Raw genomic sequence first — 55,785 nt, 5'->3', positions numbered from 1 at the left:
ACGTTCCGGCAAATTTTCAGCCCTCTGTCTGGCTCTTTCTGTGGGGGGCGGTGTGAGCGCTCTGGCTCCTGTCGCGCCTGCCATGGCGCAGGAGGCGGCTCAGGCAGCTCCGTCGGCCGACGCACCGCAGGGCATCACGCTTTCCGCGTCCGACAAGGTCTGGTTGGGGAAGATTGAAAAGGCGCTCAACAGCGTCACCACTTTTCAGGCGCATATGCAGCAGCTGGATGCGGACGGAAAACGCACAACCGGTGTTGTGCTGATGCAGCGCCCCGGCCAGATGCGGCTGGCGTATGACCCGCCAACGCCGCTGTTGCTGGTAGCTAATCAGGGCAAGGTGGTGTTCCGCGATAACCAGCTTGATCAGACAACCGTTATCCCCATGGAGCGCACACCGCTGGGCCTCTTGCTGCGGCAGCATGTCAGTCTGGCGAATGATGTCACCATTACCGGCTTCCAGCATGAAGGCGGGCTGGTGCAGGTAACAGTCGTGCGCACCTCTTCCCCCGGAGATGGCAGCCTGACGCTGGTGTTTTATGATAACCCGGTGGCGCTGCGCTCATGGAGCGTGGTGGATGCACAGGGGCGCGAGACGCGCGTGACTCTGTTTGATGTGAAGAGCGGGATTAGCATTCCTGCGGGCACCTTCACGCTGCCTGCACAGCCTGAATAAAACGCCGCAGGCGGGGTGGCCGGACTTTCTTCTGAGCGCAGAGGTGGAAAAACAGGCAGCGCAGCCCGATATCAGGGGTGAGTATTTCTTCAGGACAGGCAGGTATGGCGGCACGGCGCACAACACCTTCGGACATGGCTCCGGGTGCGGATCTTTTTGGCAATCAGGCTCCGCCACTGGACCGTGATTCGTCCGCTGCGCATCCGGGTCGCCCTGCGCCTAATCAGCCTCTGGCGGACCGGTTGCGGCCAAACCGGCTGGAAGATGTGGTCGGGCAGGGGCATCTGCTAGGGCCGGATGGCACGCTGACGCGGATGCTGGAGCGGGGGTCTCTGGCCAGCCTGATTCTCTGGGGTGGCCCCGGTGTGGGGAAAACGACCATTGCCCGCCTGCTGGCACAGGCGGCAGGACTGCGGTTTGTCCAGCTTTCCGCTGTGTTTTCCGGTGTTGCGGACCTGAAGAAAGCCTTTGAAAACGCTCGCAGGCAGGCAGAAGCCGGTGGTGGCACGCTGTTGTTTGTGGATGAAATTCATCGCTTCAACCGTGCCCAGCAGGATGGCTTCCTGCCTGTGGTGGAAGACGGCACGATTGTGCTGGTTGGGGCAACAACGGAAAATCCGTCCTTCGCGCTCAATTCGGCTTTGCTGTCCCGCTGTCAGGTGATGGTGCTGAACCGGCTGGATGACCCGGCGGAAGAAGCCCTGCTGGCGCGGGCTGAGGAAGAAACCGGGCGACCTCTGCCGCTAACGGAAGAAGGTCGGGGCACCCTCCGCGCCATGGCGGATGGTGATGGCCGTTATCTGCTGAACATGGTGGAGCAGCTTCTCAGCCTGAAAACGGATGCGCCGCTGGATGCACAGGCTCTTGCCCGTCTGCTGGCCAAACGCGCCGTGTTGTATGACCGGGACCGGGAAGAGCATTACAACCTGATTTCCGCCCTGCATAAATCCATGCGCGGGTCGGACCCGGATGCCGCCCTCTACTGGTTCGCCCGGATGCTGGAAGGCGGGGAAGACCCGCGTTACCTCGCGCGCCGCATGACGCGCTTTGCGGCGGAAGATGTTGGGATGGCCGACCCGCAGGCGCTCCCGCTGGCCATTGCCGCGTGGGAAACCTATGAGCGTCTTGGCTCACCGGAGGGAGAACTGGCTCTGGCGCAGCTTGTGGTGCATCTGGCCACGGCACCCAAATCCAATGGTGTTTATAAAGCCTATGGTGCGGCGCGCCGTGCCGCAAAGGCCACCGGCAGCCTGATGCCGCCCGCGCATATTCTGAACGCGCCGACCAAGCTGATGCAGGAAATCGGCTATGGAAAGGGCTATCAGTATGACCATGATACGGACGAAGGCTTCTCCGGGCAGAATTATTTTCCCGATGAGATGAAGCGCCAGACCTTCTATAATCCGACCGGAAAAGGCTTTGAGCGGGAGATCCGCCACCGTCTGGAAACATGGGCCCGCTTGCGGGATCGGCGTCAGTCGTGAATATCGTCGCATGAGTGTTGTGATTCTGACTGTCAGCGAGGACGAGGCGGATATTCGCCTTGATCGCTATTTTCGTCGCCATTACCCGCATCTGACGCAGGGAGCGCTGCAAAAGCTGTGCCGTACCGGCCAGATTCGGGTGGATGGCAAACGCGTTGAGGCGTCTACCCGCCTGCAGCCGGGCCAGTCCGTGCGCGTGCCGCCCATCCCCATGGCGGCCCGACCGGCAAAGGATGCGCCGCGCCCGCTGGATGAGCGGCTGGTGCGTGAGATTAAGGGCATGGTGCTGTATCAGGACAAGCAGGTGATTGTTCTGAACAAACCCGCTGGCCTGCCGGTGCAGGGTGGCCCCGGCATTACCAAGCATGTGGATATGATGCTGGATGGCCTGCGGGCCGAGCCGGATGATCCGCGCCCGCGTCTGGTGCATCGGATTGACCGGGATACATCCGGTCTGCTGCTGCTGGCCCGCACCCCCGGTGTGGCCGCTAAGCTGGCGGAAGCCTTCCGTGGACGGGATGTGAAAAAGACCTACTGGGCTGTTGTAGTGGGCCGTCCTGACCCGATGTCAGGCGAGATTGATCAGCCTCTGGCGCGCCTCGGCGTGGGCGCCAATGCCATCATGGTGGCAGCGGACCGCAAGGACCCGGACGGCCAGTATGCCCGCACGACCTATGAGGTTGTGGATTCGGCTGCGCGCAAATTCTCATGGCTGGCGCTGTCTCCGCTCACGGGGCGGACGCATCAGCTGCGCGTGCATTGTGAATCGCTCGGCACCCCCATTCTGGGTGACCCGAAATATGGTGGAGCCACTGCACACGTAGATGGTTTTACGGACCAGCTGCATCTGCATGCCCGGCAACTGGATATGCCACACCCGGCAGGGGGGCGGCTGACTGTGACTGCCGAACTCCCGCCGCATATGCGTGAGACCTTCCGTGCTCTGGGGTTTGCGCCGGGGGCTACGCCCAAACCGTCTCGTCGCGGCGGATAACAGCGACTTCCGGGATACAGGAGGAAAGCCAATGCGGCTGAAATGGAAGATCGGTCTGGTAGCCGGGGCTGCTGTGCTGCTGGTCGGCGGGGGCAGCGTTGTCTCCGCCATGCAGGATGCAAACTGGCTGCGGGTGCGGCTGGTGGCGGCTGTGGAAGAACAGACAGGCCGCCATCTGACGGTTGACCAGCTGCATGTGTGGCTCCTGCCGTTCCCGTGGGTGGAAGCCCGTGGCGTGCATCTTTCCGGTGTGGAAGAGGCGGACGCCGCAGAAAGCGGGCAGCCCGCGCCGAATATGGTGGATGCGGGGGAAGTCCGCGCGCGCCTCGGGCTGCTGCCGCTGTTCCAGCATCGCATTGTGTTTAATGATGTCAGCATCATTCAGCCCCGCGTCTCTCTGCGCCGTCTGCCGGATGGCCGGGCGGACTGGATCTTCACGCCGCCTGTGCGCCCTGACACCGGAGGGGGCAGCCCGTCTTCCGGCAAGATGCACTGGGATGTCAGTGTCTCCACTGTGCGTATTTCCAAGGCGGATGTTCGCTGGGATGATCAGATTCGGCACAAAACCGGCCAGATCGGCTTTGGGCATATTCAGGTCAAGGGTCTGGACGGGGCCACACCCAGCTTTGACGTGCAGGGCGAGAAAGGCAAAGGCCAGTTTGTCCTGACCGGTCAGACAGGCCGCCTGTTGCCGGTGCGCGCCAAAGACTTCCCTGTGCAGTTCAAGCTCGCTCTGACGATTGCCGGTCACCCCGCCGGGCTGGCGCATCTGGATGGCACGGTAACGGACCCGGATGGCGCGCGCGCTTACGCGTTGCAGGTCGGGGGTTCGCTGGGGCAGTTGCGGGATCTGGAGCAGTTTTTCCCGCGGGCTGATTTGCCGGACGGACAAAATATTTCCGTCGATGCGCAGATTGCCGGTGCCGGGCAGCAGCCGGTGGCGCAGGGGCTGCATGTGCATACAGGGCAGGTTGAGCTTGGCCGGTTTGTGCCCGGCAGCAAGCTGAGCCGCGCCATGCTGGACGCCACAAAACCTGATGAGCCTCTGGCTGTGCAAATTGATGGCCAGCTTGGGGCGCAGGCCCTGGGGCTGCGCGGCACGCTCGGTACACTGGCGCAGATGACGGCCCTCGCACTGGCTCCGGAAAAAACGGAAACGCCGGTGGATCTGAGCCTTGTCGATGGGGCGTCCAATCTGAAACTGGCGGGAACGCTGGGCGGTGGGCATTCCTCCGTGGACGTGCATGGCGTGCTGGACCAGCTCGCCCCCGGTGGCACCTTCCCGACGGCTGAAAGCGTCAAGGTGGATGGGCATGTGGAAACAGCCTCCACGCTGGCGCTGGTCAAAAAGCATGCGCCGCAAGATGTGGTGCGTGGCCTGACGCTGAACGCCAATGTGGAAACGCCGCATGTGGCCTGGCGTGACCTCACATGGACGCAGCTCACCAGCCACGTTGTGGTGCAGGGTGGGCGACTGGTGGCGGACCCTGTGCAGGCTGAAGGGTCCGGCACGGCGCAGTCTGCCCGGTTTGTTTATGATGCGTCTGGCAATGTCCCGGCTTACGAAATTGCGATGCATCCGGTTGTGCTGCCCGTGGCTGCCGTGCAGGGCTGGATGGGCGCGCCCTCTCTGATGCAGGGGCCGCTGATGCTTGTCGGCACCGTCAGCATGCAGGGCGATGATGATGAAACCCGCCGGCGTACGCTGGCCGGGCATATTGGCGCGTCTGTTGTGGATGGGTCCATTGGGGGTGCCGCGCTGCGTAATTTGCTTGGGCCGGATATTCCGCTGAAAGGCAAAATGCCCGTGCGGTGTTTTGGCACGCACATGCAGATTTCTGATGGCGCTGCGCAGATTGATCTGCTGGCCATGGAAACGCCATTCCTCTCCCTGCATGGTCACGGCACGGTTGGTCTGGGGACGCATGCGCTGGACCTGCATCTTTCGCCGCGCGTGTTACTGGGCGGGGCATCAGCCGCGTCTGACCTGCGGGTGACGGGCACCTTTGCGGCTCCTGTGCCCAAAATGGAGCCGTCTTACGGCGGGCGCTATGGCCTGAATATCGGCGGCGATGATGGCGGGAATGATAATTGCCCCACGTTGCTCTCTGCCGCGCGGGAAGGGGGTGCTGGTCCTGCACCGTCTGCCCCCAAAGCAGGAAAAGACGGAAAGGTGATGAACATGCTGCGCGGACTGGGGCTGTTTAAATGAGCGATCTGGAAAAAAAACCAGCCCCGGCCGGCGCGCGTAAACGGTTCTGGAAACAGGCGACGGTTGTGCCGGAGCAGGAAGGCTTTGCCGTGCAGCTGGATGGCAGGCCGGTCCGGCTGCCGGAAAAGACCATGCTCTCTGTCTCCTCCCGCGCTCTGGCTGATGCGCTGGCTGCGGAATGGCAGGCGGCTGGCCTGACTGTGGGCGGGCATTTCCGCCCGGAAGATCTGCCGCTGACCCGCATTGCGGGTTCCATGCTGGAGCGTATTCCCGGTGCACGGACGGGCGTGATTGATAGCCTGCTGGCGTACGCGGGCAGTGACCTGCTGTGTTACCGCGAGGCCGGAAATTCCAGACTGGCACGGCGGCAGCGTGAACTGTGGAACCCCTGGCTGGACTGGTGTCAGGACATATTCGGCATGGAACTGTGCACGACGGAAGGGGTGATGCCGATCACTCAGCCGGCTTCCACCATGAAAACCCTGCGCGCCCTGCTCGAGTCTCTTTCCGATGCGGAGCTTGCGGTGCTGGGTGTGGCCGTGCCTGCGCTGGGTAGCCTGTATCTGGGGCTGGTTCTGGTCAAAGGGCAGGGCACGCCGGAAGAGCTGGTAGCGTGTGCCACGCTGGATGAGCGCGAGCAGATGGCGATCTGGGGCGAGGATACGGACGTGACGGACCGCATTGCTACGCGGCTGCGCGATGTGACGGATGCAGCTCATTTTTTAGAGCTTTTGCATAAGGACTGAGCCTGTTTGCTACACGGGGCCGTGTTTTGTGTGTTGATCGACACTGACATGCCATGAATTTGCCCCGGTCTGCTTCCAGACATGACGTTACAGACTGATGAACGAGCGCGTTCTCTCAGCCTGAAAAAGAAGGTCATGTCACCGGATGAGGAGCATTCAGATGCGATATGAATCCAAAGGTGGAGAACCTCGGCGTCAGGTTCTGTCTGGTCCCGGTTCACGGGCACGGTTGCAGGGGCGTGTTGCCCATGCTGTTGCGACCTGTGCCATGGGATCATGGTTTTTGCTGGGACTGATTCCGGTTCTGGTCATCATCTATTCCATGAGCTGAGACAAAAGCTCCCTGATGACACTGTGGTGACGCACCTTGCGTGTGCAGAAATGATCGCCAAGTATCTCTCAGGACATAGAATTTTTCAGGAGTTGTAAAAGCCCATGAATTACAGAAACGGTTTCCTTGCCGCAGCAGCGGTTATTGGCCTGTCTGTTGCAGCTCTGCCTGCCCACGCCCACCCCGGTAAGGGTGGTGGCTTCCCGCCGCCGGGCGGTCCCGGTGCCTGCATGCCGGGTGGCCATGGTGGCGGCATGAGTATGCTGGAAGGGCTGGACCTGACGAAGCAGCAGCGCAAGAAGATCGACACCATCCTGCGTGAAGCCCACGATCAGGACCATGCGGACGATATGCGCGATGAATCCTCCAAAATTCATCAGCAGATTCAGGATATCCTGACGACGCCGGGCCCGGTTGACAAAGACAAGATAGCGACTCTGCAGCAGCAGCAGGCAACTCTGCGTGCGCAGGCTGAGGCGCGCCATCTGGAAGTTGCGTCCCGCATCCATGATGTGCTGACGGCCGACCAGCTGGCTCAGGTCAAGGCACGTCAGACTAAAATCCATGATCTGATGGAACAGCTGCGCGAAGTTGAGCACCCGGCCCCGCCGGCGTCTGACAAGTAAAAAACAGACGTTTCTTGACTCGGTGAGAGTGGGGTTGTAACTCCCTCTCACAAATCAGGACCGCCACTCCGCGAGTGTTCGCGCAGTGGCGCGTCTCCTTTTGGGGTATTACGCTTTTGTTCGAGGCTCTTTCAGGCAGGCTTTCCGGGGTTTTTGATGGACTCGCCAAACGTGGCGCGCTGTCAGAAGCCGATGTTATGGAGGCAATGCGCGAAGTTCGTCTGGCTATGCTGGATGCAGACGTCGCGCTGCCTGTGGTCAAGGACTTCGTTAACAAGGTTAAGGAACGCGCCGTGGGTGCGGAGGTGCTGGAAAGCATTTCCCCCGGTCAGGCCGTTGCGAAGATTGTTAACGATGCGCTGATTGATGCCCTTGGTGGGGCGGGCGCTGTTCCGCTCAACCTGAACGCCACGCCGCCTGTGCCCGTCCTGATGGTGGGTTTGCAGGGGTCTGGTAAAACCACGACTTCCGGCAAGATCGCCCTGCGCCTCTCTACGCGTGAGCGGAAGAAGGTGCTGCTGGCGTCTCTGGATACCCAGCGCCCGGCAGCCCAGTTGCAGCTGGCGCAGCTGGCCGAGCAGGCGCATGTCGCCTCTCTGCCGATCGTAGCAGGCCAGACCCCGGTTGAAATCGCACAGCGTGCGATGGATGTAGGTCGGCGCGAAGGCTACGACGTTGTTATTCTCGATACAGCAGGCCGTCTGTCTATTGACGAAGCGTTGATGGAAGAGGTCCGGCAGGTTCGTGCCGTGACCCAGCCTGCTGAAACTCTGCTGGTTGTGGATGCCATGACCGGGCAGGACGCCGTGAACACGGCCAAGGCGTTTAATGACGCCGTGGGCGTGACCGGCGTGGTGATGACCCGTATGGACGGTGATGCCCGCGGTGGCGCGGCCCTGTCCATGAAGGCCATTACCGGCGCACCCATCAAGCTGACCGGTTCCGGTGAAAAGCTGGATGCGCTGGAAGAATTCCACCCCGAGCGTGTTGCTGGCCGTATTCTGGGCCTGGGCGATATTGCCGGGCTGGTGGAAAAAGCGGCTGATACCCTTGATCATGAAGAAGGGGAACGGCTGGCCAAGAAGATGATGGCCGGCAAGTTCGATCTTGATGATTATGCATCGCAGATCAAACAGATCAGCAAGCTGGGGTCTATTTCCGGAATTGTCGGCATGCTGCCGGGTATGGGGAAAATCAAGGAAGCCATTGGCGACAAGGACCTTGATACCTCTATCCTGAAGACGCATCTGGCCATTATTTCTTCCATGACCAAGGGCGAGCGCAAAGCGCCGGCCGTTATCAAGGCTTCCCGCAAAAAGCGGATCGCAGCCGGGTCAGGGACGAGTGTTCAGGAGGTCAACAAGCTGCTCAAGCAGTTTGATATGATGTCCTCGATGATGAAGCGCTTTAACAAGCTGGGCGTGAAAGGTCTCATGCGCCAGGGAATGTCCGCGCTCATGCCTAAAGGAATGGGTGGAGGGCCGCCGGGTGGCGGTTCTCCCTTCCGCTGAAGCGGCCTGTTTCTATCCGAAGTTTTTCAGGGTTTTGGAGAAGTCTGAATGAGTCTTAAAATTCGTCTTGCCCGCGCAGGGGCCAAGAAGCGTCCTTACTACCACATCGTGGTGGCTGATAGCCGTTCCCCGCGTGATGGCCGCTTTATTGAAAAAGTAGGGTCTTACAACCCGATGCTGCCGTCCGACCATGCAGAACGCGTGCGTCTGGTTGATGAGCGCATCACGCACTGGCTGTCTCAGGGTGCGCAGGCAACCGACCGTGTTGCTCGCTTCCTGGGTAACGCTGGTCTGGCTCCCAAGCCCGCTTACAACGAGCAGCCCAAGAAATCTGCTCCGAAGAAGAAAGCCCAGGAACGCGCAAAAGCCGCTGCTGCAGCTGCTGAAGCCGCAGCCTGAGGCCAGAGCGAGCTAAGCTGACCCGATCATGCGCGCAGACCTTATCCAGATAGGCGTTGTTGGCAGACCGCATGGTGTGCGTGGGCTTGTGCATGTGCACAGCTACGCTGCCGATGCGGCCGCGCTGGAAGCCTATAAGGTTCTGGTGGATGAAAAGGGGCGGGAATGGTCTCTGCGCTGGCGCGGGGCGGACGGTGTGGCAGAACTGCGCGATGCGCAGGGCAAGCCCCTAGCCGACCGGACCGCAGCGCAGGCGCTGGTCAATACCCGTCTTTTTGTGCCGCGTGATGTGCTGCCCGAGCCTGAAGAAGAAGAATTCTACCATGCTGATCTGATTGGCATGGAGGCGCGGGAAGGCGACTGCTCTTTGGGGCAGGTTGTCATGGTGCATGATTACGGGGGTGGCGCCAGTCTGGAGCTGACCGGTGGCGTGCTTGTTCCGTTCACACGCGCCTGCGTGCCGGAGATTGATCTGAAGGGGCGGGTGGTCACCATCGTGCGCCCTGTTGAGGTCTCTGGTGAGGAAGGGCGTGGTGTGGGAACGGCCAAAGCGGCGGGGCCTGCGGCATGAGCTGGCAGGCAACGGTGCTGACGTTGTTCCCGGAGATGTTTCCCGGTCCGCTGGGATTGTCTCTGGCAGGACGTGCGCTGGAAAACGGTGTGTGGTCCTGTGCTGCGGAGGACCTGCGTGAGCAGGGTCTGGGCCGGCATCGGGCGGTGGATGATTCCCCGTTTGGTGGTGGCGCAGGCATGGTAATCCGCCCCGACGTGGTGGATGCCGCTCTGGCTGCCACACAGGCTCCGGTGGATGTGCCGCGGGTGTTTTTAACACCACGTGGCCGGCCACTACGCCAGCAGGACGTGCAGCGTTACGCACAGGGGCCGGGCCTCGTGCTGCTGTGTGGCCGGTTTGAAGGGGTGGACGAGCGGGTTCTTGAAAGCCGGAAAATCGAACAGATCTCCATAGGGGATTATGTTCTGTCCGGTGGAGAGACCGCCGCCCTTGTGCTGCTGGATGCCTGCGTCCGACTGCTGCCCGGCGTGATGGGGTGTGAGGAAAGCGGGGTTGAGGAAAGTTTTTCCGAAGGCCTGCTGGAATATCCTCACTATACCCGTCCTGCTGTATGGGAAGGTCAAAACGTGCCTGAAGTCCTGCTGTCAGGAAACCACGCGGCAATTGCTGCGTGGCGCCAGAAGCAGGCGGAAGAAATCACGCGGGAAAGACGGCCGGACCTGTGGTCTGCCTGGCTGGCTCGCAGGGAGAGAAACGGGACTGCTGCTACCGGAAAAAACGGGCAGACAGACCCAACAGGGGTTTGAGGAAGGATACCGAAATGAACATTATTCAGCAGTATGAAGCTGCAGAAATCGAACGTCTGACCGCCGCACGCGCCGTGCCGGAATTCGCAGCCGGTGATACGGTGCGCGTGTCCGTGCAGGTTGTTGAAGGTGAGCGTAAGCGTCTTCAGGCATTTGAAGGTGTTGTGATTGCCCGTTCCAACAAGGGCCTGAACAGCAACTTCACCGTGCGCAAAATTTCCAATGGTGAAGGTGTGGAGCGTGTGTTCCCGCTGTATGCTCCGACCATTGCTGAAATCAAGGTTGTGCGTCGCGGTAAAGTGCGTCGCGCAAAGCTGTACTATCTGCGTGGCCGTAGCGGTAAGTCCGCTCGTATCGCTGAGCGTCCGCGTGACGTTGTTGCTCCGGCAGCTGCCAGCTAATATCGCGTTAAAGCAGGCTGCCTTTGGGTGGCCTGCCTGACCTCAAAAACCCGGTGGGGCTTCGGCTCGCCGGGTTTTCGGGTGCTGAGAAGATGAAGGCGCGGGTTTTTCGTCTGTCAGACCAGGGCTGAGTTCAGGCTGATCTGCGCGAGTCCGTGCCGTTCCATGAAAGGGGAGGGCCATGGCGCCGCGTACGTTATTCGACAAGATCTGGGACCACCATGTTGTCGAAACTTTGCCGGATGGCACCTCTATCCTTTATATCGACCGTCACCTTCTGCATGAAGTGACAAGCCCGCAGGCGTTTGAAGGCCTGCGTCTGGCCGGGCGTAAGCTGCGTCATCCTGAAATGACTATGGCTGTGGTGGACCATAACGTTCCCACGTCTGACCGTACCAAACCCATCGAAGAACCGGAAAGCCGGAACCAGATTGAAACGCTGGAACGGAATGTGAAGGAATTCGGGGTTCCGTATTTCCCGCTGCTTTCCGCCTCGCAGGGCATTGTGCATGTGGTCGGTCCGGAGCAGGGCATTTCCCTGCCGGGCATGACCATTGTGTGTGGTGATTCCCATACGTCCACCCATGGCGCGATGGGCTCTCTGGCGTTCGGCATCGGCACGTCTGAAGTCGAGCATGTGATGGCCACCCAGACCATCCTGCAGCGTCCCGCCAAAAATATGCGTGTGACGGTCGAAGGTGAGCTTGCGCCGGGTGTGTCTGCCAAGGACGTCATGCTGGCTATTATCGGGCATATCGGCACCGCAGGCGGCACCGGGCATGTGATCGAGTTCGCAGGCTCCGCCATTCGCGGGCTGGACATGGCTGGTCGTATGACCATCTGCAACATGTCCATCGAGGCCGGTGCACGTGCCGGGCTTGTAGCCCCGGATGACACCACGTTTGACTATGTGCGCAACCGTCCGTTTGCCCCCAAAGGGGAAGATTTCGAAAACGCTGTGACCTTCTGGCGCACGCTGGCGACGGATGACGGCGCGCATTTTGACAAAGAAGTTTCTCTGCGGGCCGAAGATATTGCCCCGAGCCTGACGTGGGGCACCAGCCCGGAAACGGTTCTGCCCATTACGGGCACAGTGCCAGACCCGGCGCAGGAGCCTGATGAGTCCAAACGGGTGCAGATGCAGCGCATGCTGGACTATATGGGGCTGGAAGCCGGGCAGAAAATTGCCGGAACGCCGGTGGATGTTGTGTTCATTGGGTCCTGCACCAACAGCCGCATTGAAGATCTGCGTGCCGCTGCTCAGGTGGCCGCAGGCCGCAAGGTAGCGGACGGCGTGCGTGCCATGATCGTGCCGGGTTCTGGTCTGGTAAAAATGCAGGCGGAAGAAGAAGGTCTGGACCAGATTTTTCTGGATGCCGGGTTTGAATGGCGTGAGGCCGGGTGCTCCATGTGTCTGGGGATGAACCCGGACAAGCTGACGCCGGGCCAGCGTTGCGCCTCAACCTCCAACCGTAATTTTGAAGGGCGTCAGGGCCCCGGTGGGCGGACACATCTGCTCTCTCCCGCTATGGCGGCTGCGGCGGCTGTCACAGGGTGTCTGACAGATTCGAGGGAGCTGGTCTGATGGAAAAATTTACCACGCTGTCCGCTGTTGCTGCGGCTCTGCCGGAAGACAACATTGATACGGATAAGATTATTCCGGCCCGCTTCCTGAAAACCACGCAGCGGACGGGCCTGGGCAAATATGCGTTTGACAGCATGCGCTATCGCCCGGACGGGTCTGAAAACCCGGATTTTATCCTGAACAAGGCACCCTGGCGGAACGCTGAGATTCTGGTCACCTATGACAATCTCGGGTGCGGGTCTTCTCGTGAACACGCCCCATGGGCGCTGCTGGATTTTGGCATTCGCTGTGTGATTGCCCCGTCTTTTGCAGATATCTTTTTCAATAACTGCTTCAAGAACGGCATCCTGCCTATCAAGCTGCCGCGTGAAGTGTGTGATCAGCTGATGTCTGATTCCACCATGGGCAGCAATGCCCGGCTGACCATTGACCTGCCCCGGCAGGTGGTGATCCGCCCGGATGGTGAGGAAGTGCCGTTTGAGATTGATCCGTTCCGCAAGCACATGCTGCTTGAAGGGCTGGATGATATTGGCCAGACGCTTCAGCACGAGACTGAAATTAAGACCTTTGAACACAAGGTTGCCGGGGAACGCCCCTGGATGCCGACAATCACCCTTGATTGAAGAATTGGAAAAGTCATGAGTGCTCAGCCTGCAAAACTGCTTGTTCTGCCGGGGGATGGTATCGGTCCGGAAGTGATGCGGGAAGTTGGCCGCGTTATCAGCTGGCTGGAAAAGAACCGTGGCATTGCGTTTGAAATCACGGAAGATCTGGTTGGCGGCGCATCTCTGGCTGAATATGGCGAGCCAATCCGCAATGAGGTGATTGAAAAAGCCCGTGCGGCAGATGCAGTTCTGTTTGGCTCCGTGGGGGACCCACGCTGGGGCCATGTCGGTTTTGATAAGCGCCCGGAAGTGGCCATTCTCAAGCTCCGTCAGGAACTCGAGCTGTTTGCCAACCTGCGCCCGGCCAAGGTGTTTGATGCGCTGGTGGATGCCAGCACGCTGAAGCCCGACGTGGTGCGTGGTCTGGACATTATGATTGTCCGCGAGACCGTGGGCGGCATTTACTTTGGTGACCCGCGTGGGATTGAAACCCTGCCGGATGGCACGCGTCGCGGCATTAACACCGAAGTTTATACCACGCCGGAAATCGAGCGCGTGGCCCGTGTGGCGTTTGAAATGGCCCGCAAGCGATCTGGCCATGTCTGTTCCGTTGAAAAATGCAACGTGATGGAAAGCGGCCTGCTGTGGAAAGAGGTTGTGACTGACCTCCATGCGCGTGAATTTTCCGATGTGAAGCTCACGCACATGCTGGCCGATAACTGCGCCATGCAGCTGGTGCGTAACCCGCGCCAGTTTGATGTGATTGTGACCGGCAACCTGTTTGGTGACATCCTGTCCGATCTGGCCTCCATGCTGACGGGCAGCCTCGGTATGCTGCCGTCTGCCACGCTGGGTGCGGTGCGGGCCGATGGGAAATGTGCAGCGCTGTATGAGCCGATCCACGGGAGTGCGCCGGATATTGCCGGGCAGGGCATTGCCAACCCGATTGCACAGATCCTCTCCTTCGCCATGCTGCTGCGTTACTCGCTGAACCTGCAGGACGAAGCGAAGATGGTGGAAGAGGCCGTCTCCCGGGTGCTGGAAAGCGGCCTGCGCACGGCGGATATTATGAGCGAAGGCATGGCCCGTGTCGGAACGTCCGTCATGGGTGAAGCCATTGTCCGTGAACTGGACAAGCTTCAGAAATAAGACTGCCTGTCTTGGCGGCTGTTTGGCTGCCTGACCAGATTAAGCCCCCGGTGCCTCGCATCGGGGGTTTTTCTTTTGGTGGACTGTTTTTCAATACGGTGAAAAAACAGTCCGCATGACACATGAGAGAATTCCGGGAACGGTGAGAATGCGTTTGAAACATTGGATTCTGGCAGGGGCGGCCTCCGCGCTTGTCATGACAGCAGCGGCCCCCGGTGGTCTGGCACAGGCGGCCGATACTCAGGCAGGCGCTGCACCGGTTATCACCGCGACTACAAATACCACGTTTCTTGATGAGATCCACGGGCAGCAGGCTATGGCGTGGGTGCGCGCCCAGAACCTGCACACCACCAGCACGCTGGAAAAAGACCCGCGCTATGCCGGGTTTTATAAGGACGTGCTGACTGGCCTTCAGGCTCCGGACCGTCTGGCTATGCCGTCGCTTATGGGCGGGGCAATCTGGAATTTCTGGCAGGATGCCGCCCATCCGCATGGGATCTGGCGGGAAGCCAGTCAGGCCTCTTACCTGAAAAAAGCGCCCGATTGGGCCGTGCGGCTGGACGTGGATGCTCTGGCGAAACAGGACGGTGTGAACTGGGTCTTTAAAGGTGCAAACTGCCTTGCCCCGGCAGATGAGCATTGTCTTGTGGCACTGTCCAACGGTGGAGAAGATGCCGAGACGCTGCGGGAATTCAACAGTAAAACCGGCCAGTTTGTGCCCGGTGGCTTTGTGTTCTCACGCTCCAAGCAGACAGCCGCCTGGGTGGATGCAAACACGATTCTGCTGGCCCGTGACTGGGATGGAAAAGGCACCACGCTGACACCATCCGGGTATCCGTTTGTGGTCAAAACCATGGTGCGCGGGGCGGCAGCGGGGGAGGAGAAAGAACTCTTCCGCGGTGAGGCGTCCGATATGGCCGTCATGCCTCTGGTGCTGACAGATGGAGACGGGCATCAGCTGGTAATGATCCAGCGGAGCGTGAACTTCTTTGAAACGCGTTATGCTGTGGTGGACGGGGGCAAAGCCCTGCGCTGGCTGGCGCTGCCTGCTAAAAGTGAAATTCAGGGGCTGCTCAAAGGCCGTCTGATTGTTTCTATTGAGGAAGACTGGCATCCGGTCGGCCAGACGACCATTCCTGCCGGTAGCCTGCTTTCGGTTGATCCGGGTGCGGTGGAGCAGGGTGTGCAGGTGATTTTCACACCCGGCCTGTCTCAGTCGATTGATCAGGTTGGCGTGACTAAAAATACCGTTCTGGTCAGTCTGTTTGATAACGTGCGTGGCCGCGCCATGCGCTTTACGCCCACACAGGCAGGCAAGTCCTGGCAGGCTACGGCTCTTGCGCTGCCTGACATGACGTCGGTTCATATTGTCGATACTGATCATGCGTCAGATACGGCGTTTTTGAGCGTCGAAGGGTATCTGGAACCGTCTCAGCTCTGGTTGCTGGAGGGCAAAGGGCAGCCGCATAAAGTCAAATCTGCTCCGGCTCGGTTCAAAACCGACAAGCTGGTGACAGAGCAGTTCTGGGCGACCTCCACGGACGGCACGCGCGTTCCGTATTTTATCGTGCATCGGCGTGACATGAAGCTGAACGGCGCAAACCCGACGCTGCTGACGGCCTATGGTGGTTTTCAGGTCTCCTATACTCCGCTTTATGCGCCGGAAATTGGTCAGCTCTGGCTGGATCGTGGCGGCGTGTATGTAGTGGCCAATATCCGGGGTGGCGGAGAGTTCGGTCCGGCCTGGCATGAGGCTGGGCGGAAGTCCGGGCGGCAGAAAGTCTATGATGACTTTGCATCTGTCGGGCGGGATCTGATTAACCGCAAGATTACATCCCCGCGCCATCTGGGTATTCGCGGCCGCTCTAATGGTGGCCTGTTGTCTGGCGTGCAGATGACGCAGCATCCGGATTTGTGGAACGCGGTGATTATCGGCGTGCCGCTGCTGGACATGGAGCATTTTGAAACCATGTCCGCCGGGGCCTCATGGGCTGCGGAATATGGTTCCATGTCTGTGCCCGCAGAGGCGGATTTCCTGCGTTCCATTTCTCCGGTGCAGCACCTGAAAGCAGACGTGTCCTACCCGGAGCCGTTCATTTTTACAGCAACCAGTGATGACCGCGTCGGCCCGGTGCATGCCCGTCGCTTTGCAGCCCGGCTGGAAGCGCTCGGTAAACCGTTCTTCTATTACGAAGATATTGAAGGCGGTCATTCCGGCACGGTCAACGCGCCGGAAGTGGCGCATGAGCGGGCGCTGGAAGCCATCTATCTGTCTCATCGTCTGATGGATGCGGACTGAGGAATTTTGTCAGGCAGCTTCGTTGCCTGATGATGGAAGAGCCGGGGGCAGGGGGGCCTGTTTCCGGTTCTCTCCTGTTCCGCTGGGTTGATCGTTCAAACGCGAAACAAAAAAAGGGCGGGACACGTGCTGTGTCCCGCCCTTTTTAGCGCATGGAGTGCGGAAGCTTTAGAAGCCTTCGCGCTCGAGACGCTTGCGTTCCATTTTACGGGCGCGGCGCACGGCCTCAGCAGACTCACGCGCTTTACGCTCGGAAGGCTTTTCGAAATGACGACGCAGCTTCATTTCACGGAAGATGCCTTCACGCTGCATTTTTTTCTTGAGCGCTTTGAGAGCCTGATCGACATTGTTGTCACGGACGAGAACGTGCACTTGGCCACTAACCCCTGTTTCAGAAAACCCGGATAATCCCGGTTTTGACGTGATATGGAAAAAGACTCGGTAAAGCACCTGCGTGCTACCGATTCCTCTATTGGCGGCGTCTATAGCACGGGCTTGCGGAAAGACACAATTCGTTCTTGCCTCTCAGCAACAAACTCTTGTGACTATTTAATAGAGCTATAAGGAGGCGGGTATGGCTATCTTAAAAATTGCACGGATGGGGCACCCGGTTTTACTCAAACGGGCGGAAGATGTGGCGGACGTCAGTACGCCGGATGTCGGGCTTCTGATTCAGGACATGATGGAAACGCTGGCAGATGCTGGCGGTGTTGGGCTGGCGGCTCCGCAAGTCTATGTTTCAAAAAGGCTTTTCCTGTATTCCGTGCCGGAAAGCCGGAGCGAGGGTGAGGAGGATCCGCCGTGCGGTGTGCAGGTGCTCATCAACCCGGTTCTGGAGCCGGTGGGGGAAGAGCTGGTGCCGCGTCTGGAAGGATGCCTCTCTATTCCCGGCCTGCGCGGGGAAGTTCCGCGTTACAAACGGGTCCGCTATGCGGGATATGATCACAGGGGCCAGCCCGTGGAAGGCGTAGCCTCTGGGTTCCTGGCCAATGTCATGCAGCATGAAATGGATCATCTGGACGGGATTCTCTATCCCATGCGAATGGATGATCTGGGAAAGCTCGGATTTGATACCGAGATAACGCGATACGGAGTGCGGACATGACCATAGGATGGGGCAAGGTCGAGCAGGCAATTTCTCTTGCCGTGGCAGGGCTGGCCACAGGCAGCATGCCCGCGCCCATAGAACGGGACGCCGTGCGGGATGACGCGCTGCGTAAGCTGGCGGCGGTCGCCGGAGAGCGAGGCTGGAGCATGCCTGTGCTCCGGGATGTGGCCGGGCCACAGGCGGATTTGCTGTTTCCGGGCGGCGCTGTGGAAATGGTCGAGGCCTGGTCTGACCTGTGTGATCGCGAAATGGTTGCCGCTATGCTTGAGACAACCGAACCGCGCTTGAGCCAGCGCGTGCGGCAGGCTCTTCTGCTGCGTCTGCCAGTGGATCAGGCCATGCGGGCCGGGGCCAGAACCGGATTTGCAACGCTGGCGACACCCTGTGCGCGCGGCGCGTTACGGCGGTCTCTGATGCGGACCATCAATGCGATCTGGCAGGCGGCGCAGGATGACTCGTCGGGCATGACCTACGTCACCAAACGTCTGACGCTCGGGGCTGTGTATGGTACGACTCTGCTCTATTGGCTGGCGCGCGGGCAGAATGAAGCGGCTTTGGCGGCGTTTATTGACCGTCGTCTGGCCGGGGTGCTGCGTCTGGGCAAGCTGCGCGCCCGGTTCAGTGGGCGGCGACCGGTTGCACGTGCGGCTGCGGTCTGAGCGCTACGCCATGCGGCAAAAGGGCAGGCGTTGATGACAACCGGATATCGCCCGCATGATGAAGCCGGGGCGGGCCTGCTGTTCCTGCGGGAAGAGCAGCTCCGGCTGGCGCAGGCCATGATGTTTCTGGCAGGGCGCGACATGGCCGCAGCACTGGAACCGATTCTGACGGAAGAAAAACTGGGGAGCGCGCATTACCGGGTGTTGCAGGTGCTTGCCTTCAGTCCCGGTATTCCGGTCAGCCGCCTGCAGGACACACTGGGTGTGACCAAGCAGAGCCTCGGGCGGACGCTGGGGGAATTGCAGGAGCGCGGCTATCTGGCCAGTGAGGCCAGTCTGAGGGACCGCCGGCAGCGCCTGTTGCGACTCAGTAAAGAAGGGCAGGCTGTGGAAGCCCGGCTTTTTGCCGTTGTGCGCCAGCGCCTGAGTGCTGCCTATCGGGAAGCAGGCGGGGCGGCCGTGGAGGGCTTCCGGCGCGTGATGCACGGGATGCTCTCTGAAACCAGTCGCGCCATGATGGCAGATGATGCCGCAGGACGAAGAAAGGGACGCAATGGAACTTAGCCCCCGCGATCTTGTGCCGGAAGAAGGCATGGCACCGCATGTCATTGTGGTGGATGATGACCCGCGTCTGCGGCGTCTGCTGCAACGGTATCTGTCTGAACAGGGCTTTCGGATTAGTGTGGCGGCCAACGCGGCGGAGGCCCGGCAGACGTTGCAGGGCATCCAGCCCGACGCCATGGTGCTGGATGTGACCATGCCGGGGGAAAACGGACTGGAACTCACCCGCGCCCTGCGTGATGCCGGGCAGGATCTGCCAATTGTGCTGCTAACGGCTCGAGGCGAGCCTGCGGACCGTATTTCCGGCCTGGAAGCTGGCGCGGATGATTATCTTGGCAAGCCGTTTGAACCACGGGAGTTGCTGCTGCGGCTCAAGGCGCATCTGCGGCGACTGGCCCCGGCCCCCGCAGCGGACAATTTACGGATTATCCGTCTGGGCGAGAAGGAGTTTGATCCCGTGCGGGCCTTGCTCTCTGGCCCGGACGGCAATGTGCATCTGACAGGCGGTGAGGCAGCGCTCCTGTCCGTACTGGCGCGCCGTCCGAATGAGGTCTTCTCCCGCGAGGAGATTGCCCGTGCGCTGGATATGGCGGAAATTGGAGAGCGCGCTGTGGATGTGCAGGTGACACGCCTGCGGCGTCGGATTGAGCCGGACCCGCGTGAACCGCGCTTTCTGCACACCATCCGTGGGCGCGGCTATGTGCTCAAGCCCGGTGTGCAGTAAAGGCGCCGCGTTAGTGTTGCGGGCATGAAAAGGCGACCCCTCAAGCTTTTCCCCTCGGGCGTGCTGAAATCCCGCAGCATGGAAAAATCTGTGCGGCGGGTGCTGCCGCGCTCTCTGCTGGGGCGCTCTCTGCTGATCGTGCTGATCCCGCTGCTGGTCACACAGGCGATCTCGCTGGAACTGTTTTACGGGAACTTCCTCAAGGTTGTGTCCCGCCGTCTGTCGGATAGTGTGACGGCGGATATCGTCCTTTCCCTCAATGCTCTGGAGCATCTGCAAAAGCGGAGTGATAAGGACTGGTTCGTCGCACAGGCGCGGGACCATCTGCAACTGGTGGAAACATGGCACCCCGGCGCCCGTCTGCGCCGCTTCGGGTTTAACCATATCACCGGCCCGATGGATGATGATCTGGCGCATGCGCTGGATAGCGCCATTGATTATCCGTTTTTTGTGAACTGGAAGAGCGATCCACACACCGTGAAAATTGCCATCCAGTTGCCCGATGGGGTGCTGGATGTGGATGCGCCGCGTAAGCGGCTGGATATGGGGCAGATCTGGCTCTTTGTGGGCTGGGCGCTCAGCAGTTCCATTCTGCTTTTTGTGGTGGCCAGTCTGTTCATGCGCAATCAGGTGCGGGCCATCCGCCGTCTGGCGAGGGCGGCTGAGCAGTTCGGTCTGGGGCGGGATATCGGGCCTATCAAGCCGGAGGGCGCGCAGGAGGTGCGAAAGGCTGCTGTGGCGTTTAACCGCATGCAAGACCGGATCTATCGCTTTGTCTCACAGCGTACGGGCGTTCTGGCCGGTGTCTCGCATGATCTGCGGACACCTCTGACGCGCCTGCGTCTTTCTCTGGCCATGATGCCCCGTAATGGGACGATCAAGGGTGAAGAGCTGCGGCAGGACGTCGATGACATGATCGGGGACGTTGTCGAGATGGAACACATGATCGGCAGCTATCTGGCCTTTGCCCGCGGCGAAGGGGCGGAAACCCCGGAACAAGTCGAGATGGTGCCGTTTATTGAGGACGTCGTGACAGCAGCGCGCCGGGCCGGGGCGCGGGTTGAGTCTGTCACGGTGCAGCCCGGCCTTTGTGTCCACATGCGGCCTGATGCCATGAAGCGCGCCCTGACCAACCTGCTGGATAACGCCCGCAGGCATGGCGGTGCGATAGCCATCACGGCCTACGCCATGCAGGAGGGGATCTGTGTTCTGGTGGATGATGACGGGCCGGGGATCCGCCCGGAACGACGCGAATCCGTTTTTCGGGCATTTGAGAGTGGCCGTGGGGGCGGGACAGGCCTCGGCCTGACAATCTCGCGTGATATTGTCCGGGCGCATGGGGGAGACATGGAACTGGATGTCTCGCCCGCCGGAGGGCTACGCGTCAAACTGATCCTGCCCTGAGGGCAGGAAGCAGGTTAGAGCGAGTTGCCTGCGCCGAAATGACCCGGGCCGCTGTTGCCGCCCATCATGCCGGTCCCCGTGCCGCTGCCGCTGGAGCTCATCATGTTCTGCATCGGGTTGTAGCGGCCCACATTCCCCAGAATCTGCTGCAGGATGTTGATGCTGGTGCCTGGTGTGGGGGTAACCTTGCTGATCATGCCCACGGGGCGGCTGTCTTTACGGTTCAGCGTCCGCAGGCTTTGCAGCATGCCAGCGTTATCAAATTTCAGAACAACCACCTGCTGCTTGTCGATCCCCGGAAAATCCAGCGGCTTCATGTAGGTGGTCATGGAAATGTAAATCCACGTATTATCGTCAAAGGCCCCCTTGGTGGTGGGGGAGCCCAGAAGATCCACCGCATCAGCGCGTGTGCTGGTGCCCGGTGTCAGCTGGTTGTAATCATCCGCTTCAACCAGTGAACCGCGCGGGATGGGGCTTGGGGCAAACACGGAACAGCCGGAGATAACAAACACCGCAGCAAGGGCACCGCAGGCGGTGCTGAAGCGCGTCATACTGTTCTTGCGTTGCGGTGTCATGGCGGTAAGGCATCCCTAAATCTGTGCGGTCACTCTGAGAAGGCCTGATCTCTCAGGCTGCGGCATGCAGGAAGACCTACTCTGTCGGATGCCCCAACGGGCTCTGTGCGTCAATTCCTGAATTGCGGAAGGGGTGGGTTTTCAGGCTGATCATTGCGCTTGGAGCACTTTATGTTAGGGCTGCAAAAAGGTGCTCCTGCAAATCCGCAGCGGGAAGCCTGTCTGTTTTTTAAGAAGCTAGAGTTTCAGGAGGTTTCCATGCCCCATAAGCCGGAATTTTCCCGTCCCGTTGCTGTGCGTCGAATCGGCGCGTCCGGACTGGATCTCACGGTCGAGGCAACGCCTGCGGAGTGTGGGCAGATTGCCAGACGGCTTGGTCTGCCTGAAATCAGCATGTTCCGCTGCAAATATACGCTCACTCTGGGCCGGCGGGATCTTGTGTCTGCCCACGGCGCGCTGGCCGTGCGGTTTAAACAGACATGTGTTCGCACGCTGGAGCCGTTTGAGGATATGCTTGCAGGCTCCTTTGCTGTGCAGTTTGTGCCGGCAGAACATTTTGAGGAAAGTGCGGCCCCGGATCTGGAAGCCGTCGATGAGATTCCCTATGAAGGGGAATCGATAGACCTTGGGGAAGCCGCTGTTGAGCAGTTTGCTCTGGATCTGGAGCCTTATCCGCATGCTCCGGACGCCAGCCTGCCCGAAGGGCTTGTGATAAGTGAGGAAGAGGCGGAAAAGCTGGCTGAGAAGGACGCAGCGGAGAAAAAAGTTAATCCGTTTGCCGATCTCGCACGGTTGCGTCGCAAAGATAGCTGACGTGTGGCAGTAGGTTTTATTGCGCTCTTGCTTGCGAAAGTGGCGGCTCTCTGCTAGAGGCCGCCCTCAATCTGGTGATTAACCTGTTTTGTCTTTCGGTGGTGTGGATTGTCCACGGTGCCGGTAGTCTTTGATCTGTTTGGAGGGGCTCGGTCCCATGGCTGTACCCAAAAGAAAAACTTCGCCTTCACGTCGTGGCATGCGTCGCAGCCATCAGGCTCTGCGTGTGGAGGCTCATGCTGAATGCTCCAACTGTGGTGAGCTGAAGCGCCCGCACAACATCTGCAGCCACTGCGGCCACTACGATGGTCGTGAAGTGATTGCCGCTGGTAAGGCACTGAAAATCGCTGTTCGCGCCTGAGGGCAGGCGGCTCACATTGCCATGAGGTAATGTGGTTGTACGGGAGTAAGGCATCTGCGGCATGGCAGAGAAGCAGGCATGAGCGATAGAGAGATTTCCGAGAATTCCCCCGCTGAACAGAGTGAGGTTTTCAGCCTTGCGGTTGATGGGATGGGGGGAGACGGAGCTCCCGATGTGGTCGTGGCCGGGCTTGCCATTGCAGCTGATCGCCATCCCGGGATGCGTGTGCTTCTGACGGGTGACGAAGCCCGTCTGCGCCCACTTCTGGCGCAGCATCCCAAGGCGGAAGCAATCTGCACCATCTGGCATACAGATGCCTCAGTCCCCATGGACATGAAGCCTACAGCCGCCCTGCGCGTGCGTCGGTCTTCTATGCGTCTGGGGATGGATGCCGTTGCAAGTGGCCGCGCCAGAGGCGTTGTGTCTGCTGGCAATAGCGGTGCCATGCTGGCTCTGGCCAAAATTGTCGTTAAAACCATGCCCGGTATTTCCCGGCCCGCCATGGCAGCCATCAGCCCGACTATCAAGGGCGATGTGGTCATGCTGGACCTTGGGGCAAACGTGGCGTGTGACTGGCGCAATCTGGTTGAATTTGCCGTGATGGGCGAGGCCTTCGCCAAGGCAGTGCTGGGGCTTCCTGCGCCGCGTATCGGGCTTCTCAACATCGGCTCGGAAGAGCTGAAGGGTGATGAGAAGCTGCGGATTGCGTATGAAGCCCTGCGTGAAAGTCCGCTGGCGGACCAGTTCCACGGGTTTATCGAAGGTCATGACATTACGGCGGGCACAACCGACGTAGTGGTGACGGACGGCTTTACCGGGAACGTGGCCCTCAAGACGGGTGAAGGTGTGCTGAAAATGGCCACCTCTCTGCTGCGGCAGGTCTTCAATCGCGGCATTATTTCCAAAATTGGCTATCTGCTTGTTCGGCCCGGCCTTGAGCGAATGAAGGAATGGCTTGATCCCCGCCGTCGTAACGGTGCGGTTTTTGTCGGCCTGAATGGCGTGGTGGTGAAGTCCCACGGCGGGACCGACGCCGAAGGATTTGCTGCGGCTGTGGATGTGGCCATGGATATGGTCACGCATGGATTTAATGATGGTATTCGTGAGCGTCTGACCCATATGGGGGCGCTTCTTTCCCGTCAGCAGGCCTCGCTGGAGCGTGAGCCTGAGGCGACGGCTTCCTGATCAGACAAGGTTCGGGGCACTGGCCGTCAGGCAGTCCTGAATGCCGGTGTTTGATAATGAAAGAACGGTAATGGCGAGACGTTCGCTTCTGGTAGGGTTTGGCGGGTTCCTGCCGGATCGGGTCGTGTCTAACGATGAACTGGCAGCCCGGCTTGAAACCTCCGATGAATGGATAAAAACCCGTACCGGCATCACCCAGCGCCATATTGCAGGTGAGAACGATACGGCGACCAGCATGGGGGCCGCCGCAGCGCGCAAGGCGCTGGACTATGCGGGCCTGAGTGCTGATGACATTGATGCCGTAATTGTCGCGACATCCACCCCCGATCAGGCTTTCCCGGCAACAGCCGTGCGTATTCAGGCTGAATTGGGGATGAAGCAGGGTTTTGGATTCGATCTGGCAGCCGCGTGCTCCGGGTTTATCTATGGCCTCTCCACAGCGGATGCGTTTATTCGGGCTGGGCAGGCACGGAATATTCTGGTCATTGGCAGTGAAGTCTATTCCCGCATTGTTGACTGGTCTGACCGTGGCACCTGTGTGCTGTTTGGTGATGGCGCAGGGGCCGTTGTGCTCTCCGGCTCAGATGCGCCGGGTGAACAGGGGTTGCTGTCCACCCATCTGCATTCCGACGGCACTGCGGGTGATCTGCTGTACGTTGATGGAGCCGTGGGCCGCCGGGACAAAAGCGGTTTCCTGAAAATGAGCGGGCGTGATGTGTTCCGGCACGCTGTCGCCAAGCTGTCCTCCTCCGTGGATGAAGCCCTGAAGGCTGAAGGTCTGGAATATTCAGACGTCGCCTGGCTGGTGCCGCATCAGGCAAATATCCGCATTATTGAAGGCGTGGCCAAAAAGCTGAATCTGCCTGCCGAGCAGGTGGTGATCACGGTCGATCGTCACGCCAATACCTCCGCGGCCTCGATTCCGCTGGCGCTTGATGAAGCCGTGCGGGATGGCCGCATCCAGAAAGGTGATCTGGTGCTGATGGAAGCACTGGGCGGTGGTCTCACCTGGGGCTCTGCGCTCGCCCGTTTCTAACGGCGTTTTCAAAATTCTGATGACATGACGTTGGGCGACCTCACGAGAGAATTGACGAGGTCGCCCAACGTGTTACTTTCATCAGTATGGAAACTGTCACGCGTGCCTCTCTGGTCGAGCAGATTTATCAGCAGGTTGGGCTGTCCCGTAAAGAATCGGCTGTGCTTCTGGAAGATATTCTGGAAACAGTCATGCTTGCGCTTGAGCGCGGTGAAAGCGTCAAGATCAGTGGGTTTGGAACTTTTTCCGTAAGGCAAAAAGGCCAGCGCTGCGGACGCAACCCGAAAACGGGTGAGGAAGTTCCGATTCTCCCGCGTTCCGTTCTGGTTTTCCGCCCCAGTCAGCTGCTGCGTGCAGCCATTAATCACGAGCCGCTTGAAGGTGGCGAGGCGTATGACGATGAGTGACACCGACCATCCTTCTTCCATAACAGATCTCTCCGGCCTGCCGGACGAGGAGAACGGTGCGCTGGCCCGCACAGAAAAAGGGCCGCTTGCGTTTCGCACCATTAGTGAAGTGGCTGACGAGCTGCATGTACCTCAGCACGTGCTGCGATTCTGGGAAACGCGCTTCGAGCAGGTTCGCCCGCTGAAAAGAGGCGGTGGTCGGCGGTATTATCGCCCGGCTGATGTCGAACTGCTCCGCCATATTTCCGATCTTCTGTATGCCAAGGGCTACACCGTAAAAGGTGTGCAGCGCCTTCTGCGTGAAGGGGAAGCCGAAGCGGCTCAGCAAAGCCCGACAGTGACGGCGTCTCTCCCTGAAGAGATTGCACCGGAACCGGCTGTGTCTTCGCCGGACGAGGTGCAGGGGGATGCTGAGTCTGTGGTTACGGATACGGACCAGTCGCTTGTAGCTGAACCCGTTTCTCTTGCGAATCCTGAAGAGCATGAAGAGACGACTGAAAATTCGGTTCTTACGCAGCCTTCAGAAGTTCAGGAGCCGCAACACGCGGAAGAACAGCCTCAGGAGGTTGCTTTCGAGCCTGAAAATACTGTTGAGGCTGCACCTGCACCTGCACCTGCACCTGCACCTGCTCCCGAACCTGCTGCACCGGAGGTGAACGCTGTTTCTGGTGAGTTGATGCGTCGGCTGGAAAAGCAGAATGTGCAGCTGAAAAATGATCTGGCTGACATTCTGGTTGAGCTGGAAGCATTCCGTAATCGCCTGACGGCGTGAAAAAAACCGCAAGGTGGCTTGTGTGTTGTGAAGGGGCCTGCTAAAGACCCTTTCACCAAATGGACGGGCAGTAGCGCAGTCTGGTAGCGCATCAGTCTGGGGGACTGGGGGTCGTGGGTTCGAATCCCGCCTGCCCGATATTTGTCCACTTGGTTTTCTGAAAAATTTCAGAGCAGTTTAGTGGGTGTTCAAACTTGAACACCCTTTTTGCTGTTCAGGCCTTTATGGCGTTGTTGCCCGCAGTCCAGCGGCGCCACAGCAGGTTAAGCGCCGCCATGGCCGCAGGGCCGACAAACAGGCCCAGCAGGCCCCATGTTTCCGCACCACCCAGAATACCCAGCAGAACCCACAGGAAGGGGAGCTGCGTGCTGCCGCCGATAAGAACGGGGCGGATAAAGTGGTCGGCCACAAAAATCACCACAGCACCAATGCAGAAGGTCACGATACCCGCAAGGGACGCGCCCTTGACGAGTATCAGCAAAGACACAAGGCCTACAGCTATCATGGCACAGAAGGGGATCATGGCGGCGACAGCCGTGATGACACCAAACAGGGCAGGGTGCGGTGCGCCAGCAATGGTATAGACAACGCCCATCAGCAGCCCTTCACCAATGCCAACCAGCACCAAGCCCAGCACGGTGCCGTGCACAGACGCGACAATCTGGCGGGCAATCGTTTCCCCGCGTTTGCCAAAGGCGCGCCGGGAGGCAATGCGGCACTGGCGGATGACGGACGTGCCGTCTTTATAAAGAAAAAACAGGGTGATGATTGAGAAGCAGAATAGCGTGCCACGATGCGCAATTTGAGATCCAAGCGCCTTGGTAATTGCCATGCCCTTGCTGTCCAGCGCGCCCGTCAGGTTGGAAACGTCTTCCGGGTTGGACAGGTGGGCCTGCCACCAGTGCGTGAGCGTCTGGCTGCCAATGGGCAGGCGGCTAAGGGCGTCAGGCACAGGCACACCGTTTTGCCGAGCGTGCTCCAGCCAGCTTAACGCGCTTTGGGCCTCGCCTACAGCTTCCAGCGTGATGAGCATCAGCGGAATAACAAAAATCAGCGCCATGGCTGCGGTAAAGAGAAACGGCAGAACCGTACCCTGTGCGGCTTTAGGCCACGCTGCCTGAGCGCGCGTATAAAGCGGCCATGTGGCAATGGCGAACACGCCGCCCCATACCAGCGCCGGCAAAAATCCATGGATTGTGTAAAGAGCAACGGCGAAAATAAAAAATGCCAGAACGTTACGCGCTGTTTCCTGCCCCTTTCTGGAGCGCTGGCTCGGTTTGACCAGAATACAGCGTGGATGCCCGGAACCTGTGGGCTGGCTTGTCGTGTCTGGCATATGGGGCGTCTCTCCTCTTACCCAGTGAAAAATATCATTATTGACAAGTTTGCGCGTTCGAGCGCTTTCGGTCGAGCAAAATATAGAGGCATAGGGGCTCTGCACAGGGGCGGCTTTTATTTGAGGTTTGAAAGCTTATCCCCCTATCTCTAAAGGGAAGGCTGCTCGTATAAGCGGTCTATCATGCTCAAAAATTTTCTTACTGTTGGCGGCTGGACTATGCTCAGCCGTATCCTTGGTCTGGTGCGGGATCAGCTTCTGGCGGCCTTCATGGGCGCAGGGGCTTTGCAGGATGCCTATCAGGTGGCGTTCCGGTTGCCCAACATGTTTCGGCGGCTGTTTGGTGAAGGGGCGTTCAACGCAGCCTTTGTCCCGCTGTTCTCTTCTGTCCTGACAAAAGAAGGGGAAGAAGAAGCCCGGACATTTGCGCGGCGGGCGCTGGGCGTCATGCTGCTCTGGCTGCTGTTCCTGTGTGTGCTGGGGGAAATCTTCATGCCGCAGGTGCTGCGGCTGATTGCGCCCGGCTTTTTGCAGACAGGTGAACGCTATGCGCTGGGTGTCAGCCTTAGTCGCATTACCTTTCCGTATCTGGTGCTGATCTGCGCGGCCGCTCTGGTAGCGGGCGTTCTGAACGGGTTGCACCGCTTTGGCATGGCCGCCGCCGCCTATCTGGCATTCAATGTGGTGGGGATTGCCGCCATCCTGTTCGCCTCGCCGTTTTTGCCGAATGTGGCGTATGCGGCAGCGTGGGGTGTGACGGCGTCTGGTGTGGCGCAGCTTGGTTTGCTGCTGTGGGCCGCGCATCGGGCGCATTTTGGGTTGATGCCGCTCTGGCCCGCTTTGACGCCGCGCATCCGTCTTCTGGTCCGCCGCATGGTGCCGGGGCTGGTAGGGAGTGGTGTCGGGCAGATCAACCTTACCGTTGATACCATCATCGGAACCCTGCTGCCTTCAGGTAGTGTCTCACTGATGTATTTTGCGGACCGCATCAATCAGTTGCCGCTCGGTGTGCTGGGTGCTGCGGCCGGGACGACTTTATTACCAGTGCTAACGCGCCATCTGGCTGCGGGCGAGCATGATGCAGCGCATTCCGCCCAGAACCGGGCCATGAGTTACGTGCTGATCCTCACGCTTCCCGCCGTGGCCGGGTTGCTGGTGCTGGCTGGCCCGATCATGATTGTCCTGTTTGGCCACGGTTCCTTTACCGAGCATGATGCGCTTTTGTCTGCTCAGGCTCTGCGCACCTACGCCATCGGGCTTCCGGCTTTTGTGCTGGTGAAAGTCTTTTCCCCGGCCTTTTTTGCGCGCGGGGACACACGCACGCCGGTTTATGTCGGGATTGGCATTCTGGTGCTGAACTTTCTTCTGAACCTGCTGTTCATGAAGCCGCTGGCCCATATGGGGCCGCCGCTGGCCAGTAGTCTGGCGGCCTGTGCCAATGTGGCCTGTCTGGCCATTCTGCTCATGCGGCGTAAGGCGTTGCAGGTTTCCGGGGCCGAGCAGTTCAGAATGTTCAAGACGGCCTGTGCCGCGCTCCTTATGGGAGGGCTGTTGCTCGGGGCGCAGGCTCTTCTGGTCTTCCCGTCCGGGTTGGGCGTCCGGATTCTCTGGCTTGGCAGCATGGTTGGTCTGGGGGCCGTTCTGTATGGTGCACTGCTGCATGTGTTTGGCATCATGAATGCGGCAGATATTCTGGCGCGCTTTCAGCGGCGTTTGCGCAAGCGTCGCGCGTGAGGCGTTAAGGCTGGCATCTGCGTTCATGCGGACGTGCTTTGTGCCTCGCGCTGTATCGCTGACGGAAAGAGAGGAAAACCGTGACAGAAATTGTTCTGGCGCATCAGGTTGATCTGAAAACATGGCGACAGGCTGCGCGGCACTATGCTCTGGCAGGCACGCCGCCTGAGGCGTTGTCCTGGCGGGTTGCGCAATCCTCTGAAGACGCACAGCAGATTTTTCAGGCGGCCTCAGCAGAGCAAACTGATCCCAATGCTGTGCTTCACTTGCCGCGTCGGCTGGTGGAGTGGATTCTTCTGGCTCTTCAGGCGTCATCGCCCGAGCGGTTTGACGCGCTTTATCGTCTGGTTTTTCGCGTCGTGCAGGATCATCTGGATCTGACAACGGCGCTTGATGACCCGGATGTGCGCGCAGTTGTAGGGCTTGTGGAGGTCGTTAAAGCCGAAACGGAGCGCTTCCGGCTGGAGTTTGCCCGTGTTTTTGCGGACCCGGCGCAGACCGTCTGGTCTGCCACGCCAACTGCTTATGTGGTGGAAGGCAACGCGGCTTATTGTATGGCACGTTATGCGCGGCCCTGGGAAATTCGCACGGCTTATCGCAGCATGAAGTGGGATGGCAAAGCCCTGTGGTTTGGCGCGGGCGGTGCTAAGGTTACAGCGGAACGGCAGGGCGGCTGGCAGCAAGCCGGGCAGGGGATGTGGCAGGACTGGCCGCGTACCGTTCTGGTGCCGGATAGTGCAGAAGTCGAAACGACGACAACTCTGGACGCTCTGGCCGCAGAGGCAATGGATTGCCGGTCCTGCACGCTGTGGCGTCCCGCTGCGCGCACGGTGTTTGGGGAAGGGGCCGCTACCGCGCGCGTCATGCTGGTGGGTGAGCAGCCGGGGGATCAGGAGGATCAGGCCGGGCGTCCGTTTGTGGGGCCTGCCGGTCAGGTGCTGGAGCGGGCGCTGGAAGAGGCGGGGCTGAGCCGCAGCACGGTCTATGTCACCAATGCGGTCAAACATTTCCGCTTTATCTGGCGGAATGGTCGGCGCTTGCACCAAAAGCCGGAGCAGGACTCTGTGCAGGCCTGCCAGATGTGGCTGGATGCAGAACGACGGCTGATTCAGCCGTCCTTGATTGTCATGATGGGGGTGACGGCCGCGCAAAGTCTGCTGCATCGCCCGGTCACGATTTCTCGTGAGCGATCCCGCATTTTTCCGTTAGGGGAAGGAAGTCAGGGGCTGGTGACAGTCCACCCTTCCTATCTGCTCCGCTTGCCCAGTGAGGCCGATAAGCAGCGGGAATATGCCCGTTTTGTCGAAGATCTTCGGCAGGTGAAAGCGTTTATGGATAGTCTGGCCTGATGCATTGAGCCAGTGCAGGCGCAAAGGCGCGCCTGAGGATGATGTCAGGCTTTACGCGCTTTATTGATGCGGGCGTGCAGGTCTTTTCCTGTTTTAAAGAACGGGATGTATTTTTTAGAGACCTGAACCTGCTCGCCGGTTTTCGGATTACGGCCAATGCGCGGGTCTCGTTCCTTGATGGAAAACGCTCCAAAGCCGCGTAATTCGACGCGGTTATTGTCTGCCAGACTGCTGGAAATAGAGTCGAAGACAGTATTGACGATCAGATTGATGTCCTTGAGCTGCAGATGCGGATGTTTCTGCATGAGTGCGGCAATAAGCTCAGACTTGGTCATGGTCCACCTTCCAAATTCTGGAATATCAACCTGCCGGACAATCAGGGGGCCAGCGGATCTGCGTGACAAAAAGGGACGCCAAATAAAAAAGTGCGCTACCAGCCATAAAGCCGGTGCGCACTTCAAAATTCACTAAGCCGGAGTGATCCGTCAATACATAAATAGTCTGACAGCACGAACCAGAGGAGTACTGTCAGACCTTGAGTGATCAGGCTGTGGTTTTTTTGCCGCGGCGGCCACGTGCGCCAGCTTCTTCACCTTCCGGCGTTGCATGGATTTTGCGGCCCAGACCAATCTCACGCGCCAGAGTGGAGCGACGTTCTGCATAGTTCGGCGCAACCATGGGGTAGTCAGCCGGCAGGCCCCAACGCTCACGATACTGTTCCGGCGTAATGCCATAGGCGCTCTGCAGGTGGCGCTTGAGCATTTTCAGTTTCTTACCGTCTTCCAGACAGACGATGTAGTCAGGGAACACAGAGCGCTTGACCGGAACGGCAGGCTGCAGCTTTTCCGGTTCGTTCTGCGGCTGGTCAGCCGTTTTCAGAGCCTGATACACATCACGGATCAGGGTGGGGATCAGAGCAGGATCGGTCTGGTTGTTGGAAACGTGTGCCGAAACGATTTCTGCCGCCAGATCAAGAATGTTGGGATAGCTCTGGTTCTCTGTCATGATAATTCCGTTTATTTGTTGGGCTGAATGAGTCACCCATACTATTACAATTCTTGTTTGTGAATACAGAATATAGCAATGTGATTGAATAAAATTGAATGTGTCATGAAAAACATCTCCCGAAGAGAGTGAAAGAGGAGATGTATGCAAGTAAAATAAACATTTGGTAATCTATTTTAAGGATAAATTGTTTTGTTCGCTCGGTCTGCGCATCAGGGCTGGGTAATAGGCGGAGTTTGTTTTTGAGACACTGGTATTTGCAAATGGCATAATTGACTTTACGGTTTGGCCTACTATCCAAAACGACCCTGCTGCGTGCGGGCAGTCCTCTTAATTGGCACGGATTGGCTGCGATAACTCTTTAATATTTGTAAGATCCCGGAATAAGGACTGTTCAAAATGACGTCACGCCCTGCTGGCAGCAAAATGATCGTGCCGGTTGTGCTGTCTGGTGGCACGGGGAGTCGGCTCTGGCCCATGTCGCGCGCCAGTTTCCCTAAACAGCTCTGGTCGCTCGTGAGTGAGCGCAGCATGCTGCAGGAAACGGTACTGCGTGGGAATGCCGCAGGTTTTGCGCCGCCTGTTATTGTTTGTAATGAAGAGCACCGTTTTTTGATTGCCGAGCAACTGCGGGAAGTCTCGGTAGCAAATCCCAGCATTATGCTGGAGCCGGTCGGCCGGAATTCAGCGCCCGCTATTACGGCCGCGGCTTTGCTTGTGGCCCAGACGCATCCGGATGCTGTGTTGTGGATGATGGCGGCAGATGCGGACATCAAGAAGTCTGACGCGCTAACGCAGGCGATGGAAAAAGCCGTGCAGGCTGCGGAACAGGGGCGGGTGGTAACCTTCGGGATGACCCCCACCTGTCCGGAAACCGGGTATGGCTATATTGAAAAAGGCGACCCGCTTCCGGGTGTGGACGGGGCTTTTACAATCCGTTCTTTCCGGGAAAAGCCTGTGCAGGCTGTTGCGGAAGACTTTGTAAAAGACGGCAATTACTTCTGGAATTCCGGCATGTTTGTCTTTCAGGCGGATGTGTTGCTGGCTGAAATGCGCCGTTACGCGCCGCAGGTTTTGCAAAGCGTGCAGGAGGCTTTTGAAAAACGTAAGACAGATCTCGATTTTATCAGGCTCGATAAAGAGGCATTTGCGCAGGCCCCCGATATTTCCATCGATTATGCCGTGGCTGAGCACACACAGGTTTCCGCAGTAATCCCTGCGGATCTGGGGTGGTCGGATGTCGGGAGCTGGGATGCGTTGTGGGAGATCAGCCCCAAGACGGCGGAAGGCAATGTGCTGCTGGGCGATGTTTTAGCGGAAGATGCGCATGGATGTTACGTGCGCTCGGAAGGGCCGCTGACGGCTGTGACTGGTCTGGATGATGTGGTTGTTGTGGTGACTGGTGACGCAGTGCTGGTGACGCATAAAGACCGCGCGCAGGACGTAAAGAAGGTGGTGGATCGCCTCAAGAAAGACGGGCGGCCAGAGGCCTCTACGCATCAGAGGAATTATCGTCCCTGGGGGTTCTATGAAGGACTGACCCGCAATGAGCGTTTCCAGGTGAAACGGATTGTGGTCAATCCAGGCGGTAAGCTGTCTCTCCAGAAGCATTTTCACCGGGCGGAGCACTGGGTTGTTGTGGAGGGCGTGGCGCTGGTTACGAAGGGTGACGCTGAACTGCTGGTGCGCGAAAATGAGAGTGTTTATCTGCCGCAGGGCTGTGTGCACCGGTTGGAAAATCCCGGAAAAATTCCGCTGACCCTGATTGAGGTTCAGTCGGGGGCCTATCTGGGAGAAGACGATATTATAAGATTGGAAGACAGTTATAATAGAAATTGATAAATAAAGACTGAGTAAAGGCATAAAAAAAGCTCCCGAAAGGGGAGCTTTTTTTATGTCATCCGTCCGACTCGTTTCGAGGTGTCGGCAGACAACCGAGTCTGAAAAGCCTGATTTTAGCGAATACCGAGCTCGCTCATCAGGAAATCCCGGAAAACAGCAACGCGTTTGGAGCTGCGCAGTTCTTCCGGATAGACAAAATAGGCATCGACTGTCGGGGTCGTCAGGTCAGGCAGAATCTGAATAAGATCAGGGAACTGCGCGGCCGCATAGGTCGGAATGGACCCAATACCCAGCCCGGCAGCAATGGCAGACGCCATGGCGGCCATGCTGTTCACTTCCAGACGGGCGTTCTGTCTGGTTGTGCCCTGTCGTGTGCTTTCAGCCAGCCAGTTGATATGGGCAACCGGCGGGTGATGCTCTCCGAATAAAACGAGCTGATGCGCTGAGATTTCCTCAATGCTGCGCGGCATCCCGTATTTTTCGATGTAGAGCGGAGCGGCAAAAATCGGCAGATGGAAGTCTGCCAGATGCCGCTGGATAAGGTCAGGCTGGCGGGGCGCATGCATACGCACGGCAACGTCAGCTTCTCTCATCCCCAGATCAAGATCGCTGTCTTCAAGAATAAGACAGATATCAATGTCTGGATTGGCAGCCATAAACTTGTGCAGCCGCGGCATAAGCCAGCAGTTGCCAAAGCCTGTGGTTGTCGTAACCCGCAGACGTCCTGCAGCTTTTTCCTTACTTTCGGTCAAAAGCGTTTGAGTCATTTCAAGTTTTGAAAAGACCTCGCGCACCGTCTTGTGCAGCGTCTCGCCCTGTTCAGTGAGGATCAGTCCTCGGGCGTGGCGATGAAAAAGAGGAACCTGAAGGACGTCCTCCAGCGCGGAAATCTGCCGTGAAACAGCAGACTGGCTTAGGTTAAGCACATCTCCCGCGTGGGTAAAGGAACCGGCTTCCGCCACAGCATGGAATACCCGGAGTTTGTCCCAGTCCACGCACGCCTCCTGCAAATTGAATGAAGTTATCAGAGCATAATTATCATGCTTCGAGTTTCATTACGTGCAGTAATTGCCGGGATGGGTCAAGGGACGACCTGTTATTCAGCCCCCAGTTCAGCCAGATAGCGTTCAGCATCCAGAGCGGCCATACAGCCTGTGCCGGCAGCGGTCACGGCCTGACGGTAAATCTTGTCCTGCACATCCCCTGCGGCAAACACGCCGGGGACGGAGGTACGGGTGGTGCCGGGGGTTGTCTCAATATAGCCCTCAGCATCCAGCGTGACCTGCCCCTTGAAAATCTCAGTAGTGGGAGCGTGGCCAATGGCGATGAAGATGCCGTCCGCCGGCAGGTCCTGCGTTGTGCCGTCCTGCGTGTTGCGCACACGGATGGCACTGACGGTCGGCGGGGTGCCGGTGGCCAGAATGTCTTCTACCGTTGTGTTCCACAGGATGGAGGTTTTCGGGTTCTTGAAGAAACGATCCTGCAGGATTTTTTCAGCCCGCAACGTGTCCCGCCGATGCACCAGTGTGACGTGCGCTGCGTGATGCGTCAGATACAGGGCCTCTTCCACCGCAGTATTGCCGCCACCCACAACAACGACGTTCTTGCCGCGATAAAAGAAGCCATCACAGGTTGCGCAGGCGGAGACGCCAGCACCCTGCAAGGTTTTCTCGCTGGGCAGGCCGAGCCATTTGGCCTGAGCGCCCGTCGCGATGATGACGGATTTTGCGACATACACCGTGCCGGAATCACCCACCAGACGGAAGGGGGAGCCGGATTTGAAATCTACGGAGGTGATGATGTCGTATTCAATCCGCGTGCCGACATTCTGCGCCTGTGCGGCCATCTGTTCCATCAGCCAGGGGCCCTGAACGGCCTCGGCAAAGCCGGGATAGTTTTCTACATCCGTCGTGATGGTCAGCTGACCACCGGGCTGAAGCCCCGCCACCAGCACGGGGGCCAGATTGGCCCGTGCGGCATAAATGGCGGCGGTATAGCCGGCAGGCCCCGCGCCAATAACAAGCAGATCGGTGGTGATGGTTTCACTCATGAGTAAGGCAGACCTTTACGTGCTGGGAGCCATGATGCGGTGAGACGCACTCTCTTGCCTTGCGATATGGCGGGTGCGCGCATGGAGAGCAAGAGCGGAACCGGTTTGCGGCGTCTGCGTGTGCGTGGCATATACACCCCAGATTGTTTTGAAAAAGGCTGCGGCGAGAAATGGATCAGGCAAGGTGACGGAACTGGACGCTGTTGACCTTCGTATTGTGGCGGAACTTCAGGAAGACGGGCGCATGACCAACGTCGAGCTGGCCCGCCGCGTTGGAATTTCTGCCCCCCCCTGCCTGCGGCGTGTGCGGCGGCTGGAAGAGCTGGGGGTAATCCACGGCTATCATGCAGACCCGGATGCCGGGGCGCTGGGCTGGCCGATCACCTTTTTTGCGTTGATTGGTCTGGATAGTCAGAAAGAGGCTGTTCTGTCCGCATTTGAGGAAGAACTGGCCCGCTGGCCCGAGGTGCGGGAATGCCACATGATTCGTGGGGGAGGGGACTTTCTTGTTCGCCTCATTGCCCGCGATGCCGCGCATGAAAACTCTCTGACGCGCCGGCTGACGGAGGGCCCACACGTGATCCGTGTGCAGACCTTGCAGACGATCCGCACAAGTCTGGACCGTACAGGCGTGCCGATTTTTCCGGTTAGCGAGGGCGGTGGAGCGTGAGTGAAGCGGCAGTGGTTGCCGCTGGCGTGCAGGCAGGCCCCGAGATCAGCGTTGTGGTGCCATGCTATAATGAGGTCGGGAATGTCGGCCCGCTTGTCGCAGCCCTGGAGCGCGCGCTGGCGGGGCGTCGGTGGGAAGTCATTTTTGTGGATGACAACTCCCCGGATGGCACAACTGCTGCAGTAAACGCCATTGCGCAGAGGGATTCCCGGGTGCGCGGCCTGTGCCGCATCGGTCGTCGCGGGTTATCCTCTGCGGTGATCGAGGGCGCTTTGTCCTCCTCGGCACAGGTTGTCGCCGTGATGGATGGTGACATGCAGCACGATGAAAGCCGCCTCGGCGCACTGGTCGATGCCGTGCAGAGTGGCGCATGTGACGTTGCTGTTGGGAGCCGCCATGTGGAAGGCGGTGATAATTCCGGTCTGGCCAATGCCTGGCGCCATGCGTTGTCTGATGGCGGCATCAAACTCGCGCAGCTAATCCTGCCCGTCAGGCTGGGTGACCCGATGAGCGGGTTTTTTGCTCTGCGGCAAGATACGTTTGCGCGGATTGCACCGCACCTGTCTGGCACGGGCTTTAAAATTCTGGTCGATCTGTTGTTGTCTTCTCCTCAGCCCTTGCGGGTGCAGGAAATTGCATGCGGGTTTCGGGAGCGGCTGGCTGGTGAAAGCAAGCTGGATGCGGTGGTCATGCTGCAGTTTGTTGCCTTGCTGCTGGACAAACTCTGTCGCGGCTGGCTGCCCCTGCGTTTTGTAGCGTTTGCGCTTGTTGGGCTGATCGGGGTCGGTACCAATCTGCTGGTCATGCAGTGCGTCCGGGCGCTGGGAGTGAACTTTTCCATGGCGCAGGGGATTGGCACGCTTGTGGCCATGGTCGTCAATTTCCAGCTGGATAATAATTTTACCTACCGTGACAGACGCCTGCGTGGCGTACGCTGTGTCTGGGGGCTGCTGCTGTTCATGCTGGTCTGCTCCGTTGGCGCACTGGCCAACGTTGGCGTCGCAGATATGGTTTATCATCAGCACCGGGAGTTTAATGAGGCCAGCGTGGCCGGAGCTTTGATTGCAGTGGTGTGGAATTACGCCATGTCCGCCACCATTGTCTGGCGGCTGTGAGTCTTCGCGCGCCACGCTCCGGAGTATGGATGTGGAGCGCAGCGCTCGGTCTGCTGACGGTGTGTCGCCTGCTAATGGCGGCATGGGTGCCTCTTACGCCTGATGAAGCCTATTATCGCATCTGGGCCTTAGCCCCTGCTGCCGGGTATCTGGACCATCCGCCTCTGGTGGCCGTCTGGATCCGGGCCGGGATGGCACTTTTCGGCGATACCGCTTTAGGTGTGCGGGCCATGGGGCCGCTTTCTGCGCTGGCGGGCACAGTTTTTCTTGCTCTTACAGCACGCGACTGGCTGCGGGCGCGAGGGGCGGCAGTGCAGTCTGGTAAATCCCTGACGCCTGATGCGGGAATGGTGCGGACCGGCCTGTTGCTGAACGGAACAGTGGCGCTGGGTGTCGGCACGCTGATTATGACGCCCGATACGCCGCTCCTGTTTTTTATGGCGTTGCTGGTCTGGAGCCTCGGGCGCGTCTGTCTGGCCGGGCAGGGGGCGGGCTGGCTTCTGGTCGGGCTGGCGGCCGGGCTTGGGTTTGAAAGCAAATATACTGCTGTGCTGCCTGTTTTCGGGGTGGTGGTCTGGCTGTTCCTGACCCGTGCCGGGCGGAGCTGGTTAAAAACACCCTGGCCGTGGGCTGGCGGGGCTGTTGCCGCGCTATGTGCCGGGCCGGTCATCTGGTGGAATGCCACGCATGGCTGGGTGAGCTTTCTCAAGCAGGGTGGCCGAACGGGCGACTGGCATCCGGCAAAAATGTTCACTTACTTTGGTGAATTGCTGGGTGGGCAGGTCGGTCTGGCCTCGCCGGGTGTGTTTGTGTTTTTTCTTGGTGGCGTCTGGCTGCTGTGGCGGCAGAAAGACAGCTTTTCCCGTCTTCTGCTGTTGATGATTCTGCTGCCCGCCGCCGTGTTTGTGCAACATGCGTTTGGCGCGCGGGTGCAGGCCAACTGGCCCGTGGTACTGTATCCGGCTCTTGCTGTTGCAGCCGTGTTGCCTGTCTGGCGCGGGTGGGTGGCGTCCAGTCTGGTGGGTATGGCGCTGGTCGGCGTGATTGTGATGCAGGCTGTCTTCTCACCCGTGACACTCTCCCCACATTTTGACATGACGTTGCGGATGATGGGCGGCTGGCAGAATTTTGCGCAGACCATTGCCGCCCGCACGCCGGCCTCTTCCGTGCTGATTGCTGATGAATATGGTCTGGCGGCTGAGTTGTCGTTTTATGGCCCAAAAGACCGGAAGGTCATGGCGGTTGAGTCGCGCTGGATGCTGTTTGATCTGCCACGCGCTGCGTGTGCGGAAGGGTATCTGATTCGCAGTCACAGGCGGCACGATCAGCCGGATGCGGCTCACTTTATCGTGCTGGATGAGGCCGAACAGCAGGTCCGGCAGCGGCATGGGGCTGTGGCTGACACGTACTCGGTTTTTCATGTGCGGATGCGGTGTGATGCCGCAGGGCATGGTCTGGATGCCGTGATGCTGCCTTGAAAAAAGATCAGTAAAGAACGCGTTCCACCCTGATGAATGCTCTGTGCGTTTGGACAGAGGGGCGGAACAGGATTACGGTGGACTAAGAGTAATGAAAAAGGAAAGCGGGGGCGTATGTCATCTCCACTGAATGTGGCCGTCCAGATGGATCCTCTGGAGCACATCAATATTGATGGTGATTCCACATTCGCCATGATGCTGGAAGCGCAGGCCCGGGGGCATGCGCTGTTTGTGTATGAAGTCGGCTCCATGGCGCTGGGTGAAGGCGTGACCGAACCCGGTGGCGTCGTCAGAACGAGCGTGAGTGCTGCTGTCCGGCCCGTGACAGTGCAGCGCGAGCAGGGACGGCATGCCACCTTTGGCCCCGTAGCCCGCCGCTCACTGGGGGAGATGGACGTGGTGCTGATGCGTCAGGACCCGCCGTTCGACATGGCCTATATTACGGCAACGCATCTGCTGGACCATGTGCATGGCATTGGTCCGGGCAAAGCGCTGGTGGTGAATGATCCGCGCTGGGTGCGAGATTCCCCGGAAAAACTTCTGGTGACGCACTTCCCCGGTCTGATGCCGCCGACGCTGGTGACATGGGATGTGGAAGAAATTCGCGCGTTCCGTCGGAAGTGGCGTGATATTATCGTCAAGCCGCTCTTCGGGAATGGGGGTAGCGGGATCTTCCGTATCCGTGAGGATGACCAGAATCTGAACGCGCTGCTGGAAATGCATTTTGCCCGCTCCCGCGAGCCGCTGATGATCCAGCGTTATGAGCCTGCCGTGAAGTCCGGTGATAAGCGCATTATTCTGGTGGATGGCAAGCCGGTGGGGGCGATTAATCGGGTCCCGTCTGGTGAGGACCATCGCTCGAACATGCATGTGGGCGGTGTGGCCCGCAAAGTCGGGCTGACGGCGCGTGACGAGGAAATTTGTGCCGCGATCGGGCCGTTCCTGAAAGAACATGGCCTGATTTTCGTCGGGATTGATGTGATCGGGGATTACCTGACGGAAATCAACGTGACATCTCCGACGGGACTTCAGGAACTGGAACGCTTTGACGGGATTAACGCCGCAGGGCTGATCTGGGATTGTATTGAAGCAAAGCTGGCGGGGAAGGCGTCCTGACGTTCAGGACGCTTTGTCGGCCGGAGGGGCGGCTGATGTGGAGTGGCTCTCTGAGGGAGGCTGCTCCGGATCACTGTCCAGGTCAGGCAGGACGGGGTCTTTCCCAAAACGATTGTCAAACCAGTGCAGCAGAGGTGACCGGAAGTAGTAAATTACGACGGACGACCAGATGATTAGCGCAAGGATGGCAATAACCAGATTCAGCATGGCAGTTTTTCTTTTCAACCCGTTCTTTCGGAGCGGAAGGTAAGGGCACAATGGGGCCGAAGACAAGGGCGCTTTTATGGCGGGCGTTATTTAATACAGGGAAGATGCGTTGTGGCTCTTGAAGAAATTACAGCAAGCAGGCAGAGAGAGAACATGAGTGACGTTCTCCACGAATGCCCGCCCGGTCAGGGTGAAGATCCGGTGCCTCCTCCTTCACGCTCGGCGCTGGATGCAGAGGCTGTAAAAGTTGCTTACCGTCGGTGGGCCGCCTGCTACGATACTGTCTTTGGCGGTATTTCAGGCGTTGGCCGCCGGCGTGCGGTTGAAGCTGTCAACGCGCTCTCGGGCACCAAGGTGCTGGAAGTCGGCGTGGGGACGGGGCTTGCGTTGCCCTGTTACACTCAGGACAAACAGATTACTGGTATTGACCTGTCTGGTGACATGCTAGCCCGTGCGCGTGAACGCGTGCAGAGAGAGCATCTGACCAACGTTGAAGGTCTGCTGGAAATGGATGCGGAAGAGACCAGCTTTGCTGATGCCTCTTTCGATATCGCGGTGGCCATGTTTGTGGCCTCTGTGGTGCCGAATCCGCGCAAATTGCTGCGTGAACTCAAGCGCGTTGTGCGCCCCGGTGGCCATATTCTCTTCGTAAACCACTTTCTGGCGCCGACGGGTGTTCGCGGTGCCGTGGAACGTGGCATGGCGCGGGCGTCCCGCTCTCTGGGCTGGCATCCTGATTTCGCCATGGAATCTCTGCTGCCGCCGGAAGATCTGGCCCGTGCACGCATTCAGCCTGTGCCGCCGCTGGGTCTGTTTACACTTGTGACGCTCGACCGGACGTAAAATCGCCTTCTCTCGCTGCGTCTGTCTCTCTTTCTGAACAAGGCAGAGCAGACGGCGGCGCGGGACTTAACGGGTCGTCGGTCTGTATAAAAACCGTTATTATGCCTTTTTTACAGAGTCCGCAGAACGCTTGGCGTTATGAGGTCTGAATAAGGTACAGGTTACGGAAAATGGCCTTTGCCGGGCAAAAAAGCCGGAACGGGAAGAAGAGCATGAACAAGCAGGCTGCATCGGGTACAGGTGTGGGAGCAGGATATCTGCTTGTCGCTGCGGTGGCGGGACTGCTTGGTGGCGGAGCTTCCGTGCTGCGTCAGGCAGGCCTGATGCCCGACCACGGCATCTGGCCAGTTCTCGAACATATCCATGCCCCCCTGATGCTTCTGTTTGTTGTAATCCCCGCGCTGGTGTGTGGCTTCAGCAATCTCTGGCTGCCGAGGGCTCTCGGGCGTGCGGGGATGGTTTTGCCGGCGTTAAACGTTGCTGGCCTTGGGCTGGTTGGCGTGTCCGGCATTCTGGCTGTGGTGAATGGGGCGCAGGCTCCCGCTATTCTGCTCTGGTGCGCGGGGCTGCTTTGCGCTGTCATGACCGTGCTGGCGACCATTTTTGATAGCCGCGCTGATACAGAACAGAAGCTGCCGTTTTCTCCGTTTGTCTGGGGCGAAATGCTTGCGTCTGCCATGCTGCTTCTGACTGTGCCGGTTCTGGCCGCCGTGATGACGCATCAGCTGCTCTCCGGCGCTCAGGGCGATATTCTGCCGCTGCTGGATGGTTTTGCCGAGCCCGTAACCCTTGTCACGCTGCTGGCCGGTTTTGGTCTTGTGTTTGAGGCCGGAGCGCGGGCCAGCCGTTTTTCTGAAAAACCCGTTATTACTATCATGACAGCGACGGCTGCCGCCTCTGTCATTATCTGGACGCGCGGCGTTTTTGCGCACGGACTGGCTGCCAGTGTACAGCAGCCCGGCACTTTGACCTCTCCTGAAAACGCTGTGCTTTTTGCGTCCACTTTGGCCTCCGTCCTGCTGGCGGGCCTGTGGATGGCAGGTACATGGCGCAGCCGTTTCTCCCTGCGTGTTCCCATGCTGTGGGGACTTGGTTTTCTGGCTGTTGTCTCCACGGGGTGGGTGGCTCAGCTGATGCAGGGCGATGGGCTGCATTCAGCGCTTCAGCTTGGTGCTGTGTATGCGGCCTTCTGCGGCCTCTATCTGTGGCGCGGAGAAAATGGCGGATATTGGTACCCCCGTTCTCTGGCCGTTTTACAGTTTGTTCTGATGGCGGCTGCAACCGGACTGTCCTTTTCGCCGCTCTCTGCCGCTGCGCAGATCTGGAGCGGGGGGCTGCTGGGCGCGTCTCTTCTGTGCTTTGTGGCGACCATGGGCATGAGCTTCATGCAGAACCGGAAAGTGACGGAAGGCAGCGAGGCTTCGGCGCAGGCCGCGCTGGCGTCCTCTTCTGAAGGAACGGTGCAGTCATGAGCGATACAGTAGCAACGGACGTTCCGGCCGGACGCATTCGCTTTAAGGCGGACCGGGTTGGCACGACGGCTAAAGACTGGGTGCAGCTTCTCAAGCCGCGCGTGATTTCACTGGTGGTGTTTACGGGCGCTGCCGGGATGATTATGGCGCCGGGGCATTTGAACCCGTTTGTGGCGGCCGTGGCTATTCTGTGCATCTGTCTCGCCTCTGGTGCCGCCGGGGCCATCAATATGTGGTATGACCGCGATATTGACGCCGTGATGCAGCGCACCATTACCCGGCCTATTCCGGGTGGCCGCATTCCGCCGCAGGAAGCACTGGCCTATGGCGTCGGCCTGTCCTGCCTGTCCGTCTGCCTGATGTGGATGGCCACCAATGCACTGGCCGCCGGTATTCTGGCGTTCTCGATTTTCTTCTATTCTGTCATTTACACCATGTGGCTTAAGCGCTCCACGCCACAGAATATTGTTATCGGCGGGGCTGCCGGGGCTTTCCCGCCCATGATCGGGTGGGCCGCGGCAACAGGCCACATGGCCGTGCTGCCGGTGGTGATGTTCGGCATCGTGTTCTTCTGGACGCCGCCGCACTTCTGGTCGCTCTCCCTGTATGCCTGCAAGGATTACGGCCGGGCAGGCATTCCGATGCTGCCGGTTGTTAAAGGTGCCCGGCATACGCGGTGGAACATCTTTGTTTATACGCTGGTGTTGCTGGCGGTTTCTCTGGTGCCGTCCTTCCTGCATCTGTGCGGCTGGCTCTATACGGGCACGGCTCTGGTGCTGGGACTGGGTTTTATAGCCTGCGCGGTGCGCGTGCTGCGTGAGCCGCAGGATGAGAGCGGAATTAGTCTGAAGGGCGATAAAGCGGCGCGTCTGTCGTTCCGCTTTTCTCTGGCCTATCTGTTCCTGCTGTTCTGCGGGTTGCTGGCCGACCATATGCTGATGGGGGGGATAGGCTGATGGAAAATCTAAGCGTTCTGAATCCGCAGGAAGTCGCGGAAAAGCAGCGTCGGCAGAAAGAGCGTCTGCGTGCCATGCTGGCCTTCATGGTGCTGATTGCCGGCGTCATGTATGGCCTGACGTTTACGCACTTTTAAAAGATAACATTGGGCAGGGGTTTTTATCCTGCCCGGTCAGTCAGCGTTGTCGTGTGCTGACTGGTTAAGTCTCTGCGATATCCGCAGTCGCAGAGCGTATTTGCTCTCCGAAAAAACGGATTACTCCGCTCAGGCTTCTTTCTGCTCGGGCGTTTTTGCTGTTTTCAGCAGACTATCCATCTGCACGTTCACGCCTTTTTCCTGAAGCTTGAGGATATCGGCCTCCAGATCCGCAATTTTGCGCTTGCTCCAGAAGTGCAGGAATACGCCAAAAGCTGAGGCTGAGATGGCCAGCAGCACGACGGCAATTTCCAGAAACAGCATGTCTTTAATCCCGCGAGAAAATGCTTAAAAAAAAGCCTGCACGCTCTTGGGGAGCCGTGCAGGCCTGAGGAAAAGGCGAGGCGTTACGCGCCACGCCCCTGCTGAATGGCGGAGAGCAGCCAGCGGCCCCCGCGGGAAGGCCGGGTGAAGGTCCAGAGTTCTGTAACCGTCACAGGCTCTGTCGAACTGCCTTCAATCACCTGCCCGGTGGCATTGGTTGTCAGGTCAATCAGGCTGTAGCGCATGGCGACGGTCGCGTAATCCATACCCGCTTCCTGCCAGGACTCAGCCAGATCACCCTGAATGAAGTGCACATCAGACACCACATTGCGGGCACCCTGGCTCGCCAGAGTGGCAAGCTGCTGGTTGAAATAGGAGACCATTTCCGGCGTGGCCATCTGCTGGAGCGCCGGAATATTCTGCTGGTTCCACGCGGTCTGGATATCCAGCAGGGTCTGCTGGAAGGCCTGATAATCCGCACTGGTGATAGTCAGAGAAGAACCGCCGCCAGCCGGGAAGCCTGCGGGTGTTGCGGACGGAGCAGGCCCGGACGCACCCTGATTCAGCGGGAAGCCGGAATTGCCTCTGCGGGACGACCCGTTGCCGCTAAAGCGACGGACCAGCCACATCACGATCATGACGATCAGCCCGATCTGGATCATCAGCCCGATAAAGCTGAACAGACCATGGACGCCGCCCATAAAGCCGTGCCCGCTCAGCAGCCCGAACAACCCGGCGCCGAGCATGCCCCCGGCAAAGCCTGTCAGGAACGGATGGCGGGATGCCGTGCCCATGCCCCGGTTAAACGGTGCGCCGTAATTACTCTGGCCGGGGTAGCCATTATACCCCGGAGCCGGGGTGCGCGGCGTAATGGAGCGGTCCATGGGGGCCGCGCCGTAAGGCGTGGTGTTGGTGGATGGTGGCGCGCTCCATGTCCGGCTGCCACGGCTGCCCATGGAACTGCCCTGACCGGGGCGGGCATCGGCATGCTGCGCCAGCGGGCCACCAAGCATGCTGATGGTCAGAAAAGCGGTTAAAACAGGCGTAAGAAAACGCTTTTTCACGGTGTCTGGTCTCTCCGGACGATGTTAGGCCCCGGCAAGGCTCAGGGCATCTACCCTTAATGTGGGGGCGTCACTGCCAAAACGGAACTGCAAATCGTCCGCTAATGTCATCGACGCGAAAATTTCCAGCAGGTTGCCTGCCAGCGTGAATTCTTCCGCGGCCTCTGCAATCTGACCATCACGGATCATAAAGCCTGATGCGCCACGGCTGTAATCCCCCGTAAGGCCATTGATGGACGAGCCCATCATCTCGGTGATGAACACGCCTTCCTTGATGTCTGCCATCAGAGCGGCAGGGGTGACGCTACCGGGCTGGAAGGCCAGATTGCTGGGCGCCGGCGCTGGCTGGCTGGAGGCCCCGCGTGCTGCGCGGCCATTGCTGGTCAGGCCAAGGTGGCGGGCGCTGCGGGTATCCAGAATCCAGCTTTGCAGAACGCCGTTTTCAACCAGCGTCAGCGGCTTGCCCTGCACAGCCTCGCCATCAAACGGACGGGACCGCAGGCCGCGCAGGCGCGTTGGGTCATCCGTGATGGTGATGTCTTTGGCAAAAATCTGCTGGCCGAGCTTGTCCTTCAAAAAAGACGTGCCGCGTGCGATGGAAGAGCCGCTGATGGCCCCCACCAGATGCCCAAGAAAGCTGTTGGCCACGCGGGGGTGGAACACAACCGGATATTTGCCCGTGCGCGGACGGGTGGGGTTCAGGCGTGCCACGGCATTGCGGCCTGCACTGCGGCCCAGTGTTGCGGCATCATCCAGATCGGCCAGATGGACCGTGCCGTGATAGTCATAATCGCGCTGCATACGGTCCCCTTTGCCTGCCAGAACGCAGACAGAGGTGGAGTGACGCGTGCGGGCATAGGTGCCGGCAAAATCCTGCGAGGTGACGAGAATGACCTCTGTGCGGCCAAAGGAGGCACTGCTGCCAGCGCTGTTGGTCACACCCTCAATCGCCAGAGCGGCTTCTTCACCCTCACGGGCGCGGGCCAGAAGGGCGTTGGCGTCTGGTTCTGCGGTATCCGTCAGGTCCAGTGCATTCTGGGTGAGAGTGCCGGTCAGCGCCTGCGATGCCAAGCCGGCATATTTGTCATCCGGCAGCATGCGGGCCATGGCCAGCGCCTGCTCAATCAGCCCGTCAAACCGGGCCGGGTCCAGCGTGGTGGTGGAGACAATGGCGGTTTTCTGGCCTGCAAATACCCGCAGGCCAAGGTCTGTGGTTTCCGAGCGTTCCAGCTCTTCCGTCACACCGTTACGAACCCCCGCGCCCAGTGCGGTGCTGGAGACAAAAACCGCATCTGCGGCATCCGCTCCGGCGTTGCGCGCGCGGCGGACAAGATCAGAGATCTTTTCGAGGGTTTGTTCGCTCATGCCGCGAGGTTCTCCGTAATCGTGTCCAGAGACAGGACGTGTTTAACAGGCCCCAGTGCTGCCAGCGTGGGCTTCTGGGTGAAAATGCGGGTTGCAACACGGCGGATATCATCCGTCGTCACGGCTTCCACGCGCGCCACTGTTTCCGCCACAGGGATCAGACGACCAAACAGCTGAAGCTGGCGGGCAATCTGCTCGCAGCGGCTGCCGGTGCTTTCCAGAGACATCAGCAGGGAGGCCTTGAGCTGCGCACAGGCGCGAGCCAGCTCATCTTTGCCAACGCTTTTCTGAACCTTTTTCAGTTCTTCCAGCGTGACGGGCACCAGTTCCGCACATTCTTTCTCACCCGTGCCGGCATAAATGCCGAATACACCGCCATCAAGGAACGGCGCGTTGAAAGAATAGACGGAATAGACCAGACCGCGCTTTTCCCGGATTTCCTGGAACAGGCGGGAGGACATGCCACCGCCCAGCAGCAGGGAGAGCATCAGAGCAGCGTAGTAATCCGGGTCATTATACCCCACGGAGGGGAAGCCCAGAACCACATGGGCCTGATCCAGATCCTTCTCCTGCCGGAATTCACCGCCACCATAAATGGAGGGCGTGCCGGGGATGAGCGCCGTGGTGCCGAGGTCTGCAAAGTGCCGTTCAACCTGCCGCACAACGTCATCATGGTGCAGATTGCCAGCCGCCGCCACAACCATGTTGCCGGTGGTGTAATGCGCGCTCATGTAACGCATCAGCGTCTCACGGCTCATGGTGCGGATAAGGTCTTCCGTGCCGAGCGTGGGGCGTCCCATGGGCTGGTTGGGGTAAGCCGTTGCCTGAAAATGGTCGAACACCACATCATCCGGCGTATCGTTAGCCTGCCCGATTTCCTGCAGGATCACGCCGCGTTCGCGTTCAATTTCCGTCGGGTCAAACGTGGAATGGGTCAGGATATCGCCAATGATATCAATACCCAGATCCAGATTTTCCTTTAGCAGCTTGACGTAATAGGCGGTCTGTTCCCGCGCGGTGTAGGCATTGATATGCCCGCCCACATTTTCAATTTCCTCGGCAATCTGCAGGGCAGAGCGGCGCTCCGTGCCTTTAAAGGCCATGTGCTCAAGGAAGTGAGAAACACCGTTTTCTTCTGCGGTTTCATCCCGTGTGCCGGTGGAGACGTAGGCTCCGAAGGAAACGGTTTCGACGCGCTCCATACGTTCTGTCACAACAATCAGGCCCGAGGGCAGACGGGTCAGCTGGATCGGATCGGTCATTCTTGTCCTGAAAAGAAAGGCCGCAAGCGCGGCCTGAAGAGAAGGAAGGTTAAAACGTATCAGGCGTTGGAAAGTACCGCCGCACGCACGGCATCTTTCACGGCGTCAGCCGTGGCCGGAACGGTGCGGTAGCGCTCTTCACGCGAATAAAGGTCTGCCAGATGCACGGGCAGGGCCGGGCGAATGCCGGTAGCTGCCACCATGGCATCCGGGAACTTGGCCGGATGGGCCGTGGCCATGGCGACCATGGGCACACCGGCTTCCCGGAAGCGGCGGCCTGCGGCAATGCCAATGGCGCTGTGCGGGTCAGCCAGATAACCGGAACGGTCATGCAGGCTCTTGATTTCCGCTTCCGTTTCCGCATCGTCCAGCGCCAGACCGGAGAAGAGGCTGCGGGCCGTCTCCCACGCTTCGGCTGGCACATCCATGTGCCCGGTCGCGCGGAAACTGGTCATGATGCGGGCGCAGGCCTCTGCATCACGCCCCAGCAGTTCAAACAGCAGGCGCTCGAAGTTGGAAGAGACCTGAATATCCATGGACGGCGAAAGGCTGGGCATGACGGACTTCATCGTCATGTCATTCGCGTTCAGGAAGCGGGTCAGAATATCGTTGCGGTTGGAACCAACGCACAGATGGCGGATGGGCAGACCCATTTTACGGGCAGCCCATGCGGCCAGAATGTTGCCGAAGTTGCCGGTCGGCACCGCGAAGGAGACTTCCTGCTCCGGCGCGCCAAAATTGAGCGCGGCGTAGACGTAGTAAGGAATCTGCGCGGCAATGCGGGCCCAGTTGATGGAATTGACGGCAGAGAGATGCATGTCCTTGCGGAACGGCATATCCGCAAAAAGGGCTTTGACCAGATCCTGACAGTCGTCAAAAGTGCCCTCAATGGCCAGATTGGTCACGTTGGCTTCCAGCACCGTCGTCATCTGGCGGCGCTGCACTTCGGACGTGCGGTCCTTGGGGTGCAGAATGACCACCGAGAGGCGGTCCCGCCCACGGCAGGCTTCAATGGCGGCAGACCCGGTGTCGCCAGAGGTTGCTCCCACAATGGTCACATGGCTGTTGCGCTCGGTCAGCACATGTTCAAACAGCTGGCCAAGCAGCTGCATGGCCATGTCCTTGAAGGCCAGCGTCGGGCCGTGGAACAGTTCCTGCACAAACACGCCATCTTCCACCTGAGTCAGCGGGACAATGGCTGGGTGGTCAAACCCGGCATAGGCTTTCTCGCACAGGTTGCGCAGCGTGCCGGGGTCAATATCCTCCCCGACAAACGGCCGCATAATCCGGGCAGCAAGCTCCGGATACGGCAGACCCCGCATGGCTTGCCACTCGGAGAGTGAAAAGCTGGGCCATGTTTCCGGCAGATACAGGCCGCCATCTTCGGCAAGGCCAGTCAGCAGGACATCAGAGAACGAGAGAGCGGGAGCCTTCCCCCGGGTCGAGATATAGCGCATGGCCAGACTTATACCCTGAATGCGAGACGGCGCGAAGTAGCCTTCTGCATCCGTATGCTTAGGTTGGAGGCGGGGTGGTGGGCAGCGTGAGCTGATAGACCGTAACAGGCCATGTCACAGTTGCTTTCCCGTTCTGGAACGCCGCAGCGTGATTAAGCTGCATGGCAGGCACGAACAAGTGTCCGTGTGCATCCAGCCCCGGCGTGCCGGGGAAGCTCAGGCGCGGGTCCGTAATCAGCCTGCGCGGGATGCGGCCCGTGCTGTAGCTGAGGATGCTGTTGGTGCTGACGTCCGACCAGTAGAGCGTGCCATCCGGGCCAATGGTCATGCCGCCCAGTGAAGGTGTTTTGTACCACTGGGTGACAATTTCTTCCATGGCGGCCGGAGTGATGTCCGGGTCGGAAAAGGTACTGGTTTCCACGCGGGAGAGGTAGTTGCCGGGTGCCTGCATGACAATCCAGCGGCCATCCGGGCTGACGGCGATCATGCTGGAATCAATGGCCGCGGCACGACCATCCCCCCAGTTGAGCGTGCCGCCGGGGATCTGAATGGGGCGCGTGGCCGTCAGAGACGGGTGCCGGTCCAGAAAACGACGGGTGGAGGCGGAGGGAATATCGACCACCAGCACCCCGGCTACGCCGGAATCCGTCACATAGGCCGTGTTCTCATGCACGGCCACGCCAGAGAGAATGCTGTCCGGGTGGAGCGCTGTTTTCTCAATTGCGACGGTGCCCAGCACGGTATTTTTCTGGGTATCGATATGGATCAGCTTGGGCTGAGCAACCGCCGGGGCCTTGCGGTTGGGCACACCACTATCCAGCACCCAGAGGGTGCCGTCCGGCAGAAGCGTCACACCAGCAGCAGCCACAATCCGTTTTGCGGCATCGCCTTCTGCGGCGTTCCAGTCGGCATCCGGATAAGAGGCGAAGCTGCCATCCGTGTTGCGGACGGAAAGCTGCGGGCCGGGGTTGCCGATCCATGCCGGGGCCTCAAACAGCATCCGACCATCGGGCAGCGGGACCACGGCGTCCCAGACCTGTTTGTCAGACTGGGTAAAGGGCGTGAGGGCCGAAGCCGAGAGTTCTGGCACTTTCGGCATATGCACCGCCCAGGCGGAGGGCGTGGGTAGGGCGACGGCAAGGCTTGCTGTCAGAGTTGTCAAAGCGAGGGCGCGGCGGAACCCCGAAAAAGGCCGGGTGCGTCTGGTCATCATGAAATTTCTGGCAGCCTTGCTATGCGTGTGCGGCGAAAACATGCGACCAGTCTCCCCCGTTTTGCCCCACCCCGACAACCGCATTCTTCGCATGGCCCGCCAGAACCCTGCGAAGAGGCGGAAGTGTAAAGGGATCAGGCGTCTGGCGCGCGGTCCAGATAACGACTGCGGATATGGGCCTGCCAGGCATCGGCCGCCAGAGGGGCACCAGTGGCATCCTTAATAATGTCGGGCATGGAGGCGCTGCTGGCGCGGCTATGGATGTTGGTGCGCAGCCATTTCAACAGTGGAGCAAAATTCCCCTGCGCCAGAGCCGGAGCGATCTGGCTGTCCTGCTGGAAGGCGGCTGTCCGAATCTGGGCAGCTGCCAGCGCACCCATGGCGTAGCAGGGGAAATAGCCAAACAGCCCCTCCGGCCAGTGGATGTCCTGCAAACAGCCGCGCCGGTCATCGGGAACAGTCAGCCCGAGCAGGGCGTGGAGTCGGTCATTGAATGCGGCGGGCAGGTCTTTGAGGGCAAGATCCCCGTTAATCATCGCGGTTTCCAGCTCATACCGGACGAGAATATGGGCGGGGTAGGTCACCTCATCGGCATCCACGCGGATAAAGCCGGGGGCTACATGTGTGACCAGACGATGCAGATTGTCCGCCTGCCAGCTGGGGGTGCCCTCCGGGATGTGGAATTCTGTCCGCAGTAGCGGCGTGACCCACTCCACAAAGGCGCGGGAGCGGCAAACCTGCATTTCCATGGTCAGAGACTGGCTTTCATGCAGCGTCATGCCGCCAGCTTGCCCGACGGGCTGAGACAGCCAGTCTGCCGGCAGCCCCATGTCATACAGCGCGTGGCCGGTTTCATGCAGCACGCCCATCATGGCGGGGAGGAAGTCTGCTTCTTCATAACGGGTGGTCAGCCGCACATCATGCGTGGCCCCGCCGCAGAAGGGGTGCAGGCTGACGTCCAGTCGGCCGCGGGTCATGTCAAAGCCAAGCTGCTGCATCAGCTTGCGCCCCAGCGCTTCCTGCTGTGGTACCAGAAACGGGCCTTGCAGCGGGGTGGGGGCAGGCAGGCTGTTCTGCTTTTCAAGCACGGCGGCAATCAGGCCGGGCAGTTCGGTGCTCAGGCGGCTGAAAATCGGATCAATATCCGTCTGGCGTGTGCCGGGATCAAACGAGTCCAGCAGGGCGTCATACGGAGAAAGGCCCAGTGCTTCGCCTTTGGCTTTGGCAATCTGCTGCGTGAGGTTCAGGACTTCCTGCTGATAGGGCAGAAAGGTTTTGAAATCGCTGTTCTGGCGGGCTTCACGCCACACCATTTCACTGTGTGCCGTGGCTTGTGCATTGGCTTCCACCAGATCACCCGGCAGGGCGGTGGCGTGCGTGTGCAGGCGGCGCATTTCCGCAAGGTTGGCGCGGCGCCAGACATCATCTCCCGCGTCTGCCGTGGCCAGCAGGTCTGCCATTTCAGGGGCGGTCAGAATTTCGTGCCGCAGCCCTTCCAGCATGGCCAGATTTTCCGCCCGGCGCTCTGCTGCGCCGTGGGGCATGATCACTTCCTTATCCCAGCAGAGAATGCCGATGGCATCATTCAGGGAGGACAGACGGGCAAAATGGCGCTCAAGGCTCTGGTAGGCTTTATTCATCAGCTGAGATCTGATCCTGTAGGGTGGCAATGCTGGCCTGTAGGGTAGAGCATCCCTTCGCGGGACGGAACTCTCTGCGAAGACGACTTGAAAGAACGAAGGAAAGCACATGCCCCAGAAAAACGGGATGGCGACACAGGAGCCATCGGTTGAACAGGCGCTGGCCCTTCTTTCTGTCGGGGATGCAGAGCGGGCGGCGACCCTGTTGCGCGCCCTGCTGCGAGAGGATGCATCAGACGCCGAGGCCTGGCATGCGATGGCCTGTGTGGCCCGCGCCGGGGGCGATGCGCAGTCCGCCATTGCTCTGGCCGGGCGGGCGATTGGGTTGCGGCCTGAAGGGCATTTTCACATCACGCTGGCGCATGCGTTGCTTGAGCAGGGCCATGCGGAGCCAGCACGAGCGGCAGCCAATGTCGCGGTGATGACAACGCCGCGTGACCCGCGGGCGCATGAGGCCATGGCCGCCATTCTTGAAGCGGAAAACCGCGTGCAGGAGGCTGAAGTGGCGTTGCGCACCGCGTTGCGCTTGCGGCCTCTGGACTGTGAAAAACATCTCAGTCTCGCAGCATTTCTCGCACGGCATGGGCGCGTGGCCGAGGCTGTGCAGACATCAGAAAAAGCGCTGCGTCTGGCTCCTGAGAACATTTTTGCCCACAACCAGCACGCTGTGTTGCTGGAGCGGACGGGGCGGATGCGGGAGGCCGAGCCGTTCTTTGCCGTCGTGGCGACGGCTTTTCCGCAGGACGCGGCAGCTCTCGCCAACTATGGCGCGGCTCTGTTTGCCAAAGGGGACTTTGAACAGGCCAGAAGCCTGTTGCAGGACTCGGCGCGTCGTGCGCCAGACGCACCGGAAACCCGCACCAATCTGGGGCTGGTGCAGATGGCGCTGGGGGCGCTTGATGAAGCCGAGCAGGAACTGGGCGCAGCTCTTGCCCTCCGCAAGCATGATGCCCGACTGGCGGTGAATTATGGCACGGTGCTGTCTGACCTCGGACGGCGGCAGGAGGCAGAAGCGCTCTTCCGGCAAGTGGAGAATTGGGAGGCTGCAGAGCAGGATCGGGCGCGCGCCCTGTTCAATCTGGGCACGGTTCTGCTGGCGGAGGGGCGTTTTCATGAAGGCTGGCAGGCCTTTGAGGCTCGCCAGAATTTGCTGCCTGCGCAGCACACGGAAGAATTGCCGCAATGGGATGGGGCGGACACTGGTGGCAGTCCGGTGCTGCTGTACGCCGAGCAGGGGCTGGGCGATACGCTCCAGTTTCTGCGGTATGTGGAGCCGGCTGTGGAGCGTGCGTCCATCCTTCTGGCTGTGCCGGAGGGGCTGCGCTCTTTGGTGGCGCAGATGGAGAGTGTGCAGGCCGGGCGTGTCACGCTTCTGGAAAAAGGACAGACGGCCCGTTCTGCCGGAGCTGTGGCGTGTTGTTCTCTGCTCAGTCTGCCCGCCCGGCTCGGGTTGGATGCACCGTATCCATGGGCACAAGTATTTAAGGATGCGGAAGCCGGAGGCCTTTCAGACGGGGGCCCCCGCATCCCGCTGCGTGGGCCGGGTGACGGTGCGGCGCTTCGGTCAGATACAAAGCCACTTCGGGTCGGTCTCTGCTGGGCGGGGAACCCGAGTTATCGGTTTGACCGTCGCCGCTCCATGGCACCTGCCTGCCTTGCGCCGTTGGCGGACGTGCCGGGTGTGGCATTTCAGTCTCTTCAGCGCGACCATACGGGTGAGGAGCTGTCCTTTTCTGTGGCACCGCTACCGGAGGGGGACATGCTCAGCACCGCCCGTCTGGTGGCCGGGCTGGATGTGGTGATTACGGTTGATACGGTTATTGCGCATCTGGCGGGCGTGCTGGGGAAACCGGTCTGGCTGCTCAACCGCTTTGGGGGAGACTGGCGCTGGGCGGAGGGCTCAACCCGGACTCTGCCGGACGGAGGGGCGGAGAACCTCTGGTATCCGAGTCTCCGCCTGTTTTCTCAGCCTGCCCCCGGTGAGGGCAATGCTCCGTGGGAAAAACCTGTGAAGGCTGTGGCTGAGGCTTTGCACAAACTTGTTAAGATGTAACCGCAACGCCTGTTGCCCCGCCGGGTGACGCCCGTATGATAAGGAAATGACGCGTTATTCTCCTGAGGGTGCCACCCCCGCCATGGCGCAATGGTTTGCGCTGAAGGCCGAAAATCCTGAAGCCCTGCTGTTTTTCCGCATGGGCGATTTTTACGAGCTGTTTTTTGACGATGCCACGGCCGCCGCCGCAGCGCTGGATATTGCGCTGACGGCGCGAGGCAGCCACGCGGGTGACCCCATTCCCATGTGCGGCGTGCCAGTGGGTGCGGCCTCCGCTTATCTGGCCCGGCTGATCCGCCGGGGATTTCGGGTAGCGGTTGCAGAGCAGACGGAAGCACCGCGTAAAGGCAAAGGGGCTGCCAAAGGTCCTCTGGCGCGTGCCGTGGTGCGGGTGGTGACACCGGGAACCCTGACAGAAGATGAATTGCTGGAGCCGGGACGCTCCAACCTGCTGCTCGCTTTGGCGGAAGAAACGACCGGGGGCCGTGGCCGGAAAAGCAAACAGGCAGAAGCCGCGAGCATGATCGGGGCGGCGTGGATTGATGTCTCCACCGGCCTGTTTGAAACAGCCCGCGTCACACAGGCCTCATTGGCTGCATTACTGGGGCGTCTGGATCCTGCGGAAATTCTGGCTCCGGCTGCTATGGCGCTGGGCGAACATGAGTCCGCGCGTGCGCCCGAGGTGCTGTTTCCTAATGTAGAGACGGCGCGCCAGCGTCTGGCGGCAGCGTTTGACGTCGCCAGTGTGGATGCGTTCGGCACCTTTACGGATGAAGAAGCCGTCGCGGCGTCTGTGGCGGTAGACTACGTGCAGCGCAGTCAGGCCGGAAAGCTGCCGCGTCTGGCGCACCCCAGCCCGCAGATGGAAGGCGGTATTCTGGGGATTGACCCCGCCACCCGCGCCAGTCTGGACATTCTGCGCGCGCGGGACGGCGGGACAGAACACACCCTGTTCTCTGCCATGAACCAGACCGTAACCTCCGCCGGGGCGCGTATGGTGGCCGAATGGCTGGCAGCACCACTGACGGATCCGGCGCGCATTGCCGCCCGGCAGGATGGCTGGTGCTGGCTGCGCGAATCGCCCAGTTGCAGTGCCGCCCTGCGTGATGCGCTGAAGCGTGCGCCGGATATTGCCCGTGCGCTGGGCCGTCTTTCTCTGGGGCGCGGGCAGCCGCGCGATCTGGCCGCCGTGCGTGATGGACTGCATGCCGCACGCGCTGCTGCGGCAGCTTTGGGGGACGACCACACAGCCTTGCCGCCTTATCTGGCGCGTGCGGCTGCCAGCCTTGGCGCTGCGCCGGAACTGGAAGCCGAACTGGTGCGGGCTGTGGCGGACGATCTGCCTGCCCGTCTGGATGATGGCGGCGTGATTGCCGCTGGTTATGATGGTGAGCTGGATGGCTATCGCGGTCTGCGAGACAATTCCCGGCGCATCGTGGCCGGATTGCAGACCGAGTATGCCAGCCGATTCGGCGTGGCGAGCCTGAAGATCAAACACCACGCCCAGCTTGGGTACGTGATTGAAGTGCCGGTTGCCGCCAGTGCCCGTATCAAGGACCGGGATGACCTGATGTTCCGGCAGGGCACGGCCAGCAATGCCCGTTTCTCTACGGAAGAGCTTTCCTCACTGGATGCCCGGATTGCCGAGGCTGCGGAACGTGCTGCCGCGCGTGAAAAAGCGGTGTTTAACGCACTGGTTGAGCGGATTCTGGCGGAAGAAACACTGCCGGTTCTGGCGCGGGCTCTGGCGGTTCTGGACGTGTTGCAGTCCTGCGCCCTGCTGGCCGCCGGCGGAAGCTGGTGCCGCCCTGTGGTGACGGATGATGCTGCTTTTGTGCTGGAAGGCTGTCGCCATCCGGTGGTGGAAGCCGCGCTCCCCAAAGGCACGCGCTTTACGCCAAACGGGTGTGACCTTTCAGCCGGCCGGCGGGTGATGCTGCTCACCGGGCCGAACATGGCCGGTAAATCCACCTTCCTGCGGCAGACGGCGCTGGCCGTGCTGCTGGCGCAGGGTGGCTTTCCTGTCTCAGCGGATAAAGCGCATATCGGGATTGTGGATCAGCTTTTTTCCCGCGTTGGGGCGTCGGATGATCTGGCGCGCGGTCGCTCCACCTTTATGGTGGAAATGACGGAAACGGCTGCTATTTTGAATCAGGC

At 59.7% G+C, this 55,785-nt stretch carries 55 protein-coding genes and 1 tRNA gene (1 of these 56 cut by a window edge); 41 read left to right on the top strand and 15 right to left on the bottom strand.

Annotation, left to right across the window (positions count from 1 at the left end; genetic code table 11):
* Positions 1 to 82 precede the first annotated feature (82 nt).
* The 16 genes from AD930_RS12280 to AD930_RS12210 all read left to right on the top strand — a co-directional run bounded on the left by AD930_RS12280 (position 83) and on the right by AD930_RS12210 (position 16,335).
* Positions 83 to 673, top strand: coding sequence for a LolA family protein (locus AD930_RS12280; protein WP_373320478.1), 591 nt, complete (start codon positions 83 to 85; stop codon positions 671 to 673).
* Positions 674 to 777: 104 nt separating this feature from the next.
* Entirely contained in the window at positions 778 to 2,157 is a 1,380-nt protein-coding gene (locus tag AD930_RS12275; RefSeq protein WP_061506467.1) for a replication-associated recombination protein A, read from the top strand.
* Positions 2,158 to 2,167: 10 nt separating this feature from the next.
* On the top strand, positions 2,168 to 3,151 hold the full coding sequence (locus AD930_RS12270; protein WP_061491757.1) for an RluA family pseudouridine synthase: 984 nt from the start codon (positions 2,168 to 2,170) through the stop codon (positions 3,149 to 3,151).
* A gap of 31 nt (positions 3,152 to 3,182) precedes the next feature.
* Positions 3,183 to 5,363 carry an AsmA family protein gene (locus AD930_RS12265; protein ID WP_061506466.1) on the top strand — a complete coding sequence of 727 codons (2,181 nt, stop codon included), beginning with the start codon at positions 3,183 to 3,185 and terminating at the stop codon, positions 5,361 to 5,363.
* Positions 5,360 to 6,109, top strand: coding sequence for an ATP12 family chaperone protein (locus tag AD930_RS12260; protein WP_061506465.1), 750 nt, complete (start codon positions 5,360 to 5,362; stop codon positions 6,107 to 6,109). The genes AD930_RS12265 and AD930_RS12260 overlap by 4 nt, the downstream gene beginning before the upstream one ends.
* 160 nt (positions 6,110 to 6,269) lie before the next feature.
* Positions 6,270 to 6,440: a hypothetical protein gene (locus tag AD930_RS17925; RefSeq protein WP_156102490.1), complete on the top strand. Its 171-nt coding sequence runs from the start codon at positions 6,270 to 6,272 to the stop codon at positions 6,438 to 6,440.
* A gap of 104 nt (positions 6,441 to 6,544) precedes the next feature.
* A complete protein-coding gene (locus tag AD930_RS12255) occupies positions 6,545 to 7,066 on the top strand; it encodes a Spy/CpxP family protein refolding chaperone (protein ID WP_061506464.1) in 522 nt (173 codons plus the stop codon).
* Positions 7,067 to 7,182: 116 nt separating this feature from the next.
* The gene (ffh, locus tag AD930_RS12250) at positions 7,183 to 8,577 is read left to right on the top strand and encodes a signal recognition particle protein (RefSeq protein ID WP_043550737.1); all 1,395 of its coding nucleotides are present in this window, start codon (positions 7,183 to 7,185) and stop codon (positions 8,575 to 8,577) included.
* 48 nt (positions 8,578 to 8,625) lie between these two features.
* On the top strand, positions 8,626 to 8,976 hold the full coding sequence (gene rpsP, locus AD930_RS12245) for a 30S ribosomal protein S16 (RefSeq protein WP_061491761.1): 351 nt from the start codon (positions 8,626 to 8,628) through the stop codon (positions 8,974 to 8,976).
* 28 nt (positions 8,977 to 9,004) lie between these two features.
* A complete protein-coding gene (rimM, locus tag AD930_RS12240; RefSeq protein ID WP_061491762.1) occupies positions 9,005 to 9,547 on the top strand; it encodes a ribosome maturation factor RimM in 543 nt (180 codons plus the stop codon).
* A complete protein-coding gene (trmD, locus tag AD930_RS12235) occupies positions 9,544 to 10,296 on the top strand; it encodes a tRNA (guanosine(37)-N1)-methyltransferase TrmD (RefSeq protein ID WP_061491763.1) in 753 nt (250 codons plus the stop codon). The genes rimM and trmD overlap by 4 nt, the downstream gene beginning before the upstream one ends.
* Before the next feature lie 14 nt (positions 10,297 to 10,310).
* Positions 10,311 to 10,697, top strand: coding sequence for a 50S ribosomal protein L19 (gene rplS, locus AD930_RS12230; protein ID WP_043550578.1), 387 nt, complete (start codon positions 10,311 to 10,313; stop codon positions 10,695 to 10,697).
* Between the two features lie 181 nt (positions 10,698 to 10,878).
* Positions 10,879 to 12,282 carry a 3-isopropylmalate dehydratase large subunit gene (gene leuC, locus AD930_RS12225; RefSeq protein WP_043550580.1) on the top strand — a complete coding sequence of 468 codons (1,404 nt, stop codon included), beginning with the start codon at positions 10,879 to 10,881 and terminating at the stop codon, positions 12,280 to 12,282.
* A complete protein-coding gene (leuD, locus tag AD930_RS17920; protein WP_061506463.1) occupies positions 12,282 to 12,905 on the top strand; it encodes a 3-isopropylmalate dehydratase small subunit in 624 nt (207 codons plus the stop codon). The genes leuC and leuD overlap by 1 nt, the downstream gene beginning before the upstream one ends.
* A gap of 15 nt (positions 12,906 to 12,920) precedes the next feature.
* On the top strand, positions 12,921 to 14,036 hold the full coding sequence (gene leuB, locus AD930_RS17915) for a 3-isopropylmalate dehydrogenase (RefSeq protein WP_043550583.1): 1,116 nt from the start codon (positions 12,921 to 12,923) through the stop codon (positions 14,034 to 14,036).
* 148 nt (positions 14,037 to 14,184) lie between these two features.
* A complete protein-coding gene (locus AD930_RS12210; RefSeq protein WP_231867377.1) occupies positions 14,185 to 16,335 on the top strand; it encodes a prolyl oligopeptidase family serine peptidase in 2,151 nt (716 codons plus the stop codon).
* 168 nt (positions 16,336 to 16,503) lie between these two features.
* On the opposite strand, the gene rpsU is transcribed toward AD930_RS12210, so the two are convergent.
* A complete protein-coding gene (rpsU, locus tag AD930_RS12205; RefSeq protein ID WP_006557524.1) occupies positions 16,504 to 16,707 on the bottom strand; it encodes a 30S ribosomal protein S21 in 204 nt (67 codons plus the stop codon).
* Between the two features lie 202 nt (positions 16,708 to 16,909).
* On the opposite strand from rpsU, the gene def reads away from it, so the two are divergent.
* Genes def through AD930_RS12180 form a run of 5 tightly spaced genes read left to right on the top strand, consistent with a single transcriptional unit; the run spans position 16,910 to position 20,791 of the window.
* Entirely contained in the window at positions 16,910 to 17,440 is a 531-nt protein-coding gene (gene def / locus AD930_RS12200) for a peptide deformylase (protein ID WP_061506462.1), read from the top strand.
* Positions 17,437 to 18,102 carry a ubiquinone biosynthesis protein COQ9 gene (locus tag AD930_RS12195; RefSeq protein ID WP_061506461.1) on the top strand — a complete coding sequence of 222 codons (666 nt, stop codon included), beginning with the start codon at positions 17,437 to 17,439 and terminating at the stop codon, positions 18,100 to 18,102. Before def ends, AD930_RS12195 begins: the two co-directional genes overlap by 4 nt.
* A 33-nt stretch (positions 18,103 to 18,135) precedes the next feature.
* Entirely contained in the window at positions 18,136 to 18,666 is a 531-nt protein-coding gene (locus AD930_RS12190; protein ID WP_061506460.1) for a MarR family winged helix-turn-helix transcriptional regulator, read from the top strand.
* A complete protein-coding gene (locus AD930_RS12185) occupies positions 18,656 to 19,387 on the top strand; it encodes a response regulator (RefSeq protein WP_197056217.1) in 732 nt (243 codons plus the stop codon). Before AD930_RS12190 ends, AD930_RS12185 begins: the two co-directional genes overlap by 11 nt.
* A gap of 24 nt (positions 19,388 to 19,411) precedes the next feature.
* Positions 19,412 to 20,791 (top strand): ATP-binding protein, encoded by a 1,380-nt coding sequence (locus tag AD930_RS12180; RefSeq protein ID WP_043550592.1) that lies wholly within the window; start codon positions 19,412 to 19,414, stop codon positions 20,789 to 20,791.
* A 14-nt stretch (positions 20,792 to 20,805) separates the two neighbouring features.
* Here the strand turns inward: AD930_RS12180 and AD930_RS12175 are convergent, their stop codons facing one another.
* A complete protein-coding gene (locus AD930_RS12175; RefSeq protein WP_082781862.1) occupies positions 20,806 to 21,366 on the bottom strand; it encodes an outer membrane protein assembly factor BamE in 561 nt (186 codons plus the stop codon).
* A gap of 258 nt (positions 21,367 to 21,624) precedes the next feature.
* On the opposite strand from AD930_RS12175, the gene AD930_RS12170 reads away from it, so the two are divergent.
* The 7 genes from AD930_RS12170 (at position 21,625) to AD930_RS12140 (ending at position 26,078) form a co-directional block, all read left to right on the top strand.
* Positions 21,625 to 22,179: a YceD family protein gene (locus AD930_RS12170; protein ID WP_061492047.1), complete on the top strand. Its 555-nt coding sequence runs from the start codon at positions 21,625 to 21,627 to the stop codon at positions 22,177 to 22,179.
* Between the two features lie 157 nt (positions 22,180 to 22,336).
* Positions 22,337 to 22,540: a 50S ribosomal protein L32 gene (gene rpmF, locus AD930_RS12165; RefSeq protein WP_061506459.1), complete on the top strand. Its 204-nt coding sequence runs from the start codon at positions 22,337 to 22,339 to the stop codon at positions 22,538 to 22,540.
* A 78-nt stretch (positions 22,541 to 22,618) separates the two neighbouring features.
* Positions 22,619 to 23,725 (top strand): phosphate acyltransferase PlsX, encoded by a 1,107-nt coding sequence (gene plsX / locus AD930_RS12160; RefSeq protein WP_043550596.1) that lies wholly within the window; start codon positions 22,619 to 22,621, stop codon positions 23,723 to 23,725.
* Positions 23,726 to 23,795: 70 nt separating this feature from the next.
* On the top strand, positions 23,796 to 24,761 hold the full coding sequence (locus AD930_RS12155; protein WP_197459276.1) for a beta-ketoacyl-ACP synthase III: 966 nt from the start codon (positions 23,796 to 23,798) through the stop codon (positions 24,759 to 24,761).
* A gap of 80 nt (positions 24,762 to 24,841) precedes the next feature.
* On the top strand, positions 24,842 to 25,168 hold the full coding sequence (locus AD930_RS12150; protein WP_264820944.1) for an integration host factor subunit alpha: 327 nt from the start codon (positions 24,842 to 24,844) through the stop codon (positions 25,166 to 25,168).
* Entirely contained in the window at positions 25,155 to 25,940 is a 786-nt protein-coding gene (locus tag AD930_RS18320; RefSeq protein ID WP_244150575.1) for a MerR family transcriptional regulator, read from the top strand. The genes AD930_RS12150 and AD930_RS18320 overlap by 14 nt, the downstream gene beginning before the upstream one ends.
* Positions 25,941 to 26,004: 64 nt before the next feature.
* Positions 26,005 to 26,078 (top strand) — tRNA-Pro (locus tag AD930_RS12140).
* 76 nt (positions 26,079 to 26,154) lie between these two features.
* On the opposite strand, the gene AD930_RS12135 is transcribed toward AD930_RS12140, so the two are convergent.
* Positions 26,155 to 27,276: an AI-2E family transporter gene (locus AD930_RS12135; RefSeq protein ID WP_043550600.1), complete on the bottom strand. Its 1,122-nt coding sequence runs from the start codon at positions 27,274 to 27,276 to the stop codon at positions 26,155 to 26,157.
* A 183-nt stretch (positions 27,277 to 27,459) separates the two neighbouring features.
* Between AD930_RS12135 and murJ the strand changes: the two genes are divergently transcribed.
* Both murJ and AD930_RS12125 read left to right on the top strand, forming a co-directional pair.
* Positions 27,460 to 29,010: a murein biosynthesis integral membrane protein MurJ gene (gene murJ / locus AD930_RS12130; protein ID WP_061506458.1), complete on the top strand. Its 1,551-nt coding sequence runs from the start codon at positions 27,460 to 27,462 to the stop codon at positions 29,008 to 29,010.
* A gap of 80 nt (positions 29,011 to 29,090) precedes the next feature.
* The gene (locus AD930_RS12125) at positions 29,091 to 30,359 is read left to right on the top strand and encodes a UdgX family uracil-DNA binding protein (protein ID WP_061506457.1); all 1,269 of its coding nucleotides are present in this window, start codon (positions 29,091 to 29,093) and stop codon (positions 30,357 to 30,359) included.
* Positions 30,360 to 30,403: 44 nt separating this feature from the next.
* Here the strand turns inward: AD930_RS12125 and AD930_RS12120 are convergent, their stop codons facing one another.
* Positions 30,404 to 30,694: an integration host factor subunit beta gene (locus AD930_RS12120; RefSeq protein WP_043550604.1), complete on the bottom strand. Its 291-nt coding sequence runs from the start codon at positions 30,692 to 30,694 to the stop codon at positions 30,404 to 30,406.
* 208 nt (positions 30,695 to 30,902) lie between these two features.
* Entirely contained in the window at positions 30,903 to 31,364 is a 462-nt protein-coding gene (locus AD930_RS12115) for a MucR family transcriptional regulator (protein WP_043550605.1), read from the bottom strand.
* 399 nt (positions 31,365 to 31,763) lie between these two features.
* Here AD930_RS12115 and AD930_RS12110 point away from each other — a divergent pair, with 399 nt between their 5' ends.
* Positions 31,764 to 33,203 carry a mannose-1-phosphate guanylyltransferase/mannose-6-phosphate isomerase gene (locus tag AD930_RS12110; protein WP_061506456.1) on the top strand — a complete coding sequence of 480 codons (1,440 nt, stop codon included), beginning with the start codon at positions 31,764 to 31,766 and terminating at the stop codon, positions 33,201 to 33,203.
* 116 nt (positions 33,204 to 33,319) lie between these two features.
* Here the strand turns inward: AD930_RS12110 and AD930_RS12105 are convergent, their stop codons facing one another.
* On the bottom strand, positions 33,320 to 34,201 hold the full coding sequence (locus AD930_RS12105; RefSeq protein ID WP_043550608.1) for a LysR family transcriptional regulator: 882 nt from the start codon (positions 34,199 to 34,201) through the stop codon (positions 33,320 to 33,322).
* Between the two features lie 101 nt (positions 34,202 to 34,302).
* Positions 34,303 to 35,256, bottom strand: a complete 954-nt coding sequence (gene trxB, locus AD930_RS12100) for a thioredoxin-disulfide reductase (RefSeq protein WP_061506455.1) — start codon at positions 35,254 to 35,256, stop codon at positions 34,303 to 34,305.
* Positions 35,257 to 35,440: 184 nt separating this feature from the next.
* On the opposite strand from trxB, the gene AD930_RS12095 reads away from it, so the two are divergent.
* The 4 genes from AD930_RS12095 (at position 35,441) to gshB (ending at position 39,635) form a co-directional block, all read left to right on the top strand.
* The gene (locus AD930_RS12095) at positions 35,441 to 35,926 is read left to right on the top strand and encodes an Lrp/AsnC family transcriptional regulator (protein ID WP_197056221.1); all 486 of its coding nucleotides are present in this window, start codon (positions 35,441 to 35,443) and stop codon (positions 35,924 to 35,926) included.
* Positions 35,923 to 37,041 (top strand): glycosyltransferase, encoded by a 1,119-nt coding sequence (locus AD930_RS12090; RefSeq protein ID WP_052403783.1) that lies wholly within the window; start codon positions 35,923 to 35,925, stop codon positions 37,039 to 37,041. Before AD930_RS12095 ends, AD930_RS12090 begins: the two co-directional genes overlap by 4 nt.
* Positions 37,038 to 38,519, top strand: a complete 1,482-nt coding sequence (locus tag AD930_RS12085) for a glycosyltransferase family 39 protein (protein ID WP_244150574.1) — start codon at positions 37,038 to 37,040, stop codon at positions 38,517 to 38,519. Before AD930_RS12090 ends, AD930_RS12085 begins: the two co-directional genes overlap by 4 nt.
* A gap of 114 nt (positions 38,520 to 38,633) precedes the next feature.
* On the top strand, positions 38,634 to 39,635 hold the full coding sequence (gshB, locus tag AD930_RS12080; RefSeq protein ID WP_043550614.1) for a glutathione synthase: 1,002 nt from the start codon (positions 38,634 to 38,636) through the stop codon (positions 39,633 to 39,635).
* A 3-nt stretch (positions 39,636 to 39,638) separates the two neighbouring features.
* Here gshB and AD930_RS12075 read toward each other — a convergent pair whose 3' ends face one another.
* Positions 39,639 to 39,842 carry a hypothetical protein gene (locus AD930_RS12075; protein ID WP_061506453.1) on the bottom strand — a complete coding sequence of 68 codons (204 nt, stop codon included), beginning with the start codon at positions 39,840 to 39,842 and terminating at the stop codon, positions 39,639 to 39,641.
* Positions 39,843 to 39,995: 153 nt separating this feature from the next.
* Between AD930_RS12075 and AD930_RS12070 the strand changes: the two genes are divergently transcribed.
* The 4 genes from AD930_RS12070 to AD930_RS18125 all read left to right on the top strand — a co-directional run bounded on the left by AD930_RS12070 (position 39,996) and on the right by AD930_RS18125 (position 43,250).
* Positions 39,996 to 40,685: a class I SAM-dependent methyltransferase gene (locus tag AD930_RS12070; RefSeq protein WP_061506452.1), complete on the top strand. Its 690-nt coding sequence runs from the start codon at positions 39,996 to 39,998 to the stop codon at positions 40,683 to 40,685.
* Between the two features lie 212 nt (positions 40,686 to 40,897).
* Positions 40,898 to 42,157: a cbb3-type cytochrome c oxidase subunit I gene (locus tag AD930_RS12065; RefSeq protein ID WP_244150573.1), complete on the top strand. Its 1,260-nt coding sequence runs from the start codon at positions 40,898 to 40,900 to the stop codon at positions 42,155 to 42,157.
* Positions 42,154 to 43,113 carry a heme o synthase gene (locus tag AD930_RS12060; protein ID WP_061506450.1) on the top strand — a complete coding sequence of 320 codons (960 nt, stop codon included), beginning with the start codon at positions 42,154 to 42,156 and terminating at the stop codon, positions 43,111 to 43,113. The genes AD930_RS12065 and AD930_RS12060 overlap by 4 nt, the downstream gene beginning before the upstream one ends.
* A complete protein-coding gene (locus AD930_RS18125; RefSeq protein ID WP_167375186.1) occupies positions 43,113 to 43,250 on the top strand; it encodes a hypothetical protein in 138 nt (45 codons plus the stop codon). The genes AD930_RS12060 and AD930_RS18125 overlap by 1 nt, the downstream gene beginning before the upstream one ends.
* A gap of 129 nt (positions 43,251 to 43,379) precedes the next feature.
* Here the strand turns inward: AD930_RS18125 and AD930_RS12055 are convergent, their stop codons facing one another.
* The 7 genes from AD930_RS12055 to AD930_RS12025 all read right to left on the bottom strand — a co-directional run bounded on the left by AD930_RS12055 (position 43,380) and on the right by AD930_RS12025 (position 51,575).
* On the bottom strand, positions 43,380 to 43,574 hold the full coding sequence (locus tag AD930_RS12055; RefSeq protein ID WP_043550617.1) for a hypothetical protein: 195 nt from the start codon (positions 43,572 to 43,574) through the stop codon (positions 43,380 to 43,382).
* Positions 43,575 to 43,657: 83 nt separating this feature from the next.
* Positions 43,658 to 44,638 carry a Tim44 domain-containing protein gene (locus tag AD930_RS12050; protein ID WP_061506449.1) on the bottom strand — a complete coding sequence of 327 codons (981 nt, stop codon included), beginning with the start codon at positions 44,636 to 44,638 and terminating at the stop codon, positions 43,658 to 43,660.
* A 24-nt stretch (positions 44,639 to 44,662) separates the two neighbouring features.
* Entirely contained in the window at positions 44,663 to 46,003 is a 1,341-nt protein-coding gene (locus AD930_RS12045; RefSeq protein WP_061506448.1) for a TldD/PmbA family protein, read from the bottom strand.
* Positions 46,000 to 47,265, bottom strand: coding sequence for a M16 family metallopeptidase (locus AD930_RS12040; protein ID WP_061506447.1), 1,266 nt, complete (start codon positions 47,263 to 47,265; stop codon positions 46,000 to 46,002). The genes AD930_RS12045 and AD930_RS12040 overlap by 4 nt, the downstream gene beginning before the upstream one ends.
* 59 nt (positions 47,266 to 47,324) lie before the next feature.
* Positions 47,325 to 48,722 (bottom strand): threonine synthase, encoded by a 1,398-nt coding sequence (gene thrC, locus AD930_RS12035; RefSeq protein ID WP_061506446.1) that lies wholly within the window; start codon positions 48,720 to 48,722, stop codon positions 47,325 to 47,327.
* A gap of 58 nt (positions 48,723 to 48,780) precedes the next feature.
* Positions 48,781 to 49,935, bottom strand: a complete 1,155-nt coding sequence (locus AD930_RS12030) for a major royal jelly family protein (RefSeq protein ID WP_244150572.1) — start codon at positions 49,933 to 49,935, stop codon at positions 48,781 to 48,783.
* Between the two features lie 134 nt (positions 49,936 to 50,069).
* The gene (locus AD930_RS12025; RefSeq protein ID WP_061506445.1) at positions 50,070 to 51,575 is read right to left on the bottom strand and encodes a carboxypeptidase M32; all 1,506 of its coding nucleotides are present in this window, start codon (positions 51,573 to 51,575) and stop codon (positions 50,070 to 50,072) included.
* Between the two features lie 109 nt (positions 51,576 to 51,684).
* On the opposite strand from AD930_RS12025, the gene AD930_RS12020 reads away from it, so the two are divergent.
* Together AD930_RS12020 and mutS are read left to right on the top strand one after the other, a co-directional pair.
* Positions 51,685 to 53,628 (top strand): tetratricopeptide repeat protein, encoded by a 1,944-nt coding sequence (locus AD930_RS12020; protein WP_061506444.1) that lies wholly within the window; start codon positions 51,685 to 51,687, stop codon positions 53,626 to 53,628.
* A 46-nt stretch (positions 53,629 to 53,674) separates the two neighbouring features.
* Positions 53,675 to 55,785, top strand: the 5' portion of a protein-coding gene (gene mutS, locus AD930_RS12015; protein WP_061506443.1) for a DNA mismatch repair protein MutS. The gene runs 538 nt beyond the window's last position; the window shows 2,111 of its 2,649 coding nt (coding positions 1–2,111); the start codon lies at positions 53,675 to 53,677; its stop codon lies beyond the right edge, outside the window.

This window comes from Acetobacter malorum (genome assembly GCF_001580615.1).
In the GTDB taxonomy this organism is placed as follows: Bacteria; Pseudomonadota; Alphaproteobacteria; order Acetobacterales; family Acetobacteraceae; genus Acetobacter; species Acetobacter malorum.
Note: the sequence above shows the minus strand (reverse complement) of the source record. Positions and strands in the feature narration are given on the sequence as shown.

Excerpts from the sequence above, each read along its gene's own strand:
- def (WP_061506462.1), top strand. The coding sequence starts at position 16,910 with ATGGCTATCTTAAAAATTGCACGGATGGGGCACCCGGTTTTACTCAAA.
- AD930_RS12260 (WP_061506465.1), top strand. The coding sequence starts at position 5,360 with ATGAGCGATCTGGAAAAAAAACCAGCCCCGGCCGGCGCGCGTAAACGG.
- murJ (WP_061506458.1), top strand. The coding sequence starts at position 27,460 with ATGCTCAAAAATTTTCTTACTGTTGGCGGCTGGACTATGCTCAGCCGT.
- AD930_RS12275 (WP_061506467.1), top strand. The coding sequence starts at position 778 with ATGGCGGCACGGCGCACAACACCTTCGGACATGGCTCCGGGTGCGGAT.
- AD930_RS12280 (WP_373320478.1), top strand. The coding sequence starts at position 83 with ATGGCGCAGGAGGCGGCTCAGGCAGCTCCGTCGGCCGACGCACCGCAG.
- rimM (WP_061491762.1), top strand. The coding sequence starts at position 9,005 with ATGCGCGCAGACCTTATCCAGATAGGCGTTGTTGGCAGACCGCATGGT.
- AD930_RS12155 (WP_197459276.1), top strand. The coding sequence starts at position 23,796 with ATGGCGAGACGTTCGCTTCTGGTAGGGTTTGGCGGGTTCCTGCCGGAT.
- gshB (WP_043550614.1), top strand. The coding sequence starts at position 38,634 with ATGTCATCTCCACTGAATGTGGCCGTCCAGATGGATCCTCTGGAGCAC.
- AD930_RS12110 (WP_061506456.1), top strand. The coding sequence starts at position 31,764 with ATGACGTCACGCCCTGCTGGCAGCAAAATGATCGTGCCGGTTGTGCTG.
- AD930_RS12255 (WP_061506464.1), top strand. The coding sequence starts at position 6,545 with ATGAATTACAGAAACGGTTTCCTTGCCGCAGCAGCGGTTATTGGCCTG.
- AD930_RS12135 (WP_043550600.1), bottom strand. The coding sequence starts at position 27,276 with ATGCCAGACACGACAAGCCAGCCCACAGGTTCCGGGCATCCACGCTGT.
- AD930_RS12270 (WP_061491757.1), top strand. The coding sequence starts at position 2,168 with ATGAGTGTTGTGATTCTGACTGTCAGCGAGGACGAGGCGGATATTCGC.
- leuC (WP_043550580.1), top strand. The coding sequence starts at position 10,879 with ATGGCGCCGCGTACGTTATTCGACAAGATCTGGGACCACCATGTTGTC.
- AD930_RS12175 (WP_082781862.1), bottom strand. The coding sequence starts at position 21,366 with ATGACACCGCAACGCAAGAACAGTATGACGCGCTTCAGCACCGCCTGC.
- AD930_RS12185 (WP_197056217.1), top strand. The coding sequence starts at position 18,656 with ATGGAACTTAGCCCCCGCGATCTTGTGCCGGAAGAAGGCATGGCACCG.
- AD930_RS18320 (WP_244150575.1), top strand. The coding sequence starts at position 25,155 with ATGACGATGAGTGACACCGACCATCCTTCTTCCATAACAGATCTCTCC.
- leuB (WP_043550583.1), top strand. The coding sequence starts at position 12,921 with ATGAGTGCTCAGCCTGCAAAACTGCTTGTTCTGCCGGGGGATGGTATC.
- AD930_RS12020 (WP_061506444.1), top strand. The coding sequence starts at position 51,685 with ATGCCCCAGAAAAACGGGATGGCGACACAGGAGCCATCGGTTGAACAG.
- AD930_RS12210 (WP_231867377.1), top strand. The coding sequence starts at position 14,185 with ATGCGTTTGAAACATTGGATTCTGGCAGGGGCGGCCTCCGCGCTTGTC.
- AD930_RS12030 (WP_244150572.1), bottom strand. The coding sequence starts at position 49,935 with ATGATGACCAGACGCACCCGGCCTTTTTCGGGGTTCCGCCGCGCCCTC.
- AD930_RS12060 (WP_061506450.1), top strand. The coding sequence starts at position 42,154 with ATGAGCGATACAGTAGCAACGGACGTTCCGGCCGGACGCATTCGCTTT.
- rpmF (WP_061506459.1), top strand. The coding sequence starts at position 22,337 with ATGGCTGTACCCAAAAGAAAAACTTCGCCTTCACGTCGTGGCATGCGT.
- rplS (WP_043550578.1), top strand. The coding sequence starts at position 10,311 with ATGAACATTATTCAGCAGTATGAAGCTGCAGAAATCGAACGTCTGACC.
- AD930_RS12045 (WP_061506448.1), bottom strand. The coding sequence starts at position 46,003 with ATGAGCGAACAAACCCTCGAAAAGATCTCTGATCTTGTCCGCCGCGCG.
- AD930_RS12180 (WP_043550592.1), top strand. The coding sequence starts at position 19,412 with ATGAAAAGGCGACCCCTCAAGCTTTTCCCCTCGGGCGTGCTGAAATCC.
- AD930_RS12070 (WP_061506452.1), top strand. The coding sequence starts at position 39,996 with ATGAGTGACGTTCTCCACGAATGCCCGCCCGGTCAGGGTGAAGATCCG.
- AD930_RS18125 (WP_167375186.1), top strand. The coding sequence starts at position 43,113 with ATGGAAAATCTAAGCGTTCTGAATCCGCAGGAAGTCGCGGAAAAGCAG.
- AD930_RS12120 (WP_043550604.1), bottom strand. The coding sequence starts at position 30,694 with ATGACCAAGTCTGAGCTTATTGCCGCACTCATGCAGAAACATCCGCAT.
- trxB (WP_061506455.1), bottom strand. The coding sequence starts at position 35,256 with ATGAGTGAAACCATCACCACCGATCTGCTTGTTATTGGCGCGGGGCCT.
- AD930_RS17925 (WP_156102490.1), top strand. The coding sequence starts at position 6,270 with ATGCGATATGAATCCAAAGGTGGAGAACCTCGGCGTCAGGTTCTGTCT.
- AD930_RS12025 (WP_061506445.1), bottom strand. The coding sequence starts at position 51,575 with ATGAATAAAGCCTACCAGAGCCTTGAGCGCCATTTTGCCCGTCTGTCC.
- leuD (WP_061506463.1), top strand. The coding sequence starts at position 12,282 with ATGGAAAAATTTACCACGCTGTCCGCTGTTGCTGCGGCTCTGCCGGAA.
- AD930_RS12190 (WP_061506460.1), top strand. The coding sequence starts at position 18,136 with ATGACAACCGGATATCGCCCGCATGATGAAGCCGGGGCGGGCCTGCTG.
- AD930_RS12065 (WP_244150573.1), top strand. The coding sequence starts at position 40,898 with ATGAACAAGCAGGCTGCATCGGGTACAGGTGTGGGAGCAGGATATCTG.
- AD930_RS12170 (WP_061492047.1), top strand. The coding sequence starts at position 21,625 with ATGCCCCATAAGCCGGAATTTTCCCGTCCCGTTGCTGTGCGTCGAATC.
- AD930_RS12195 (WP_061506461.1), top strand. The coding sequence starts at position 17,437 with ATGACCATAGGATGGGGCAAGGTCGAGCAGGCAATTTCTCTTGCCGTG.
- thrC (WP_061506446.1), bottom strand. The coding sequence starts at position 48,722 with ATGCGCTATATCTCGACCCGGGGGAAGGCTCCCGCTCTCTCGTTCTCT.
- rpsP (WP_061491761.1), top strand. The coding sequence starts at position 8,626 with ATGAGTCTTAAAATTCGTCTTGCCCGCGCAGGGGCCAAGAAGCGTCCT.
- AD930_RS12265 (WP_061506466.1), top strand. The coding sequence starts at position 3,183 with ATGCGGCTGAAATGGAAGATCGGTCTGGTAGCCGGGGCTGCTGTGCTG.
- trmD (WP_061491763.1), top strand. The coding sequence starts at position 9,544 with ATGAGCTGGCAGGCAACGGTGCTGACGTTGTTCCCGGAGATGTTTCCC.
- AD930_RS12040 (WP_061506447.1), bottom strand. The coding sequence starts at position 47,265 with ATGACCGATCCGATCCAGCTGACCCGTCTGCCCTCGGGCCTGATTGTT.
- AD930_RS12055 (WP_043550617.1), bottom strand. The coding sequence starts at position 43,574 with ATGCTGTTTCTGGAAATTGCCGTCGTGCTGCTGGCCATCTCAGCCTCA.
- AD930_RS12115 (WP_043550605.1), bottom strand. The coding sequence starts at position 31,364 with ATGACAGAGAACCAGAGCTATCCCAACATTCTTGATCTGGCGGCAGAA.
- plsX (WP_043550596.1), top strand. The coding sequence starts at position 22,619 with ATGAGCGATAGAGAGATTTCCGAGAATTCCCCCGCTGAACAGAGTGAG.
- AD930_RS12075 (WP_061506453.1), bottom strand. The coding sequence starts at position 39,842 with ATGCTGAATCTGGTTATTGCCATCCTTGCGCTAATCATCTGGTCGTCC.